Here is a 57,671-nt window from a genome sequence, read left to right on the forward strand (position 1 = left end):
AAATAATTTTTCAGTTTGATTTAGTAACCTGTCAGTATTTCTTAGAACGCATGTCGCTGTTGCGGGTGCAAAAGTAGGGAGTTTATCCGCTTAAACAATACCTTTTTCAAACTATTTTTAATCTTTTTTATAAGTCACTGGTTTTGCGTTTTTTACAAAACAATCTTTTTTGGAGTTTTATCAGAATTCAATGCTTTGGACTGATTTTACCGCTAAGACGCCAAGGTTTTTTCTGCCGGGGTGTATTTCGCAAAGAGCGCAACGCCGGATTTTATTGCGTTTTTTGATTTCCCCCAAAGACACTAAGTTTCTTTTCTTTCCTATATATAACGTACATCTCTTTTGAAAACCTCTGCCCTAGCCCCGATAGAAGTGGAAATCCTTTTGTCTGCCGCGGCGGACAAAAGATTGGAGCGGATAGCGGGATAAAGCTCCTTATCAAATTCCAATTTCTTAAATACCAAATTCCAAAAGAGTTGAATTCAGTCAGGGGGACGGAATAATCGCTGTATACCTAATGTATCTATAAAAAATAAACCCGACAGGTTTTGAAAACCTGTCGGGTTGTAGAAACGAAATCCTACCTTATATATAGGAGAGGAAAAAGTATCCTTATATTGTGTTTATACTATCTATGACTTTTTTTGTAATACGGATACTTTTTAGTTTGGCCTGATGATCAAAAATTGGGCTGGTTACCATTAATTCGTCTACACGGGAGTAGTCGATGAATTTTTTAAGATCTGTTTCCAGCTGCTCTTTGTTTCCTGTAAACGTACAAGCGGTCATTTGATTGACGTGAAAACGTTCTTCTTCGCTCATAATATCATCCAGATCATCTACAGGTGGCTGCAAACCTTTGCGGTCGTTTCTAATTAAGTTGAGAAACATTTGATACAAGCTTGTCGATAGTCTGTCGGCTTCTTCATTCGTATCTGCCGCAATGATATTGACACAGGCCATCGTTTTGGGTTTGTCTAAATTTGCAGAGGGCTGGAAGTTTTCGCGGTAAAACTCAAAAGCCTGAATCATCTGGCGTGGTGCAAAATGTCCGGCGAATGCATAGGGTAACCCGTACGCGGCGGCAAGAGCTGCACTTTCCATGCTTGAGCCTAAAATCCAGATGGGAACATTTGTTCCTTCGGCTGGAAATGCCCTTACTTTTGCGGTTGCATTTTCGGCTGAAAAATAATCCTGAAGTTTGCTTACATTTTGAGGGAAACGCTGCGCCTGCTCAAAAAAATCTTTTCGGATGGCTTCGGCTGTTGGCTGATCTGTTCCCGGCGCTCTTCCTAACCCTAAATCAATTCGGTTTGGATAAAGTGTTTCCAGTGTTCCGAATTGTTCGGCAACTATTAAAGGAGAATGATTCGGCAACATGATTCCACCAGAACCTACGCGGATATTTTGGGTCTGACCGGCGATGTAACCAATTAAGACTACTGTTGCGGAACTCGCCACATGTGCCATATTGTGATGTTCGGCCAGCCAAAAACGTTTGTAACCTAAGTTATCTGCCTGCTGTGCTATTTCTTTTGTTTTTTGAAATGTTTCAGTTGCGTTGCTATCCTGTGTAATGATAGCCAGTTCTAATATGGAGATTGAAATTGGATTTTTCATATATAATGTAACTTTTATGCAAAATTAATTCATTTGATATAAAGCCCGGATTCTTTCGTGTTAATAGAATTATAATATTTGTAGCTACAAATGTCTTTTTAATTCCATTGAAGTTTTATCAATTTATGTTTTTTTTCCGTCATGAGCAATTGAAAAATCAGGTGAGTTTGATTCTATTTCAAATTTAGAAGAAGTCTTTAAAGTGTCTTTTTGAAGTTTTGAATGATTCCCAAACCAGAAAACGGCAGTTAAAAGAAATGCTGTGAACAAAAATAGTTTTACTGGGTTTTGTGGTATTTTCATCTGAGGTGTGATTAATAGCTTCTAAAGATATATTTCTTTAAAAAAATCAATTCAAAAAGAGGACACTTCAATCTTCTAAAATGCTTTTACAAAATTTATAAGGAATGTTTAAGTCAAATGATTTAAAGCCTAAATTTGTATTTCGAAATAATACTCGATTTAGCAATATCCTCAAATGACACATAAAATTTTAATTATAGACGACGAAGAAAAACTCAGAAGTCTGCTCGCCCGCATCGTAAAATCGGAAGGTTTTGAAGTTCTGGAAGCCAAAGATCTGAAATCCGGCTTTAAGAAACTTGAACAAACCGACATTGATGTCGTTTTATGTGATGTAAAATTACCCGACGGAAATGGCGTTGATTTTTTACAGCAGATAAAAGGAAGTTTTCCGCTTACCGAAGTTATTTTGCTAACGGCTTTCGGAAATATAGCAGACGGCGTTCAGGCCATGAAGAATGGTGCTTTTGATTATATTGTAAAAGGAGATGATAATGACAAAATTATTCCGCTTCTGTATAAAGCTGTCGAAAAAGGACATTTGCAAAAAAAAGTGCAGCAGCTCGAAAAACGTATTGGCGATAAATATTCTTTCGATACCATTATAGGAAAATCAAAAGGAATTGAACAGGTTATTGATCTTGCCCAAAAAGTCGCCAAAACCGATTCGACCGTTTTACTCACCGGTGAAACCGGAACAGGAAAAGAGGTTTTTGCGCAGGCCATTCACGAAAACAGCACTCGTGCCGGTAAATCTTTTGTAGCGCTAAACTGCAGTACTTTTAGCAAAGAAATTTTAGAAAGCGAACTTTTCGGCCACAAACAAGGCGCTTTTACCGGTGCTCTCAAAGATAAAAAAGGTTTTATTGAAGAAGCGAATGGCGGTACTTTATTTTTGGATGAAATTGGAGAAATGCCCATTGAACTGCAAGCCAAATTATTACGTGTTTTAGAAACCAGCGAATACATTCCGGTTGGTGATACGACTTCAAAAAAATCCAATTTCAGATTAATTGCAGCGACCAACAGAGATTTAAAAACAGAAAGTGACGAACATCGTTTTCGATCTGATTTATATTTTCGTCTGAATATTTTCGAAATCAAACTTCCTCCTCTTCGGGAAAGAACCAAAGATATTGCCCCTCTTACTTTTTCTTTTGTGAAGCAGTTTTCTGAAAAAACGAACAAGAAAACACTCGAAATATCAGATGACTTTCTTCGCAAATTAGAAAATTATTCCTGGCCCGGAAATATTAGGGAACTCAAAAATATTATTGAACGCTCTGTTATTTTAAGCGATACTGTTTTAACCGCCGATGTCCTGCCTTATGAGATGCAGCATCAGCCTGAAAAACCTACCAAATCGATGTCGGCTTTTTCTATGCAGAGTATCGAAAAACTGCATATTCAGAAGGTTTTAAATTACACCAAAGGCAATAAGGCCGAGACAGCACGTTTGCTCGAAATCGGAATTGCGACTTTGTACCGAAAGTTAGACGAGTACGGGATTCAATAACAAAGCTAAATTCCAATCCCGATAGCTATCGGGATAAATTCCAAATTGCAATGGAATTTGGATTTGACCTATCATTTTAATAAAAGCTTATCATTTTGATAGGCTTTTTTTGTGCTTTATTTTTGGCACAAAACGACAATCCTTTTATTGACAAGACTTTAGCTGTTTTCTGCTTTTTTCGGAACAACTTTTGGCATAAGTGGGAAGAACATAAAAATTCATTCTCATGAAAAATCAAGTCAATTCTATTTACAAACAAGCAGAGCGTTTTGCAGATATCACCAAAAAATCAATTATTTCCGGTAACATCGTTCGGGCAAAAAAATGCTTAGCACTTGCTGAACGTTTGTTTATTAGCGGAAGTATCGAAACTAAAAATGCCATTTCCAATGTGTACATTTTTTCTGTTTCTTCTTTTATGGAAATGCGTCACTGCAACATTTCACATCTTTTTCCTCAAACGCTAAAAGCAGAATATATCAAACAAGTGAATACTTCAGGCGTATAAAATATTGAATCGGTTACCATGTTAATTGGTTAATCGCAAAAGCCCTAAATCTAAAATCTGAACTCTAAAATTATCTAATATGCTAATCACTTTTCTTTTACTCGCACTGGCCGTTGTACTGTTTGCGATCTGTTTTAAATCAGTTGAATTTTTTGAAAAAATCTAAATCATGACTGCACTATTTATTATTTCCATCGCCGTTTTCGGCTATTTGGTTTATGTATTAATTAAACCTGAAAAATTTTAAAAGATGAAAAAGTCACAATCAAAAAAAATGCTGCTAGTATTTGTTTATGTGGCCTGGACATTAGCTTTTGTAACGCTTGTTATGTTTTTATAAAAGCCGAAAAATTATTTAACTTCTAATAAATAAAATATGAACACAGAGTTATTTGGTGTCATTAGTATTTTCATCATTTCGATAGTTTTAGCCATTCCAACAGGAAAATATATTGCTAAAGTTTATTTGGGTGATAAAACATTTCTTGACCCGATTTTCAATCCAATTGAAAAATTTATTTTTAAAATCAGCGGTATCAATTCCACTGAAGAAATGAACTGGAAACAACACTTAAAAGCACTTTTAAGTATCAACATGGTCTGGTTCTTTCTTTGCTTTTTTGTTTTACTATTTCAGGGATCCTTGTTTTTAAATCCGGATAATAACCCGTCGATGAGTCCTGATTTGGCTTTTAATACTGCTATTTCATTTTTGGTAAATTGCAATTTACAGCATTATTCCGGAGAAAGCGGACTATCGTATCTTTCACAAATGGTTTTGATGTTCCTGCAGTTTGTTTCGGCTGGTGTCGGAATGGCCGCTGCAGCAATGATTTTTACCGCAATGAAAGAAAGAACTACAGAAAAACTGGGGAATTTCTACAATTATTTCATCAAAAGCTGTACCCGTATTTTATTACCCCTTTCAGCAATTGTAGCAATTGCTTTATTGTTTAGCGGTACACCAATGACTTTTGAAGGTAAAGATGCGATCACAACCCTTCAGGGCGACTCTGTTGAAGTTTCTCGTGGCCCGGCAGCAGCTTTTATTGGCATTAAACATATTGGTACAAATGGAGGTGGTTTTTTTGGAGCCAACTCGGCACATCCACTAGAAAACCCTACTTATTTTACGAATGGCGTTGAATTATGGGCCCAGTTAATTATTCCGTTTGCAATGATTTTCGCTTTAGGTTTTTATCTAAAGAAAAAGAAATTATCCTACGTAATTTTCGGAGTAATGACGGTTGGATTCTTATTGCTTGTTGTTCCAACAATGATGAGTGAAATGAACGGGAATCCTGCTATTGAGAAAATGGGAATCGCACAAACAACGGGAGCTATGGAAGGAAAAGAGGTTCGCTTTGGACCAGCTATTTCAGGTTTCTGGAGTATTGCCACAACGGTAATTTCTACCGGTTCTGTCAATAGTATGCACGACAGTTCAATGCCGGTTTCCGGAGCTATGGAGCTGCTTGCTATGATGGTCAATGCGTTTTACGGGGGTTGTGGTGTTGGTATTCTGAATTTCTACATTTTCATCATTCTTGCTGTATTTATTTCCGGATTAATGGTGGGCCGAACCCCTGAATTTTTAGGGAAGAAAATCGAAGCGCGGGAAGTTAAAATTGCTGCTTTTATTGCGATCCTTCATCCTTTATTAATATTAGCAGGTACCGCTTTAGCTTCTTATTTTGCAGCGCATGATACGGCGATGGGATACTGGTTTAACGGAAATGCAACAGGCTGGTTAAACAATCCGGGACACCACGGCTTCTCAGAAATGCTATATGAATATACTTCAAGTGCTGCCAACAACGGTTCTGGTTTTGAAGGTTTAGGCGATAACAATCCGTTCTGGAATATTACTACAGGAATAGTTTTATTGTTAAGCCGTTTTATTCCGATAATTGGGCCACTAGCAATTGCAGGATTACTGGCTAACAAAAAATACATTCCGGAAAGTGCAGGAACTTTAAAAACGGACACTACAATTTTTGGTGTAATGGTTTTCGCCGTGATTGCAATTATTGCTGCTTTATCATTCTTCCCAGCGTTGGCACTTGGACCTTTAGCGGAATACTTTACACTAAAATAATGCTAGACAAACAGCCGTGGGTTTTAACCACGGGGACACAGATTGTGATATACATTGCGTTCCAGTGATTGAAACCACTGGCTATGTTTACATTTATGAATTTATTCCGCTTAATATTTAACAAATAACATTTAACTTTTTACAAGAAAATGACTAATAATAAATCCACTTCATTATTTGAAAGTAAGCAGGTAAAAGAAGCCTTAGCGCAGTCTTTTGTAAAGCTTAACCCAAAATTGATGATCAAAAATCCGGTAATGTTTACCGTAGAAATAGGAACTGCCATTATGTTTGCTGTCTGTGTTTCCATTTTAATGGGAGCAACTGATCAGGGTAGTTTTACTTATAATCTAATCGTGTTTTTAATTTTACTGGCAACACTTTTGTTCGCCAATTTCGCGGAGGCTATTGCCGAAGCGAGAGGAAAAGCACAAGCTGACAGTTTAAGAAAAACACGTGAAGAAACGCCTGCCAGACAAATCCTGCCAAACGGAGAAATCAAAAATATCAGTTCTTCGGAATTGAAAAAAGGAGATGTTTTCGTTTGTGAAGCCGGAGATTTAATTGCAACTGATGGTGAAATCATAGAAGGTTTAGCAACAATTGACGAAAGTGCCATTACCGGAGAAAGTGCTCCTGTCATTCGGGAAGCCGGAGGTGACAAATCATCGGTAACCGGAGGAACAAAAGTATTGTCCGATAAAATTAAAGTAATTGTAACTTCTGAACCAGGTGAAAGCTTTCTGGATAAAATGATTGCTTTGGTAGAAGGAGCAAGCCGTCAGAAAACACCAAACGAAATTGCCTTAACTATTTTATTAGCCGCATTTACTTTAATCTTCGTGATTGTGTGCGTTACGCTAAAACCGTTTGCCGACTATGCAAATGCACCCATCACGATTGCGGCTTTTATCGCCTTGTTCGTTTGTTTGATTCCAACGACAATTGGTGGTTTGCTATCTGCCATCGGAATTGCGGGTATGGACAGAGCGCTTCGTGCTAACGTAATTACAAAATCCGGAAAAGCAGTTGAAACTGCCGGAGATATTGATGTATTGCTTTTGGATAAAACCGGAACTATCACTATTGGAAACCGAAAAGCAACGAATTTTTATCCTGCAAAAGGCGTATCTGAAGAAGATTTTATAAAGTCTGCTGTGTTAAGTTCATTAGCAGATGACACTCCGGAAGGGAAAAGTATCGTAGAACTGGCAGGTGCCGAAACTGCCAGTAAATTATCCATTGAAGGTGCTACTTTAATCAAATTTACTGCAGAAACCAGAACTTCCGGAGTTATTTTGAAAGACGGAACCAATATTAGAAAAGGTGCTCAGGATGCAGCAAAAAACATTGCTGCTCAGGCAGGAAATAGTTTTCCGGAAGATACTGCGCAAAAAGTAATTGACATTTCTACAAACGGCGGAACGCCATTAGTGGTGATTAAAAACAATCAGGTTCAGGGTGTTATCGAATTACAGGATATTATCAAAACCGGAATGAAAGAACGTTTTGACCGTTTGAGAAAAATGGGTGTTAAAACGGTAATGGTGACCGGAGATAATCCGCTTACGGCGAAGTTTATCGCAGAAGCTGCCGGTGTAGATGATTTTATTGCCGAAGCGAAACCTGAGGATAAAATGAACTACATCAAAAACGAGCAAAACCTGGGTAAACTTGTTGCCATGATGGGTGACGGAACCAATGATGCTCCTGCCCTTGCGCAAGCGAATGTGGGTGTTGCCATGAACAGTGGAACACAGGCTGCCAAAGAAGCCGGAAACATGGTCGATCTTGATAATGACCCAACCAAATTAATCGAGATTATTGAAATTGGAAAACAGCTTTTAATGACTCGGGGAACTTTAACCACTTTTTCTATTGCAAATGACGTTGCGAAATATTTTGCTATTGTTCCTGCTCTTTTTATTACTGCGATTCCTGCGCTTGAGGGACTAAATATCATGCGCTTACACAGTCCTGAAAGTGCTATTTTATCAGCTGTAATTTTTAACGCGATCATCATTCCGATTCTGATTCCTCTGGCATTGAGAGGTGTTGATTATAAACCAATCGGTGCAAGTGCGATCCTGAAAAGAAACCTTTTGATTTATGGTTTAGGCGGATTGATCGTGCCTTTTATCGGAATTAAGTTAATTGATTTGTTGGTTGCTCTGTTTATGTAAGCTGCTAAGGTTCTAAGTTTCTAAGGTACTGAGATAAAAAAACCTTAGAAACTTAAAATCTCCACGTCTTCGAAAATTTAAAAAAACAAGTTCTTAAGATACTAAGTACAAGAGAAAAGCTTAGAAGCTTAGCCGCTTAGTGCCTTAGAACCTCTAAAAAAATAACACGATGAAAATATTTTCACTATTAAAATTGACACTGCTTACCGTAATTCTGTTTGCAGTTATTTATCCCCTTGCGATTTACGGAATTGCACAATTTGCTCCGAATCACGGGAAAGGAGAAACGATTTCGGTTAACGGAAAAGTGGTTGGCTACCAAAAAATAGGTCAGAAATTCGACAAATCGAATTATTTCTGGGGAAGACCTTCGGCTGTGGATTATAACGCTGCCGGAAGTGCCGGAAGTAATAAAGGACCAGGCAATGCTGAATATTTGGCTTTGGTTCAAAAAAGAATCGATACGTTTTTAATTGTTCATCCTTATTTGAAAAAATCGGAGATCCCGTCAGATATGGTAACGGCTTCCGGTAGTGGACTGGATCCGAATATTTCACCGGAAGGTGCTTTGATTCAGGTGAAACGTGTTGCCAAAGAAAGAAAATTAGCAGAAGACAAAGTAAAAGCTTTGGTTGAATCTAAAATTAATACGGCTGTTGTTGGACCTGAAACCGTTAATGTTTTGGAATTGAATGTGGCTTTGGATGAGCTTTCTAAGAAAGGTTCTCAGATTCTAAGTCGCTAAGATCCTAAGGTTTCAAACCCGACAGGTTTTTAAAACCTGTCGGGTTTGAAAACCATTGCCACCAGTTTGTGTGATTTCTCCTTCGTCGAAATGACAACCCGGAAGGCAAAATAAATTACTGTAAGGTTTGAAAATCTTGCAGGGAAAACCAAAAGCCCTTTTTTACCCCAAAGGCCTAGCCCCGATAGAAACGAAAATCCTTTTGTGTGGGGGTTCCGCACAAAAGATTGTAGTGGATAGCGGGAAATAGCTCCTAAAAAATCTACTAATAAAAACCAATGAGAACGAGATTGCTTTCGTGCCGTCGAACAGGTCGTTCCTCTCAATGAAAAACAAAATGAAAAAAATAATACTTACTGCTTTAATCGCTTTCGGTTATAGCCATTTACACGCTCAGGAAGAAACAAAAAGTCCGTTTACATTTTCAGGATATGCAGACGTTTATTACAGTTATGATTTTGCAAAACCTGAAAATCATACACGTCCCGGCTTCTTTTACAATTATAATAAAAGCAATGAAGTGAACCTTAATTTAGGTTTGGCAAAAGTGAATTACTCAAAAGATAATGTTCGTGGAAATTTTGCCTTAATGGCCGGAACCTATGCCGAATACAACATGACTGCCGAACAGGGTTTGTTGAAAAATGTATACGAGGCGAATGTGGGTGTGAAGATTTCGCAAAGCCATAATTTATGGATTGATGCGGGAATTATGCCGGCGCACATTGGTTTTGAAAGTGCGATTGGGAAAGATTGCCAGACTTTAACGAGAAGTATTCTGGCGGAGAATTCTCCGTATTATGAAACAGGAGTTAAAATAGGCTATACCTCAGCATCCGGAGCATGGTATCTAGCCGGAATGTATTTGAATGGCTGGCAGCGTACCCAGAAAGTAGAAGGCAACCATACGCCTGCTTTTGGAACACAGGTTACCTACAAACCATCCGACAGGATTGTATTAAACTGGAGTACTTATGTCGGAAATGAACAACCGGATACCGATAAAAAATGGCGTTATTTTAATAACTTTTACGGACAGTTTAAAGTAACGGATAAAACAAATATAACAGCCGGTTTTGATGTTGGTTCGCAACAAGCGGCTAAAAGCAGTACTAAATACGACACCTGGTTTTCGCCTGTTTTGATTCTGCAATACAAACCTACTGATAAAATCCAGTTAGCGGCCCGTGGCGAATATTACAGTGATGAAAAAGGGGTGATTATCGCAACAGAAACTCCAAATGGTTTTAAAACTTACGGATTTTCAGCTAACTTTGATTACTTAGTTACTGATAATGTAATGTTTAGAATAGAAGCCCGAAATCTTTCGAGTAAAGATGAAATATTTACAAAAGACAATCTTCCAACGGATACGAATACGTTTGTAACGACTTCGCTGGCAATTTCTTTCTAGCTTTAAGCTATAGGCTTTAGGCAGTAGGCTTTTAAAAAGTGCTGTTGCCTAAAGCTTACGGCTTATAGCGTAAATTTTAGCTGTAGGCTATAGGCTTTAAGCTGCAGGCTTTTGAAGAGTTCTGTTGTTTAAAGCTTACAGCTTATAGCATAAAGCAAAAAAAATGGAAAAAGAAAATAACGCACAACACTTTCTTGATTTAATTCAGAAATCGAGAAAAGGAAAATTCAAGGTCTACATTGGGATGAGTGCCGGTGTGGGAAAAACGTATCGCATGCTTCAGGAAGCCCATTCGCTGCTGAAGAACGGAATTGATGTAAAAATTGGTTACATCGAAACGCATATGCGAAAGGAAACACATGAGTTATTATTTGGTCTGCCGGTGATTCCGAGGCGGACTATTTTTTATAAAGGCAAAGAACTCGAAGAACTCGATGTTCAGGCGATTATAAACCTTAGGCCCGAAGTAGTTATTGTAGACGAATTGGCGCATACAAATGTAGAAGGAAGCAAAAATGAAAAACGCTGGCAGGATGTTTTAGAGATTCTGGAAGCGGGAATCAACGTGATTTCAGCCGTTAATATTCAGCATATTGAAAGTTTAAACGAAGATGTAAAACGCATAACCGGCATTGATGTTCAGGAACGAATTCCGGATAATGTTTTGCGAATTGCTGATGAAGTCGTGAATATTGATTTGACCTCAGAGGATTTGATTGCCCGTTTGAAAGAAGGCAAAATTTATACGCCCGATAAAATCCAGACGGCTCTGACAAACTTTTTTAAATCGGAACAAATCCTGCAATTGCGCGAACTGGCTTTGAAGGAAGTTGCCAGTCAGGTAGTTCGTAAAGTAGAAAGTGAAGTGCCGCAGCTACAAGCTTTAAAACATGAAAAACTATTAGCCTGTATTAGCAGTAACGACAAAACAGCTAAAATTGTAATCCGGAAAGCAGCACGGCTCGCGAGTTACTACAACGGAAGCTGGTATGTAATGTATGTGGAAACACCGAAAGAAAGCAGTATCAGGATTGCGTTAGACAAACAGCGCCATTTGATTAATAATTTTAAACTGGCCACACAATTAGGCGCAGAAGTCATTAAAACAGAACATAAAAATATTGCTGATGCCATTCTGATGATGGTAGAAGAAAAACAGATTACAACTGTCTGCATCGGAAAACCACATTTGAATTTATTTAAAGTAATTTTGTCAACAACGATTTTCAGACGTTTATTAAACAGACTGTCTTTATCGAATGTTGACCTTGTTATTTTGTCCTGAGGAATTAAACCATATTAGTTATATAAGTTCATTTAAAACTTTAACCGCAAAGAACGCTAAGTTTTCCTGCCTTTAGTTTAATTATGTGTTCGCTTATATTTCCTTATATTACTGATATGATTCAAAAAAATAAAATGTTTTAAAACAAACATCATGAGAATTAAAACCAAATTAAATCTGGGCGTTGGATTGTTATTTTTAATGATCATCATACTTTCTTTAGTAAGTGCCTATTCTGTTTTTTTAATAAAAGCAGACACCGAGAATATTCTGAAAGCAAATTACAATACGCTTGAATATTCCAGAAATATGCTTTTGTCGTTAGATGAAATTAGTACTGATGCTGATCATGCGATTATTACTTTTAAAGAAAATCTACAAAAACAAACTCAGAATATCACGGAGTACGGAGAGAAAAAAGTAACGGATAACCTGAAGGGAAATTTTGCTCTTTTAGAAAAAAACAATATCGATGAAGCTGCCAAAACACAGATCAGGAAAGATATTTTTGAGATTATGAAACTCAATATGAATGCCATAAAACAAAAAAGCGATATTGCGAAACATACCGCTGAAAACGCCAATTTACTGATTGCCGTTGTAGGTACTTTATGCTTTCTGATTGCTTTTAATTTACTGATCAATCTACCGAATAACATCGCAAATCCAATTAAAGAGCTGACACTAAGTATTAAGGAGATCGCCAATAAAAATTATTCCGAACGTGTACATTTTACCAATCATAACGAATATGGCGATCTGGCCAAATCGTTTAATACCATGGCGCAAAAACTTCAGGAATACAACAACAGTAATCTCTACAAACTTTTCTTTGAGAAAAAACGATTGGAGACGCTTATCAATAATATGCACGACCCTATTATTGGTTTAGACAATGAAGGGCTGATTTTGTTTGCCAATGATGAAGCACTGAAAATTATCGGACTGAAAGCTGAGGACGTAATTTCAAAATCTGCCTCTGCCCTCGCTTTATCGAATGATCTGGTACGTTCTTTAATTTTCAAAGAAGCGAATGACAATTCAAAAAAACAGCCTTTGAAAATTTTTGCCAACGGTAAAGAGAGCTATTTTGATAAAGAAAAAATCAACATTACCATAACCCCGACAGGCGAAGAAAAAGAAATCAATATTGGAGATGTGATTATTCTCAGAAATATTACATCTTTTAAAGAGCTTGATTTTGCAAAAACCAATTTTATAGCCACAGTCTCTCATGAATTGAAAACCCCGATTGCTTCTATAAAACTAAGTTTGCAATTACTGGAAAATACCAAAACGGGCGCCATGAACGAAGATCAGCATCAATTGGTGGAAAGCATCAAAGAGGACAGTCAGCGCTTATTGAAAATAACCGGCGAATTACTCAATTTATCACAATTAGAAACCGGGAATATTCAATTGAATATTGAAAAAAGCAATCCGTATCACATTGTAAATTATGCGACGGAAGCTGTAAAAGTGCAGGCGGATCAAAAGCAAATAAAATTAGTCATTGATGCGAATGAAAATTTACCGGATGTAAAAGCAGACAGCGAAAAAACAGGCTGGGTTTTAATCAATTATTTATCAAATGCTATTACGTATTCTTCTGAAAAAAGTACTATTACCATTAAACTGAAAGAGGAAAACAATCAAATCTTATTTCAGGTTATTGATACCGGAAAAGGAATTGATGCCCGGTACAAAGACAAGGTTTTTGATAAATATTTTCAGATTCCGGGCAGCCAGAAATCAGGCACAGGACTGGGGCTGGCGATCAGCAAAGAATTTATCGAAGCCCAAAACGGAACCATAGGCGTAGAAAGTAATTTAGGATTGGGAAGTACCTTTTGGTTTTCATTAAATATTTGAAAATCAAGCAGGAGTTAATATTCGCTTAAGGTTGGGTTAAGCCAAAAATAGTTGATCAAATCCTTCGTTATTTTGCTATATAAAGAGAATCAATTATGATTTACAAAACGATTTCCCTGGTATTTCTATTCAGTTTTTTTTCTGTAACAGCACAAAAAAACGATTCTATTGCTGCAATCGACAGCACTGCAGCGCATCATCTTAAATTCAATTATAAGCAGCTGATTATTCCGGGTGTGTTAATCGGCTACGGCGTGATTGGCCTTGAAAGTGATCAGCTTTTAAGCTTTAATTCGCAGATTAAAAAAGAAGTGACCGAAGATATTGACGAAAAAATCACCATTGATGATTTCTCCCAGTATGCACCTGCAGCCTCTGTTTTTGCTTTGAATGCTTTTGGTGTAAAAGGAAAGAACACGATGCGCGACCGGTCTGTAATTTTTGTGACTTCGTATGTTATTATGGCTTCCACTGTTTTGAGTCTGAAGTCTATTGTACATGAACAAAGACCTGACGGGAGTTCAAATAATTCTTTTCCATCCGGACATACCGCCACTGCTTTTGCCGGAGCCGAATTTTTATGGCAGGAATACAAAGACAAATCGATTTGGTACGGAATTGCAGGTTATGCCGTGGCAACAGGAACGGGATTATTCCGGATTTACAACAACCGCCATTGGTTAACCGATGTTGCGGCCGGAGCCGGAATCGGGATTTTGAGCACTAAAATTGCATATTGGATGAATCCGTACATTACCAAAAAACTATTTAAATCCTCTTCTGAACGCAATTCTACCTCCATGATTGCTCCTTTCTATAATGGCCAGCAATATGGATTGAGTTTTGTGAAGGTTTTTTAGTTTTTTTACGATTGTCACCCTGAGCGGAGTCGAAGGCTGGATCAGGCAAAAGGCCTTCGACTCCGCTCAGGGGGACACTCCATTATAAAACCAAAGCTTAATTGTCAGAACCTAATTCGTACCCGAAGTATTATTCTTAATTTCCAGGACTTCACGTTTCACCTCCAGCAGCAGATCTTTCATACTCTGGGTTTCTGTTACTTCATGGCGTTTATCGCTGCGGCCAATATTGCACTCGTATTCCCAAATCTCCAGAATATCCGAAGCTTTAACTTCGTAATTCGGATAAAAACGATTGTCGGATTCTAAGACCAGGGCATTCTTTTTGTTTTTGTTGAGACGCTTGTAGACCATGCCTTCGTTTTTGGTAATCAGGATATAGGTTTTTCCGTCGAGCACCTCTCCCAGCCTTTCCACGTAACGGCCAATGATAATGCTTCCGTCTTCGTGTGGCGGCATCGAATCTCCTTCTACCGGAAATCCGCGGTGTTTTCCCGGTCCTAAAAACGGAAGTGAAACTTGCTGCAGACTCTCGATATATTCCGGATCGGCATATCCGTTCAGGTAACCCGCTTTTGCTTTTTGAGATACAATTTCAATATAATTCTCGCCAAAACTATCGACTTGTATGGGTAAAATAAGCCGATTGCCTTCTAATTTTATCAGGTTCTCTATATTGATTTTACGAATGTCGACAGACAATAATAAATCAATGCTCATATGAAAATATAAAGCAATCTGCTTTAAAATATCATAAGGGGCTTCGGAAGTTCCATCTTCGTATTTAACGTATCTTCCTCTGGTAATTCTAAGGTTTTCAGCTAATTTCTCCTGAGATATTTTATGCTTAACCCTCAATGCTCTGATGTTATCTGAAAATAGGGACATAATTTAATTTGTTATAATTTGGAACAACAAATATAATCATTTTTGTTACAACCTGCGCTAATTTTGTCACTTACAAAAACAAAAAAATGACACGGGCAATTGTACACATGGATTTGGATACCTTTTTCGTATCCTGTGAAAGGTTAACCAACTCACAATTAGAAGGAATTCCCCTGATAATTGGTGGTGGTGATCGTGGCGTTGTAGCCTCTTGTTCCTATGAAGCACGCCTTTTTGGAGTGCGTTCTGCTATGCCTATTCAAATGGCAATAAAATTATGTCCCCAGGCTAAAATCATCAAAGGCGATATGGAATTGTATTCGCAATTATCGCATGATGTTACCCAGGTACTTCAGGAAAAAGCACCGGTACTGGAAAAAGCAAGTATCGACGAATTCTATCTGGACATTACCGGAATGGACAAATTTCACGGAAGTTATAAATGGACGAATGAACTTGCACAATCGGTAATTAAAGAAACCGGGCTTCCGATTAGTTTTTCTTTATCTGTCAATAAAACGGTTTCTAAAATTGCTACCGGAGAAGGCAAACCAAAAGGGAACCTGGAAATCCCGGAAGGAAATGTACAGGCCTTTTTAAATCCGCTTTCCATTCAGAAAATACCAATGGTCGGAACTGTGACTTTTCAGCTTTTGTCCCGAATCGGAATCCGCACGATACAAACCCTTTCAGAAATGCCTGCCGAAGTACTGCAGCGTATGATTGGAAAAAATGGCCTGGATATCTGGAAAAAAGCCAACGGAATTGATCACACGCCTGTAGAACCGTATTCCGAAAGAAAATCGATTTCTACCGAACATACTTTTTCTCAGGATACCATCGATATTGTCATGCTAAAATCGATATTGGTCGGTATGGTCGAAAAACTGGCTTTCCAGCTTCGATCCGAACAATGGCTCACCTCAACGATTACCGTTAAAATACGTTACGCCAATTTTGATACCGAAACCAAACAATGCAAAATTGCGTATACTTCAGCCGACCATATCCTAAACAAAAATGTAAACGAATTATTTGATAAAGTCTACCAACGACGGATGCGCATTCGCCTGATCGGTATTCGCTTCAGCGGACTCGTTCGCGGCACGTACCAAATTGATCTTTTCGAAGACACACAGGAAATGTTATCCCTTTATGCAGCCATGGATAAAATGAAAAACAGGTATGGTTTTGATGCCGTAATGCGTTGCGCCGGAGCTTCCTTTAAACCGAATAACAAAGACGAAATTTTAAAACGTATCAAATAAATCATGTACCTCAACTGCCATTCTTTTCATTCGCTTCGCTACGGCACGATTCCTCTTGATCATCTCATTGAGGAAGCCGTCTCTTGTGGTATAAAAGCGATGGCACTGACAGACATCAATACCGTAACCGGAATTTATGATTTTATAAGAGCCTGTGATAAAGCAGCCATAAAACCATTGGTGGGAATCGAATTCCGCTCCAGTCATCAATTCCGGTATATTGGGCTGGCTAAAAATGCGGAAGGACTGGGCGAAATGAATCGTTTTTTAACCGAACATAATTTCAGTGGGGAATCCTTGCCTTTAATCGCTCCCGAATTCAAGTCGGTTTTTGTGATTTATACGCTGGAAAATGCTCCTGAAATACTACGTGAAAATGAGTTTATCGGCATTCGTCCGGACGAAATCTCTAAACTTTTTACTTCAGAATTGAAAAGTAAAATTTCTAAAATGGTCATTCTTCAATCGGTTACTTTTAGAAACAAAAGAGAATTTAATCTGCACAAAATCCTTCGGGCTATTGATACCAACATTATTTTATCAAAACTAACAACAGCTGATTATTGCAAAACTTCTGAAAAAATGCTGCCTTTGGAAGCGCTTTTGCCTTATTATGAAAATTATCCTGAAATCATAGCCAATACCGAACATATCATTGCTTCCTGTAATTTTGAATATGATTTTAAAACGCCTAAAAACAAGAAGTTTTTTACTGAAAATCGAGAAGGTGATATCGCAAAGCTAACAGAACTGGCTCATGAAGGTTTGATTTGGCGCTATGGCGAAAATCATGATCTGGCAAAAAAACGTATCGAAAAAGAACTGAAAGTAATTGACGAATTAGAATTCAGCGGCTATTTTTTAATTACCTGGGATATTGTTCAGTATAGCAACAGTAAGGGATTTATGCACATTGGACGTGGCAGCGGCGCCAATAGTATCATCGCGTATTGTTTGGGAATTACCGATATCTGCCCCATAGAACTGGATTTGTATTTTGAACGTTTTTTAAACCTCAACCGAAAAAGTCCGCCCGATTTTGATATCGACTGGAGCTGGAAAGAGCGCAATATAATTTTAGAATACATCTTTACTAAATATGGCCGGGATCATGTGGCTTTTTGCGGAACGAATGTCGAATTTAAACACCGCTCTATTTTTAGGGAAGTCGGAAAAGTTTTTGGCCTTCCGAAAGAAGAGCTGGATATGCTGGCCAAAAATCCGATGGCACTTCACGAAACCAATTCTATTGTAAAACTGGTTCAGGAATACAGTCTGATGATGGGTAAATACCCGAACCAGCGCAGTATGCATGCCTGCGGAATCATTATTTCTGAAGAACCTCTTACCAATTATACGCCGTTGGAAATGCCTCCAAAAGGATTCCCTATTGTGCTTTTTGATATGCATATTGCTGAAGAAATCGGTTTTGAAAAATTCGATATTTTAAGTCAGCGTGGTATTGGGCATATTGATGACAGCGTAAAATTGATTGAGAAAAACAGGGGTATCAAACTTAATATTCGGGACACTTCGATTTCCAAAGATGAAGCGGTGTGTAATATTCATTTGGCACAAGGCAGAACTATTGGCTGTTTTTATATCGAAAGCCTGGCCATGCGCGGGTTGTTACGCCGGCTTAATTGTGATAATTATAAAATTCTGGTGGCCGCCTCTTCTATTATTCGTCCCGGCGTGGCACAATCAGGAATGATGAAAGAGTATATTTTTCGTCATAATAATCCCGATCAGTTTCAATATTTTCATGATGTTTTCAAAGAACATCTTGGTGAGACGTATGGCATTATGGTGTATCAGGAAGATGTGATTAAAATTGCCCAGCATTACGGAGGACTTCCCGCCGCCGATGGTGACATTCTCCGTCGCGCCATGTCCGGAAAAGGACGATCGACGGCAGCTTTGCAAAAAGTAAAAGATAATTTCTTTGCCTGCTGTGCCGCAAAAGGACATCCTGAAGCACTTAGTCAGGAAATTTACCGCCAGATTGAATCCTTTGCCGGGTTTTCGTTCTGTAAGGCGCACTCGGCTTCGTATGCCGTGGAGAGCTATCAGAGTTTATATCTGAAGATTAATTATCCCGTGGAATTTATGACCGCGGTCATCAATAACCAGGGTGGATTTTACAGAACCGAAGTGTATGTGCATGAAGCGAGAATGTCCGGCGCTACGATTCTTAATCCGTGTGTCAACAAAAGCGAATATCAGACCACCGTATACGGTACTGCTATTTATCTCGGTTTTATGCACCTGCAGAGCTTAGACTCCAAAACCGCTCATTTGATCGAATCAGACCGCGGGGAAAACGGTGATTTTCTTTCTTTAGAGGATTTCATCAATCGTATTCCGATTGGGATTGAAAGCATGAAGATTTTGATTTTTATAGATGCTTTTCGTTTTACGGGAAAAACCAAGAATCAGCTTTTAGTGATTGCGAGTTTGCTTTTAAATAATTTCAAACCCGAAAACAGAAGCCTGATGCTGCTGCAGGAGCCTGTTAAAGAATACAAGCTTCCTACTTTGGAACGTTCTTTATTTGAAGATGCTTTTGATGAAATTGAGCTTTTAAGTTTTCCCGTTTCCTGTACCGTTTTTGATCTTTTGCAGACCAGACACCGTGGCGATGTTATGGCCAAAGATTTAGTCGCCCATCATAAAAAACAAGTTCGTATGCTGGCCTATCTGATTTCCAGAAAACAAGTGCCAACCAAAAAAGGAAATATGTATTTCGGGACCTGGATCGATCATGAAGGGACTTATTTTGATACGGCACATTTTCCCGATTGCCTGACAAAGTATCCTTTTCAGGGCGGAGGCTGTTATTTGCTTTTAGGAACTGTGGAAGTTGATTACCACTTTCCGACTATTACGATTACCAGGATGTCAAAAATGCCTTTTATTCCTGATCCGCGTTATATGGATGCTAAAGATCAGTATAAGACACAACAGTTAATTAAAGAAGATGTTAGCCCTACGCATCGGGAACCCTATCCGCAGGGACACGAAATTAATCTGCCCAGACATCGAATGAAATTTTAAAACAGAGCTATATACTTAAAAAAATAAATTATGACACTCTTTAATGATACCGAATTATTTACTTCAGGTCGTAGCGGAAAAACCGTATTTGAACTGCCTGACACCGAACTGATCCTGATTGACAATTTCTTCACCAAAGAAGAATCTGATCATTATTATGAAAAACTGCTTCATCACACCAAATGGAGAGGATATGAAATGGAAATTTTTGACAAAACCGTTACCGCTCCCAGAATGATTGCCTGGTATGAAGACAAAGATAATCCCGGAGCAGACCAGAATGGTCCCGACTGGACTTATGAGCTCCTGACCATCAGAAGCCGCGTAGAAAAAGAAACACAACTGGATTTTAACAGCCTGCTGCTTAATTTATACCGAAACGGTAGTGATAGCGTGGCCTGGCATAGCGATAAAGAACATAATTCGGGCAAAAATCCCGTTATCGCATCTGTTACTTTTGGGGAAACCCGAATGTTCCGTCTGCGACATAAGTTCAGAAAAGACATTGCACAGGTTGAAATTCCGCTGCATCACGGTTCTTTTTTATTGATGTCCGGAACTACCAATAGTTTCTGGCAGCATCAGGTTCCTAAGACAGCCAAAAAAGTACTGCCAAGGATTAATCTGACCTTTAGAAGAACGAACAGGATAGCCGAATAGTTAAAAAAATGGCTTTTTAATTCCGGTAATAAATGGTTTTTCCGTCAGAAAAGAATCTCAAAATCAGCTTTCTAAAATAAAATATGGCCTTCTTGCACATTTTATTAGGCAGCACTTATCTTTTTTAGTATTTTTCAAACTTTTTTCCAATAATATTCCACCCCAAATGGCAAAATTAAACAATGATTTAACCCGTTTTTTAGAGGCACAAAACAAACTCTATCTTACAGCACTTACTGAACTTAAAAGAGGAAAAAAAGAAACCCACTGGATGTGGTTTATTTTCCCTCAGATAAAAGGATTAGGAAAAAGTGAAATGTCTGTATTATATTCCATAGACAATCTTCAGCAGAGCGAAGAATTTCTGGCACATCCGGTTCTTGGAAAACATCTTATTGAAGTTTCCAAAGTACTGCTGGATTTTAAAATGAAATCGGCTGAGGCTATACTTGGAGATTTAGATGCCAGAAAATTACAGTCCTGCATGACTCTTTTTAGCTTAACAAACAATACCCATCCTGTATTTCAGGAAGTATTGGATGCTTTTTTTTCCGGTAAATTTGACCTGCTTACTTTGTCTATTATCAATGAAATGATACATCCGGCCTTGCAGCAAGAAGCTTAAAATAGCTAAAAAACAATTTATAAAAAAAGGAAGTTACTTTATGAGTAACTTCCTTTTTTTCTCCCGCAGATTTTGCAGATTGAGCAAATCTATTCTTTCTGAATCTGAAATATGTACAGTACAAAAAAACAAAAGACTTTGCACCTTTGCCTCTTTGTGCCTTTGCACCTTACTCCTTAGGTTTCGTCAAATAATAAACCGGAATTCCGGCCAGCATAATCAGGACGCCCCAGCCACAAGTGGAGAATTTCGTGAATAATAACGAAATACAAATTGCGGTAGCGATTATAATGTATAACATAGGTAAAAACGGATAACCGAAAGCTTTATAAGGTCTCTCTGCATCCGGCATTTTTTTACGCAAGATAAATATTCCGTAAATCGTAAGGATGTAAAAAATCAAAACGATGATAATAACGAAGTCTAATAAATCACCATATTTTCCGGTCAGGCACAAAGCTGAAGCCCACACACATTGTGCCCAAAGTGCCCATGCAGGAACACTGGATTCGTTTAAAACAGCGGCTTTTTTGAAAAACAAGCCATCTTTTGCCATTGTATAGTAAACTCTCGCACCAGCCATAATTAATCCGTTGTTGCAGGCAAAAGTTGAAATCATAATCATAATGGCGATAATCAGCGTTCCGATATCTCCAAAAATATAATCCGAAGCGACAACCGCTACACGATCCGATTTTGCAGTTGCAATTTCGTTAAGCGGAATTACAGCCAGATACATCAAATTCGTTAGTACATAAATAACGGTTACGATAAAAGTTCCAAGAAACAAACTGAAACCGACGTTACGCTTTGGGTTTTTAATTTCCCCGGCAATAAAAGTAACCCCATTCCAGGCGTCACTGGAGAATAAAGATCCTACCATTGCAGCTGAAATTCCGGTAATCAAAGCCGTTCCGCTAATAGGAAGCCAAGAACCCGTTTCTGTATTGTATGAACGTGTAGTCCAGGCATCTGCCCAGTTGGCATCCCAAACCGAAGCTTTTGCAGCAAGCGTCAATCCAAAAACAATTAAACCCAGCAAGGATAAAATTTTGATAATGGTAAGAACGGTCTGTAAAATTTTTCCGTTTTTAACGCCACGACTATTAATGTACGTTAACAAAACAATCGTAAAAATCGAGACAATCTGAGCTGCATTCAGCTTAAAAGATCCCAATTCGAATAGTATATTTTCGTCGCTCAAAGGCTCATAAAGATAAGCCGCGAACTTCGAGAACGCCACACCAACAGCAGCAATGGTTCCGGTCTGGATTACAGCAAAAAAGCTCCATCCGTACAAGAAGGCGATTAATTTGTTATAGGCCTCTTTTAAGTACACATATTGCCCACCGGCTTTTGGAAACATGGCACTCAATTCGCCATAACTCACAGCAGCGATAATAGTAATTAATCCTGAGAGGAGCCAGATTAAGGTCAGCCATCCGGCAGAACCTACCTGTCTGGCAATATCGGCACTTACGATAAAAATTCCGGAACCGATCATCGATCCCACCACAAGCATGGTTCCGTCTAATAATCCGAGTTCTCTTTTAAAATGTTCCTGATTGTCTTCCTGCATTATTTTGTTTTTTTGGTTGGTTAAAGATATACTTTTTTTGGAAATTCTAAATCGTGAAATTTCAAATTCAAATTCCAATCGTTATCATGATAAATTCCAAATGTGATACTGATTATTGTCCTGAAAAATAATTTGTACTTTAACGATATGGGATTCGAAAAAACACAACAAATTTAAAGAAGACCAATATAAGCCGTTTGGAGTTCATACAGGCCATATAGTTTACAAACCGAATCTAAAAGTTTTCGATTTGGGCTGTATTACAGGAGAACTGACCAAAAAACTGATCGGTATTTTTCAGGTCTTCCATACATTAATATTCTTAAAAAGACTGAATTATTTAAGGAGTTTTTTAATGAAATAAATATTCTTTATTACAGTAATTTTTCTCTAAATTCGTACAATTCATATAACCAACCAGAACATTATCCCTTTAAACCATGAAGAAAATAATACTATTATTAATGACTTTTTGCAACTTAACATTTGTAATGGCACAAGATATCATCGGCCAGTGGAATGGAATTTTAAAAGTACCCGGAGCTCAGCTCACTGTTGTTTTTAACGTGAGTAGTAACAATAATACATTTACTTCTACAATGGACAGTCCTGATCAGAAGGCATTCGGAATTCCCACTACTTCAACCATCTTTGAAAATTCGACATTGAAAATTGCATTATCCAACCTGCGAATTGAATATGAAGGTGTGTTAGGAAAAGACAATATCATTACAGGAACTTTCAAACAAGGAGGACAGTCTTTTCCGCTGAATTTGTCCAGAGAAAAAATAGAAAAAGAAAAACTGGTACGCCCTCAGGAACCTGTAAAACCATTCCCTTATTATGCTGAAGATGTATTTTTTGAGAACAAAACCGCCGGAATCACTTTGGCAGGTACTTTGACATTGCCTAAAAAAGAAGGTGTTTTTCCAGTTGTCATTTTAATCAGTGGAAGCGGTCCTCAAAATAGAGATGAAGAGCTACTGGGACACAAACCTTTTCTGGTAGTATCAGATTACTTAACTAGAAATGGCATTGCTGTTTTACGTTTTGACGACAGAGGAACTGCTGCTTCTAAAGGAGATTTTAAATCTGGAACTTCTTTAGATTTTGCTACAGATGTTGAAGCCGGAGTTCAATTTTTACTTTCCAGAAAAGAAATAGACAAAAAGAAAATAGGATTGTTAGGGCACAGCGAAGGTGGATTGATTGCGCCAATTGTGGCAAGTAAGTCTAAAAATATTGCTTTTATCGTATTACTCGCCGGCCCGGGAATAGAAGGAGATCAGTTACTTTTACTACAACAGGAATTGATTGCAAAAGCAAAAGGAACCAGTAATGCTGATATTCAAAAAACAAAAGAAATGAATCAGAAGGCTTTTGAAATTGTAAATAAGTACAAAGATCCGGAGGAATTAAAAACCCAAATAACAAATTATATAACTGAAATATCAAAAAATGATCCGGACAAACCTGAAAATCTAAGTCTGGAAGAGTATGTTAATTTACAGGTAGCAAAAATAACAAATCCCTGGATGGCTTATTTTTTACGATACAATCCGAAACCCGTGTTAGAAAAAGTAAAGTGTCCTGTTTTAGCCCTAAACGGAGAGAAAGATTTACAGGTTCCTCCTAAAGAAAATCTGGAAGCAATTAAAAAAGCATTGACAAAAGGCGGAAATAAAAATGTAACTATAAAGGAGGTTCCAAATTTAAATCATTTGTTTCAGGAATGTAAATCGGGATCTCCTGAGGAATATTCAAAAATTGAACAAACTTTTTCTCCAATTGCTATGAACGAAATTCTGCAATGGATTAAAGTTCAGACAAAATAATTAATATTAGCACCCATAATTGCAGTTTTTATGGGTGCTAAATGAATAACTGAGCAAAAATATTTATGATTTTCAATAAATGATAATAACGCAACAAGAACAAATAATCAACAAAATTGCACAGGATAAAATAGAATTTAATCTTGGCGTACAAATGCTGTTAGAAGATCCGGAATATAATTTTAAAGAGCTTCTTTCAACTTTAAAAAACTATATATTCAACTCTATTCCGGACAAAGCAGATTATAATACAGAAACGTATCAAAAAGCCATCAATACAATTCCTTTAAAACCAACCTATACTCCAATTGTACTTCTAAAAATATTCTCTGCAAGAATTGCATTTAATAAATTAGCAGAACTTCCTGAAAACGAAAATGAAAAGATACTAATTTCACTACTTTGGATTTTTAAAGTGACAGATACTGAAAGAAGAAATACAGAATGTAAAAATGGTTGTGGTCATTTTTGGCATGAATATAAACAGCCATAAATACCTCACCTACAACACATTGCTTTATAAATAATTTAACAAGAAAAAGACACTATTTGTAAAAGCATATCTTTTTTTTATTAAATTTGGTATAAGTGTTAATTAGTCTTAAAAAAAGAAAAAATCATTAAAATTTGTTCACTTTTATGCAGTAAAAAACCAGTGCCCCCAAAAGCTGATTTTTACTTAAAAACCCGTTACATTACAAGCAGGAAGGCAGTCATCAGACAGACAAGCATTATTAACCTACAAATCTAAAATTATGTCTAAGAGTCCGTTTTTTAGAAGCATGCGTTTCCCAAATGTTTTCATCCTCCTGCTAATTGTATTTATTTCCTGTGCACTGCTAATTTGTATTAACTTCTTTACCATCAAAATATTATCTGCCAACAGGGCGTATGTAAATGGGGAATCGCATTACTCAAAAGGACAAAAAGATGCTTCAAGACATCTTATTACTTACCTCTACACACAAGAACCGGAACAATGGAAATTGTATAATGAAGAGCTAAAAGTCCCTCAGGGAGATGGTATTGCCCGACAAACACTTCTGAAAGCAGGAGATAATGCGGTTGCCCGGAGAGGTTTTTTAACAGGCCGAAATCATCAGGATGATATTAACGATCTGGTTTGGCTATTTGTACATTTTAAAAAGGTCCCTTTTTTAGCAAAAGCCATCCATGAATGGGAACAAGCTGACAAATTAATTAATAAATTATTTATCACGGGAACACAAATCAATGCAAAAATCAAACGTAATATTTTAACTACTTACGATCAGCAAAAATACTTAAAACAAATAAGTGACATAAGTGATCAACTCACCATCAACGAACGCAACTTCTCCAGCACACTTGGAGAAGGAACAAGGAAAATAAAAACGCTTTTAATCATTACGAATATCTTTTTTATTCTGATTATCATCTGTAGTGTAAGCTGGTACTATTCGATAATGGTAAAAAGACTCGTTACCTCTAAAAAAGAAATCGAAGTGAAAAATGAAAACCTGCTATTGGCCAATCATGAGCTGGATCGCTTTGTTTACAGTGCATCGCATGATTTGAGATCTCCCATAACTTCATTACAGGGACTTATTGAGATTACACAATTGGAAGACAATATTGATCAGATTAGAAACTATTTAACCCTCATGCAACAAAGCCTTGTCAGGCAGGATCAGTTTATTAGCGATATTATTGATTATTCAAAAAATAAACGCAAACAAATAATCATTGAAACGGTAAGTCTTCGGGAATTATTTGATGAGGCAATTTCCCAGTTAATACACATTGAAAATGCCAGTCGAATCGAAATTAAAAAAGAAATATTGGTAGACTGCATTCAAAGCGATAATTTACGCTTAAAAATTATCATTTCAAATTTACTTTCAAACGCAATAAAATATGCCGACAGTAGTAAAAAAGTAATGTTTATCTCTATTAAAACCTATTTTTCAGATGGTTTTAATAAAATCGAAATAGCAGATAACGGAATTGGAATTAAAGAGGAATTCAAAGAACATATTTTTGAAATGTACTTTGGAACCAACAAAAATAAAGGCTCAGGATTAGGTCTTTATATTGTAAAAGAAGCCGTTGAAAACATAAGAGGCAATATTTATGTGTCTTCGGAAAATAGTGTTGGAAGTAAATTTATTGTAACGATACCAAACTTGTATGGAACGTAAACCCGTGTTTTTATTAATCGAAGATAATCTTATTGATCAGCTTGTTATTAAGCAATTGTTAAAGAAGATGCTTGATGTGACGGAAACAGAAGTAAACATTACGAATAATGGCGTAGAGGCCCTGCAATGGCTTTCTACTCATCAGGATCTGAAACAATTGATTATTTTATTAGATATTCAGATGCCTGTTATGAATGGTTTTGATTTTTTGAATGCGTACGATAAATTAAATGATGAATTGAAAAAAGTAATTCAAATTTATGTACTTTCCTCTACTTTGGATCAGGATGAGATAAAAAAAATAAATGAAAATAACTATGTGAGAGGATTTTTAAACAAACCATTACCTATTGAAGAATTTAAAAAAACGATTTATATAAACACAATCATTTATTAGATTATTGCAGGACGCGATTTACCTGTGAAAAATTCCTTCCGTAATACGCTTCTTTAGTGGAAGAAATCATAACTCCGCCGTGAGTTGAAGAATGAACAAATTTGATTTCTCCATCAGCTACTTCCACCACCATACCAACATGATTAATGTGACGTCTGCCGTTCGTTTTAAAGAAAATCAAATCTCCTTTTTGTGCTTCGTTGGCACTAACTTTCATTCCAATTCGCGATTGTTCAATAGAACTTCTCGGGAGCCTGATATCAAAATTATTAAAGGTACAGATCATTAATCCCGAACAATCAAAACCAGCTTTAGTAGTTCCACCTGACCGGTATCTTGTTCCTATATTTCCGGTTGCACTTTCAATCAGCCGGTCAATTAAATCAGAACTGTTTTCTACCCTAATCACTGTAGATGAATCTCGTGAAACTGTTGAATTTTCGGCGACTTGTTCCGGGGTTAATGTTGGGTCTTTTATTTCGAAGGTTTCTTTTAAAGCCTCTGAGGCATCTGCTTTTTCTTTAGAAGTACGTATTGTAAGCACATAACCAACCTTTAATTTTTTCTTTATAGCGGGATTCTGTTTTTCTAATTCTGCCACTGATATCCCAAATTCCTTTGCAATGGCATACTTGGTTTCCTTAGGCTTTACTTCTCTTGATACTTCAACCTCCTCTGGTTTAGGCGCGTTTTCAACAGGTTTTCCCTGGTCTGCAATTACATTCGATGGAATAGCAATCTGCTGCCCTATTTTTAATCCCTCTGATTCTAAAAGTGGATTGGCCTTTTTCAGGTCTTCAACTGAAACATTATATTTTTTTGAAATTCCCCAGAGCGTTTCTTTAGCTAATACTTCATGAGAACCAGGAATACTAACCGGAGCAGGAGTTGTATTGGCTACAGTTTCAGTAGATTTTTTGTTGAATGTAGTTTTATTATTGGTATTCGGGATTAATAAAACCGAATTTAGTTTTAAAATTTTAGGCGCATTGGGGTTTGCTTCCACAATATCTTTCGTCTTCACTCCGTATTTTTTAGCAAGTACGCTTAAATTATCTCCTTTTGAGATCGTATGCCTGATGTATTTATCCTGGGAAAAAACACTCAAACTAAAAAACAGTAATAGTACAGTAAATCTAAAAATCATTATTTGGGGCTTTTTTATTCTAAGTTTTGTGTTTCAGTTAGGTTAAAACACAACTCTTTTCACTCATAAAGCGAATTTAACTTTTTAAAGTAAAAAAGCCAATTTTTTAACAGTCAATTTTCTCTTAATTAACAATTTCGCAATGTAAATCCATTTTTTTTAATTCAAATTCAAATAAAAATATTTTTACAAATGAAAAACGCTCTGTTTTCACAGAGCGTTTTTGATATAACTGAATCTTAAAGATTATGCTTTACCGGCAGCAATTAAATTTAATGCTGAACCTGCAACGAACCAGCCAATCTGACCTGCGTTGTAAGTATGGTTGGCCAGAATGATATCTTTAGTACCATCTGCATGAACGAATTCTAATGACAATGGTTTTCCCGGAGCGAACTCGGTTAAATCAGTAAAGTTGATTGTATCGTCCTCCTGAATTTTATCATAATCGGCTTCGTTAGCAAAAGTCAATCCTAAGAGACCTTGTTTTTTAAGGTTTGTTTCATGAATACGGGCAAAAGATTTTACCAATACTGCTTTCACACCTAAGAAACGTGGCTCCATTGCCGCATGTTCACGAGATGAACCTTCACCGTAGTTATGATCTCCCACAACAATTGATGGAACTCCGGCCGCTTTGTATGCACGGGCTACAGCAGGAACTGCATCGTACGCTCCCGTTAATTGATTCTTAACCGAATTTGTTTTTTGGTTGAATGCATTTACAGCACCAATAAGCATATTATTCGAAATATTATCTAAGTGTCCACGGAAACGTAACCATGGTCCGGCCATAGAAATATGATCGGTCGTACATTTTCCGAATGCTTTGATTAGCAATTTAGCACCTGTTATATTTTTACCATCCCAGGCATCAAAGGGAGCTAATAATTGTAGACGCTCAGAGGTTGGACTTACCACCACCTGAACTCCGGAACCGTCTTCAGCCGGAACCTGAAAGCCCGGATCTTTAACATCAAATCCTCTTGGAGGCAATTCGTCTCCTGTTGGAGCTTCAAGTCTTACTTCTTCTCCATCTTCGTTGATTAAAGTATCTGTCAATGGGTTAAAACCTAAATCACCGGCAATAGCCATAGCGGTAACCAATTCCGGAGAACCTACGAAAGCTAAAGTGTTTGGGTTACCATCTGCACGTTTTGAGAAGTTACGGTTGAAAGAGTGAACGATGGTGTTTCTTTCTTCTTTCTCTGCTCCTTCTCTGTCCCACATACCAATACAGGGTCCGCAGGCATTAGCAAAAACAGTAGCCCCAATTTTTTCGAAAGTATCAATAAATCCATCTCTTTCAATGGTATAACGAACAACTTCAGAACCCGGAGTAATGGTAAACTGAGATTTGGTTTTTAAGTTTTTAGCACTTACCTGTCTGGCCAAGGAAGCTGCACGGGAGATATCTTCATAAGAAGAGTTGGTACAAGAGCCAATTAAACCCACCTGAATTTGTAATGGCCAGTTGTTTTTGATTGCTTCTTCTTTCATTTTAGAAATTGGAGTCGCTAAATCCGGCGTAAAAGGTCCGTTTAAGTGCGGCTCTAATTCTGTTAAGTTGATTTCGATAACCTGATCAAAATATTGTTCAGGGTTAGCGTATACTTCCGGATCTCCGGTTAAGTAAGACGCTACTTTGTCTGCAGCATCAGCAACATCAGCCCTGTTTGTAGAACGCAGGTAGCGACTCATAGAATCATCATAACCGAAAGTTGAAGTTGTCGCTCCAATCTCAGCCCCCATGTTACAAATAGTACCTTTTCCTGTACAGGACATAGAAGTTGCCCCTTCACCAAAATATTCAACGATTGCACCAGTACCACCTTTTACAGTAAGAATACCCGCCACTTTAAGGATCACATCTTTAGGAGCAGTCCAGCCTGACAATTTACCAGTTAGTTTTACTCCGATTAATTTCGGAAATTTAAGTTCCCAGGCCATACCGGACATAACGTCTACGGCATCAGCGCCACCAACACCAATAGCTACCATTCCTAAACCACCTGCATTTACAGTATGAGAATCGGTACCAATCATCATTCCTCCCGGGAAAGCATAATTTTCAAGTACTACCTGGTGAATAATTCCTGCTCCTGGCTTCCAGAAACCAATTCCGTATTTATTGGAAACTGACGATAAGAAATCGAAAACTTCATTACTTTGTGTTTTTGCTCTGGCCAGATCGGTTGCAGCATCTACTTTTGCCTGAATCAGGTGATCACAGTGAACTGTAGTAGGAACTGCTACTTTAGCTTTACCAGCATGCATAAATTGTAATAGTGCCATTTGTGCCGTCGCATCCTGGCACGCCACACGGTCCGGTGCAAAATCGACATAATCAACACCTCTTCCAAACGCCTGGGTCGGATTTCCATCCCAAAGGTGATTGTATAAAATTTTCTCCGTTAAAGTAAGTGGACGACCAACGATCTCGCGTGCTTTATCAACACGACCTGGCATGTTCTCATACACTTTTTTAATCATTTCAATATCAAAAGCCATAAGTATAATTGTTTTTGTTTTTTTTATTTTGAACATGACAAGTTACAAATAATTGAGGAGCTATAAAAGAAAAAACCCGAGTTTATCACCCGGGTTTTTTATATATAATGATTATAACTAATCGAATGTATTACATCACTAATTGCTTGCTGGAAGGTGCAAACTTAGTCAGACTAATACCTTCTACTGCAGCTATATACTCATCCATTGTTGGAGTTCTTCCAAGAATTGTAGACAACACTACTACTGGCGTAGAAGAAAGCAATGATTCTCCTTTTTTACCTTCAGTATCTTCCACAACTCTTCCCTGGAAAAGACGAGTAGAAGTTGCCATTACGGTATCTCCTTTTGCCGCTTTTTCCTGATTTCCCATACATAAGTTACATCCCGGACGCTCTAAATACAGCATGTTTTCATATTCTGTACGTGCCGCACCTTTTGGAGCATTATCGTCAAATTCGAAACCGGAGTATTTCTGCAAAACTTCCCAGTCTCCTTCAGCTTTAAGTTCATCTACGATATTATAAGTTGGTGGCGCTACGACAAGCGGTGCTTTAAATTCAACCTTACCATGTATATCTTCTATATTTTTAAGCATTTGAGCAAGTATTTTCATATCTCCTTTGTGAACCATACAAGAACCGATAAATCCAAGATCTACTGTTTTGACTCCTCCATAAAAAGATAAAGGTCTGATGGTATCGTGTGTATATCGTTTAGAAACATCTACGTTATTAACGTCCGGATCAGCAATCATTGGCTCTACAATCTGATCAAGATCAATCACAACTTCAGCATAATATTTCGCATTTGCGTCTGGTGTAAGTGCCGGTTTCTCCGCTGATTTAATCTCCGCAATTCTCTTATCTGCCTTATTAATCAATCCCTGAAGAACTTGTTTATGATTGTCCATTCCTTTGTCGATCATGATCTGGATTCTCCCTTTTGCAATCTCTAATGATTCAATCAAAGTATCATCTTCAGAAATACAGATAGACGCTTTTGCTTTCATTTCTGCAGTCCAGTCTGTAAACGTAAAGGCCTGATCAGCAGTAAGAGTTCCAAGATGAACTTCAATAATTCTTCCCTGAAATACGTTTTCCCCGCCAAACTTCTTAAGCATCTGGGATTGTGTTGCATGAACTATATCACGGAAATCCATATACCCTTTCATCTCTCCAACAAATGTCACTTTCACTGATTCCGGAATTGGCATTGAAGCCTCTCCTGTAGCAAGTGCAAGTGCAACTGTTCCTGAGTCAGCACCAAAAGCAACACCTTTTGACATTCTTGTATGAGAGTCACCACCAATAATGATAGCCCACTCATCTATTGTAATATCGTTTAGAACTTTGTGAATTACATCTGTCATTGAATGATAAATAGCCTTCGGGTCACGAGCCGTGATTAAACCGAAATCATTCATAAATTTCATCAGTTTTGGAATGTTTGCCTGTGCTTTTTTATCCCATACAGAAGCGGTATGACAACCAGACTGATAGGCTCCGTCAACAATTGGCGAAATTACGGTAGCCGCCATAGATTCTAATTCCTGAGCCGTCATAAGACCAGTTGTATCTTGGGAACCCACAATATTAACTTCGACACGAACATCCGAACCTGCATGCAATACTTTACCCGGAGTTATACCAACAGCGTTTCTGTTGAAGATTTTTTCTACTGCCGTAAGACCTTGTCCTTCAATAGAAATCTCTTTTGACGGCGCAAATACAAGAGGAGCTTCAATATCTAAAATTTTCGCTGCTAATGTCTGAAGCTTTTTACCAAATACAATCGCATAGGATCCACCAGCTTTTATAAATTCCATTTTCTGAGGCGTGAATGCCTTAGAAATATCAATTAATTCTTTGTCTCCGTTATAAAGTTTTTTCGTTTTTGTGTTTATTGTCAGTACAGTACCTGTAGCAACAGAGTAAGCTTCTTCTAAAATAGGCTCATTATTGTCATTACGAATAATATTACCATCTGCATCCAGCTTTTTAACCCAGTTTTTAAGGTCTAAACCAATACCACCTGTAACGTCAACAGTCGTTAGGAAAATCGGCGAAATACCGTTTGTTCCTGCAACGATCGGCGCAATATTAATAAACGGAACATATGGACTAGCTTGTTTACCGGTCCAAAGCGCCACATTGTTTACACCCGACATTCTGGATGAACCAACACCCATTGTACCTTTCTCTGCAATTAACATCACACTTGCATCAGGATATTGTGCCTGAAGCATCTTGATTTCGTCTTGTGCCTGAGGAGTAATCATGCATTTACCATGAAGTTCACGGTCAGCTCTTGAGTGAGCCTGATTACCCGGAGACAACAAGTCAGTCGAGATATCACCCTCACCGGCGATATAAGTTACCACTTTAATTTCTTCAACTACTTCCGGCAATGAAGTAAAAAACTCTGCCTTCGCATAACTTTCAAGAATTTCTCTCGCGATTACATTATCATTTTTAAAAGCTTCTTTTAGACGGTCTGTATCCGCCTCATAAAGATAAACCTGTGTTTTAAGAACATTTGCAGCTTCTTTAGCAATAGCAACATCATCACCCAATGCTAAATCCAGCAATACTTCAATAGAAGGTCCGCCTTTCATGTGCGATAATAACTCAAAAGCAAAAGCAGGTGTGATTTCTTTTACTGAAAATTCACCAAGAATGATTTGTTTTAAAAATTTAGCTTTCAGACCTGCAGCACTAGTCGTTCCTGGTACAACATTATTAATAAAGAATTTAAGAGAATCCTCTCTGTACTCATTATTTACATCTTTAATTTGTTCAATGATATCGCTTAATAATTCAGCACCATCAATTGGTTTAGGATGAAGTCCCTGGTCTTTACGATCTGCAATCTCCTTAATGTAATCCTGATAAATATTCATATTAAAAGTCTTTTGTAGGTATTTTTATTTTTTTGTTCGCAAATTTAGTTATTAAAGCCGAGAATTAAAAAAAATATAATAGAAGCAGGCTTTTCAAAAATTATTATTGTTAAAAAACGATTTTCACTGCCTGTTTTTGCCGAAATATCAATTTTATATTAAAAAAATGAATTTTTAATATTTTAAAATCTTTTCTTTAACAAAGTCGGAATTTGATGTTATAAATCAAGTAGGATTTTAACTCGTATTTCTCTAAGAATCTTTCTAAATAAGTAATTATAACGTTATAGTTACGCTGCAATCCTACTTTTCCATCTACATTTTAAAAAAAATCAATTACTCATCTTAAACTTTTCTGCGGTCCAAAAAAAATCAAATAAAAAAATTGTAATTCAAATTATTTTTTAACTTTGTATTTCAAAGTACTTTTTAAAAAATATAACTATGAGATACAAATTAGATATTTTAGAATATTATACTCAAAAACCGGGAGTAGTAATTAGTTTAATCGTAACGCTGTTTAGCAGCCTTTTCCTTATTGGTGCTCTTCTCTGTAAAGAGTATCGTTTGCACAATTTTGAATCCATTGCTTTACTGAGCCTGATATTCGAATTTGTATATGGAGTTGGACTTTCTTTTTTCATCCTTAGAAAAAAACAAACCTATATTCACTTAGTTCCTTTTTTAATACTAAACTGGCTTATTGGGTGCTTCTGCCTAAATACATTTATTCCTGTTTTTGAGAATCTCCCTCTATGGGTTTACTTAGCCACTCTGGCTTTTTGTCTTTCTAATTTTTTTATTTACAGAAATTCAGACGAAAACAAAAATACTTTTATTGCCTTTTTTATAAATGGCTTATCCTTTTCAATCATTTTATACTTCGCGATATATCTTATTCCCATTACACCATTCTCTTTTATGGGAATTTTAGCCTTAGGATTAGGCTTCTATGGCTTAGTACCAGCAATTGTTCTCTGTATTCACGCATTTACAATTGTTCGATACCTAAATAGAGATAAAAATTATGCTGTTTCTTTTAGCGGAGGTTTTTTGGTGGTATTAATCAGCATGATTGTCTTTACTGTAAGATTAAATATTGAAAGCAGAAAAATAACCCAATTGAATACCATAAATTCATTTGATCAAAATAATGAGCTGCCTTACTACATCTCGATTTCTCAGAATTTAAAGCCTAATTTTTTCAACGAAATTCTATTAAAAAAAGATATTGTATATATTCCACTTCATGATATATTTTCGTTTAGAACCTTCGATTCCTTTGGCAGCAAACAATTTAATGAGCGTAAAATACATAATCCATTTATATCTATTGCTTATTTGTTTTGCCAGGACCTTACTCTGGATAACGATGATAAAATAAACATTCTAAAATCAAACTTTGACAAACGATTAGAAACTGAGGAGCAATTATGGAGCGGTGATGATTTATTTACCAAAAGCATTAAGGAAGATGTCAAAATTTATCCCCAAGTACGTTTGGCTTACACTGAAATTACGATGAATATTGGCTGCGAAAAAGATACCTGGATAGATAAGGAGGCTATTTATTCTTTTCAATTGCCGGAAGGCTCTGTTGCAACATCCTTATCATTATGGATAAACGGAATCGAAAGAAAGGGAGTTTTGACTACGAAAGAAAAAGCGAAAACGGCATACAAGCAAATTGTTGGTGTAGAATACCGTGATCCATCCTTAATGCAATGGAAAGAAGGAAATAAAGTTGTTGTCAGGGTTTTTCCGATTAATTATAAAACGCCACGCACCTTTAAATGTGGTTTTACAACTCCTCTAAAAGTCGAAGACAACCAAATGAAATACCAGAGTCTTTCTATAAAAGGCCCGAATATTTCCAATGCCGAAACGATATCAAGAATCCAGACCGTAGGAAATTCAAAAATAGAAACCAGCAAAGATTTTGAACTTCACAAGGATTACTACCTAAATCAATCGAAAGGATTAGACGATTGGCAGGCTAATATGCCTTTAACTAAAAAACTAGAGTCAAATTCGTTTATATGGAAAGATAAAGTTTACGAAGTCAAAGACATCCAGAAAACAGCAATCGCTTTTATACCTTCAGAAATTATATTAGACCTGAATAGTAGCTGGACGACCAAACAAATAGAATCTTTTGTAAACTTGAATAAAAAGAATTTGTTTGTTATTATAAATGGAGAAAAGAAAGAAATCAACAAAGACAATTTTAAAGCTATCAAATTAGAATTTGAGGATTTACATTATTCTTTGTTACCTCTTTATAACATTTCAAAGAATAGTTTAATCATTACAAAATGCGGTACGTTTTCGGCCAATTTTGAAGAACTTGAAAACTCTGATTATTTAAAGAAAATAAAAAACCGAACAAAAGGCAGAAATTTAAAAGTAATTAATATCTCATCGGATATCAATCCCTTCTGGCAGACTGTGAAGGAACAAAAATATGTAGATTATTTTCAGACCAGTTTAAAAAACTGTTTACAGCTCATTAATAAAAATCAATTTATTTTATTTAAAACAGAAGCAAATACGGTCAATATAGAGCCTGCAAATATCGCGATTCACGAAAGTCAGCAAACCAGCATTACTAAAAGCAATGGTCCAAATCATATTTACAGAATGTACGCTTTTGGAAAAGTATTAGACGAACAAGTCAAAATTCAGAATGATTCACTGGTTCAAAACCAATATGTAGATCTGGCAAAAGAAGCCAATATTGTAACACCAATATCTTCTTTAATAGTTCTTGAAACTGACGAGGATTATAAAAATAACGGAATTGAGAAAAACGTTGATACACTAGGAAATGCCTCTGTAAACAATGATGGTGCAGTTCCTGAACCACACGAATGGTTGTTGATTATTCTGGGATCAACAATCCTTTTCTTCTATTACAGGAAACATAAAAAGCAAACTGTTTAATGAAACTTATATTTCAATACAAAAACGCGATTGCGATACTTATCCTGATTTGCTTATTGGTCCTAAACACCAATATAGTATTATCTGGTCTTGACAGCAATCTTTTCGGAGTTGTATTTTCAATCGTATTGTTTCTTATAGGGGGCAGAAAAACTTCATTTAATATGAACTACACTCTTTTAGCATTCATTTTTGTATTAGAATTTATAAGCTTTCGTTTGCATATAAAATCTTTACATTTTTTAGCGCTGTCCCTGTTTACATGCTTCTTGTATTATAGCCTTACACAAAAATTCTCGTACATTGCCTTTATCTGCATTCTATTATTTTCATCGCTTTTTAATACCTTTTTTGATTATTTAACGGTAGAAATTAAGCAAACACTTTGCTATGGAGTTTATTTAACCTTAAAAAACTTCCTGCCGATTACTAAAATAGAAGGTGTCAATTTTTATATCAATAATGCAAAGATTACCATCGATACGGCATGTATGGGATTGTCTATGTTTAAAAGCGGATTACTTGCCGGAGCTTTTTTACTGACTTTAGAAGAACGCAAACAACAAAAACTTTTTAGTGTCAAACAAATATTTCTGTTTTGCTGTCTTATCATTGGCCTAAATGTGATTTCAAATTATTTCAGGATTGTAACACTAATTCTATTAGAGTGTACTCAGGAGAATACGCTTCATCACAGCATTGGTTTACTCTGTTTTATGTTCTATCAAATTATTCCAATGTTGTTTTTTATCCGTTTCTTTAAACCTAAAAATCAAGAGGCTATAAAAACAAATTCCGCTTGTTTTATTTTCCTTCCTATTATCTCAGCAATCATAATTGTATTGTCCACTAGTTTAGAAATAAAAAAAGAATTGAAACATGATTTACTCGAAAAGCTAAATCCAACTTACAATATCAAGAAGGGAGTCTGGATTAGTAAGGAAGTTTTTAAAATTGCCACTCCGGAAAAGCTTATTTATATTAAAACTCCGTCGCACAATCCTTTGATTTGCTGGACAGGAACTGGCTATAAAATCATCGAATCGAAAATAATTTCTTCAAACAATGAAAAAATATGGCAGGTAAGAATGGAGAAAAATAACATTGAGTATTTCTCCTATTGGTGGTACGAATGTGATGATAAAAAATACATTTCGCTTGTAGAAATACTTCTAATCAAACTTTTTCACAACAAATCTGTCCGACTTGTAAATCAGACTAGTACAACAAAATTGCTGTAAAAAAAGCCTGATCACAATGTGATCAGGCTTTTTCTATTGATAGTTTACTTATTATTTACATTAGCTTCTGAATAATAATCTCTTCCGTTATTCCTTCCGCATCTGCTTTATAATTTTTAATAATTCTATGACGTAAAATTCCGGTTGCAACTGCTTTTACATCTTCAATATCCGGCGAAAATTTTCCATTGAAGGCTGCATGTGCTTTTGCTGCTAAAATCAGGTTTTGTGATGCTCTTGGTCCTGCTCCCCAATCTAAATAATTTTTCACAAAATCATTGGATAGAGCATTATCGGGACGCGTTTTACTTACCAGAGTTACCGCATATTCAATGACATTATCCGCTACAGGAATTCTGCGGATCAAATGTTGAAAATCTATAATTTCCTGTCCGGAGAACAAGGGATTAATATTCGTTTTAACATCAGATGTCGTACGTTTTACCACCTGTACTTCTTCTTCAAAACTTGGATATTCTAATTTTATGGCAAACATAAAACGGTCCAGTTGCGCTTCAGGCAACGGGTATGTACCTTCCTGCTCAATAGGATTCTGAGTAGCCAGTACAAAATAAGGCAAGTCTAATTTATGGTTTTCACCTGCAATGGTTACCGAACGTTCCTGCATGGCCTCCAGTAAAGCGGCCTGCGTTTTAGGCGGTGTTCTGTTGATCTCATCAGCCAGAATGATATTAGAGAAAATTGGTCCTTTTATAAATTTAAACTTTCTGTTTTCGTCGAGAATTTCACTTCCCAAAATATCAGAAGGCATTAAATCCGGTGTAAACTGAATTCTTTTAAAATCTAACCCTAAAGCCTGTGACAAGGTATTAATTAATAATGTTTTTGCTAATCCCGGTACACCAATTAAAAGTGCATGTCCGCCGGAAAAAATACAGATCAGAATCTGATCAATAACTTCATCCTGGCCTACAATAATTTTCGCTATTTCTGTTTTTAATTCATTTCTTTTCTGAACTAAATTGTGAATTGCTGTTACATCAGACATTTAAGTATGTTTTAAAATTAAAAAGAGTTAGTTTTATGAATTCATAAAACTAACTCTTTTCTTTATTTAATAAAAATTATTTTTTCAACCAGTTATTAGCAAACGAACAATCTCTGTATTCACCAATAATCTTGATATAAGTATCTTTTATTTTTGCATCAAACCATTTGGCAATTGCATTGATTTGTTTTTCTTTTAATGCTAATTCTTTAATCTTGGTATAATCTTTAGCGTAGTCGGCCACATGCTCATCAATTCTGTTTGTAACCGTAATTAATTTGTATGTTTTTTTACCTTTATCATCTGTATTTAAAAGAGGCTGGGAAACTTCATCATCTTTCAGGTTAGAAACCTGGCTGTATAAAGTAGGATCCATTTTAGTCAATTCAAAACGAGTGTCCTGTGTATTAGGATTTACCAAAGTTCCTCCATTTGCTCTTGTTTCTTTTTCATCAGATTCAGTTCTGGCAGCATCAGCGAAAGAAACTTCCTTGCTTACAATTTTACTTCTGATATTGATAATTCTTTCTTTTGCTTCTTTCAAAGCATCTTCAGAAACAGTTGGCGAAATTAAAATATGTCGTAACTCTACTTCCTGACCTTTAATCTTATCTATCATTATAATATGATACCCAAAAATAGTTTCAAATGGTTCAGAAACCTCCCCTTCCTGCAGACTGAAAGCGACATCTTTAAATTCTTTTACAAAAGGCGTTTTTCTGGTCATTTTATAGTAACCTCCATTTGGTGCAGAAGCAGGGTCCTGGGAATACAAAACGGCTTTAGTGGCAAAACTTGAACCTTCTAAAACATCTTTTCTAATTGCATTTAATCTGTCAATTACCTTCTGTTTGTCTTCTTTGGACACTTTAGGCTCAATAACAATTTGTGCGACTTCCATCTCAGCTCCAAAAGTTGGCAATTCATCCTTTGGTATTTTCTTAAAAAAATTACGAACTTCTTCTGGTGTAATCTCCACATCTTTAACAATCTTATCTCTCATTTCTGAGGCTAATTTTTGTTCCTTTAAGATATCTGAAAAATAAGTTTTAAATTCTTCGACCGAATTTTTCTTATAATAAGCTACCACTTTATTAATATCTCCTACTTGTTGAAGCATATAATTCAAACGATCTTCCATCATACTTCTTACTTCGGCATCACTCACTATAATACTATCCTGAATCGCCTGATGTGCATATAGTTTGTCTTCCAGAAGCTTACCAAGCATCTGACATCTTGTAATATCTTTTACAGAACCTCCCTGAGCTGTAATTTCTAAAAATCCTTTATCAATATCGGAATCTAAAACAATATAGTCTCCAACAGTAGCAATAATTCCATCCACTTTTTGTCTTTGTCCTGAATGTAATGCTTCAGCCGGTTTTTCAGCCACAACATCTTTAATTACTTCCTGTGCAGAAATGACAGAGTTGAAAAAAAGTAAAAAACACATTGTTAGCCCTAATCTGTAATCAATTGTTTTTAGCTGTAATTTTTTTAATAACATTATTTTAATTTTAATTTTAATGTAAAGGTCTTGCTTTAAAATTTCATTTTTTCAACCAAATAGTAATTCAGCATACCGCCTGAATTTTCAGGAAATACCAAATAATTAAGACCTGGCTTCTTTTGACTTATAACGAACAAAAATAACAATTCAATTACATAATACAACTATCAGCTATACTATTAACAAAAAATTATATGATAGCTCTTAAATCCAGCAAACAAAGTGTTGTTTCTCAAGATAAAAACCTTGAAAATGGTGCTGAAAAATCAAAAATTATAAACAATTATTATATTTTAAGTTATTATCCGCAGACAAAAGCCAAACTACTTCTTTTACAGCGCTATAAAAAAAAGTTTTCAACACTACAACGTTTTCGTAGTATAAATATTTTCCTATAAATAAGATCTGTTTAAAAAAAACATACTTTAGATGCGTAATCAATAATTTATTAGCTTTAAAATTACGAATTTATGTGATTTAAAACCAATAAACAGCGATTGCAACTTTATTAACTTAAACCAAATCCTATTATGAAAAAACCAACCAAGATTTATTCCTTTTTGGCAATTGCAGCTTTTTTTTGTTCCTGTTCCCAAAATGAAATAAATGAAACTGACACAAAATCTGAAAGTCAGCAATTTAAAATTATCAATGTTACCCATCACGATGGAAAACCATTTAGTACCGGAGATTCAAAAACATCTCTTACCGGAAAATATGTAGATAATCCCGGGGGTGGAGTGATGATGCAGGCCTTTTACTGGGATGTTCCTGCGGGCGGAACCTGGTGGAATACCGTAAGCGCGAAAGTAGCCGCCTGGGGTAATGCGGGAATTGGATCTATCTGGCTACCTCCTGCTTCTAAAGCACAAAATGGGGCTTTCTCAATGGGATATGACCCAACAGATTACTTTGATTTTGGTGATTACAACCAAAATGGTTCTACAGAAACCCGTTTCGGATCTAAAACTGAATTGGTAAGTTTAATTACAAATGCACATGCCGAAAACCTGAAGGTATATGCAGATATTGTAATTAATCATAATAGCGGAGGGCAATCAGAAGCCAATCCGTTTACAGGGACGAATACCTGGACAAATTTTAACGGCATTGCTTCCGGAAAATTCAAGCGTTCTTATAATGACTTTTATAAAAACAGCTACGGAAATAATGACGAAGGCGCTTTTGGAGGATTCCCAGATTTATGTCATGCTAATCCTTATGTTCAGGACTGGTTATGGCTAAGAGCCGACGGAGTTGGTAAATACTACAAAAACACCATGAAATTTGATGGCTGGAGATTTGATTATGTGAAAGGTTTCGGTCCATGGGTCGTAAACTCCTGGAATGCGAATGTAGGCGGATTTTCTGTCGGAGAATATTGGGATGCCAATGTAAACACATTGGAATGGTGGGCGAACAATGCCAACAGTTCTGTGTTTGATTTTGCTTGTTATTATAAGATGAATGATGCTTTTGACGGAAATAATCTGGCGTTATTAAACGACGACATGATGTGGAAAAGAAATCCATACAAAGCGGTTACTTTTGTCAGCAACCACGATACGGACGAGATTTCAAATAAATTATTAGCGTATTCTTATATACTAACGCATGAGGGATACCCGACAATATTCTACAGAGATTATGAAGAATGGCTGGATAAAAACAAATTAAACAACCTAATCTGGATCCACAACAACAAGGCAACAGGTACAACTTCTATTTTGTACTCTGATAATGATGAATATGTGGCCCGAAGAAATGGCTATAATGGAAATCCCGGATTGGTGGTTTACATCAACAACTCTACTACATGGCAGGAAAGATGGATTCAAACGAATTGGGCGAATACCCAGATCAAGGATTTTACAGGAAATTCGACCTGGTATCCCACTACACAGGCCGATAAATGGGTAAAAATACAATGTCCTCCAAAAGGATATTCAGTTTGGTCAATTAATCAGTAATTTTAAAAATGACTATTCTAAAGGCTGTTCTAAAAAAACAGCCTTTTTTTGTGCTAAAAATTTTCTTTTTCTAAAAGAAAGACTTCCAAATTAAGAAGTGAATATTTTTATTACCACTTAATTAATAGTACTTTTGCATCCTATTTATACGAAAATATGAGTTTTTTAAAAGAAATACAACGCAGAAGAACATTTGGAATTATATCGCATCCTGATGCCGGTAAAACAACATTAACAGAAAAATTATTGTTGTTTGGAGGGGCTATTCAGGAAGCCGGTGCCGTAAAAAACAACAAAATAAAAAAGGGAGCAACGAGTGATTTTATGGAAATCGAACGCCAGAGAGGTATCTCGGTTTCAACCTCGGTTCTTGCTTTTAATTATAAAGACAAAAAAATCAACATCCTTGATACTCCGGGGCACAAGGATTTTGCTGAAGATACTTTTAGAACCTTAACTGCCGTTGACAGTGTAATTGTTGTGATTGACGTTGCAAAAGGGGTTGAGGAACAAACTGAAAAATTAGTAGCAGTTTGTAGAATGAGAAACATTCCGATGATTGTTTTCATCAATAAATTAGACCGTGAAGGTAAAGATGCTTTTGACTTGATGGATGAAGTGGAACAAAAACTCGGACTGACGGTTACTCCTTTGAGTTTTCCGATCGGAATGGGGTATGATTTTCAGGGAATTTACAATTTATGGGAGCAAAACATTAATCTTTTTAGTGGTGACAGCCGTAAAAACATCGAGGAAACTATCGCTTTTTCAGATGTTCAAAGTCCTGAATTAGAAAAAATAATCGGTCAGAAACCTGCTGACAAACTTCGTGAAGAATTAGAATTAATTGACGAAGTGTATCCAAAATTTGATCGCCAGGATTATTTAGATGGAAAAATCCAGCCTGTGTTTTTTGGTTCTGCTTTGAATAATTTTGGAGTTCGTGAGCTTTTAGATTGTTTCGTTGCGATTGCCCCTTCACCCAGAGCTAAAGATTCCGAAACACGATTAGTAGATCCGACAGAAGAAAAAATGACTGGTTTCGTGTTTAAAATCCATGCGAATATGGATCCAAAACACAGAGACCGTTTAGCTTTTATAAAAATTGTTTCCGGAACTTTCGAAAGAAACAAACCATATTACCACGTTCGCCAGAAGAAAAATCTGAAATTCTCAAGCCCGAATGCTTTCTTCGCGGAGAAAAAAGAAATCGTAGACATTTCCTATCCCGGTGATATTGTAGGTTTACACGATACCGGTAACTTCAAAATTGGAGATACTTTAACCGAAGGGGAAATCATGAGTTTCAAAGGGATTCCTAGTTTCTCTCCGGAACATTTCAGATACATCAACAATGCTGATCCTATGAAGGCCAAGCAACTGGACAAAGGGGTAGATCAATTGATGGATGAAGGTGTTGCGCAGTTATTTACGCTGGAAATGAACAATCGTAAAGTAATCGGAACTGTTGGAGCACTTCAGTATGAGGTAATTCAGTATCGTTTAGAGCACGAATATGGTGCAAAATGTACGTATGAAAATTTCCCGGTTCATAAGGCATGCTGGGTAAAACCTGATGATGCAAAGAATGATGAATTTAAAGAATTCAAACGTATCAAACAAAAGTTCTTAGCGCATGATAAATACAATCAACTGGTCTTTTTAGCCGATTCGGATTTTACCATTCAAATGACGCAAAATAAATATCCAAGTGTAAAATTATTTTTTACTTCTGAATTTGATTAATACCTTCCCTAAGAAGAAAAATATAAAAAGGCTGTTTAAAATAGTTTAAACAGCCTTTTTTATTTAATTTTAATGCTTCCTTCTGTTTATTTATCCGTATAATTAATTCCTAATCCGCCGGCAATATAAATTTTAGTAAATTCTTCTGCTGCAATAATTATATTTTGCTGTAGTATACTTCCTTTAACTGCTTTTTTACTGAAAGGAATTTCCTTTGAAAGATAATAATCGTTTCCTGTAATAGTAACGATAAACGTTTTGCTGCTTTCTAAAACCTGAGCCAAAATAGAAAACTCCCCTGTTTCAGGATTTATTTTTACTGCCTTTTCTGCACCATTTATAGTAAGTTCCAAATTCGCATAGGCAGCTCTATTTAATGGTTTATTGGTTTTGGCTTCTAACAACCTACCTTTTATCGTGATTAAAACCTCTTTTGGAGTAACGTGATTATAAGCCACTTTCCCCAGCTTATAGGTATTCGGTTTTGCACAGACTGTCTCCGTTTTAACCGGCGTTTTTTCTTGTGCAGCCATATTTGACGCTATCAAAACAGATGCTGCCACGGCTGCGTATTTAAAATTATTGATTCTGGAGGTTTCATTATACTGAAACTCTTCTTCTAACTGCGTTACTTTTAATCGGGCACAAATGTTTTTATCTTTCGTTTCCGCAATGAATTTAGCAACTTCTGAATTTGTTTTCCTACTCAGATCGATTACATTTTTCATACAGGAATCACAAAATGAACCACTTGAATTAGGAATCATTGTATCAAAATTTTCAGAACAAGGGCTTGCTATTTCTAAGGTGAATTTCTTTTTCATGCTATACTTTATTTAAGTTAAATTCCTTCAGGAAAGGTTCTTACTTATATAGAGTACATTTTTTTCAAAAAGGTTGGGAAGAAAATAAAAATATTTCAGATTCAATCTTAATCGACTCATTTTTAAGTATAAAAAAAAGCGCTAATGTAAATAATTAGCGCTTTTTTTAATCTGAATTAATCAACCTTTACTAAGTCATTATATTCCAAAACTAAATCTTTCGATTAGGAAGCGCCAAATTAGCACAATACGAACGACGAAAGAAATTTAGTCGACGAAAGTAAATAAAATCAGGCAAACTGCACTTTAATCTATATTTCAGTTTTTCACATAAAAAAAGCCCCGTTTCCGGGGCTCTTAAAATTTATGCTTGTCCTGTTGGACCAAAATTAAGTGGTATTGGCGCTTGTTCAGTGTCTTTGATCTCGCCGTGGGCTACTTCAAAACGATGAATGTTTTCACCTATTGCCTTAAATAATCTTTTAGCATGTTGTGGTGTCAGGACAATTCTTGACTTTACCTTGGCTTTAGGAATACCCGGCATAATGCTCACAAAATCTAAAACAAACTCTGATGAGGAGTGATTTATAATTGCAAGATTAGAATAAATTCCTTCTGCAATAGTTTCATCTAACTCAATATTAATCTGCTCTTGTTGTTGTTTCGGATTACTCATAGTTTCCTAATTAATAGATATATTCTTCTTTATTAGCCATCATTTCATTGTAATCGTCTTTAGATCCTACGATAGTGTTATCGTATTCTCTCATACCAGTTCCCGCAGGAATTCTGTGTCCAACAATTACATTTTCTTTTAATCCTTCTAAATCATCTACTTTACCAGCTACAGCAGCCTCGTTAAGTACTTTTGTTGTTTCCTGGAAGGAAGCAGCAGAGATGAATGATTTAGTTTGTAGCGAAGCTCTTGTAATACCTTGCAGCACTGGTGTTGCTGTTGCAGTAATTACGTCTCTGGCTACAACCAGATTTTTATCATTTCGTTTCAGCAATGAGTTTTCATCACGTAAATCACGAGGTGTAATAATCTGACCTGGTTTAAGTACAGCAGAATCTCCAGCGTCTTCAACTACTTTCATACCATATAATTTATCATTTTGAACGATAAAGTCTTTAGTGTGAATTAATTGATCTTCTAAGAATAATGTGTCTCCCGGATCCTGAACTCTTACTTTACGCATCATCTGACGAATAACTACCTCAAAGTGCTTGTCATTGATTTTTACCCCTTGTAAACGGTATACCTCCTGAATTTCATTTACCAGGTACTGTTGAACAGCAGCTGGTCCCTGAATTCTTAGAATATCATCTGGTGTAATTGCACCGTCAGACAATGGCACTCCTGCTCTTACGAAGTCATTTTCCTGTACTAAGATCTGGCTTGAAAGTTTAACTAAATACTTTTTAATCTCACCAAATTTAGATTCGATAACAATTTCACGGTTACCTCTTTTGATTTTTCCAAAAGAAACAACACCGTCAATTTCAGAAACAACCGCCGGGTTTGAAGGGTTACGAGCCTCAAGCAACTCTGTAATTCTTGGCAGACCTCCCGTGATATCTCCTGCTTTAGAAGAACGACGTGGAATTTTCACCAATACTTTACCTGCTTTAATTTTCTCACCGTTCTCGACCATAAGGTGGGCTCCTACTGGTAAGTTATACGAACGTATCAATTCACCTTCTTTACCGTAAACTAATAAAGTTGGAATTAATTTTTTATTTCTCGCTTCAGAAATTACTTTTTCCTGGAATCCTGTCTGCTCATCGATCTCCACCATGAACGATTGTCCTTGCTCTAAATCCTCGTAAGCAATCTTACCAGTAAATTCAGAAACAATTACACCATTATATGGATCCCATTTACAGATCACAGTTCCTTTAGTAACTACTTCACCGTCCTTAACGAAAATACTGGATCCGTAAGGAATGTTATGTGTATTTAAAACGATTCCGGTTTTCTCGTCAACTAATTTTAATTCAGTTGAACGTGATACTACGATATCAGTCGCATTACCTTCGCTGTCTTCACCTTTAACCGTTTTTAAATCTTCAATCTCAAGTCTACCGTTGAATCTTGTAACAATACTAGACTCTTCAGAAATACCTCCTGCAACCCCTCCAACGTGGAACGTACGAAGTGTTAACTGTGTACCTGGCTCTCCAATAGACTGCGCTGCAATAACTCCTACTGCTTCACCTCTTTGTGTCATTTTTCCGGTAGCTAAGTTTCTACCGTAACATTTAGCGCAAATACCTTTTAAAGCTTCACATGTTAATGGAGATCTAACTTCTACTCTTTCAATTGGAGAAGCCTCAATAGCTCTCATAATTGCTTCCGTAATTTGTTGACCTGACTGAGCCATTACTTCATTCGTAAGAGGATTTATAACATCCTGCAATGCAACACGTCCTAAAATTCTTTCTCCTAAAGATTCAACAATTTCCTCATTTTTCTTCAAAGCAGATACTTCAACACCTCTTAAAGTTCCACAATCTTCAATGTTAACAATAACATCTTGTGAAACGTCGTGAAGCCTTCTTGTCAAGTATCCGGCATCGGCAGTTTTAAGAGCCGTATCCGCAAGACCTTTACGAGCACCGTGAGTAGAAATGAAGTACTCAAGGATCGAAAGTCCTTCCTTAAAGTTAGAAAGAATCGGGTTTTCAATAATCTCACCACCACCAGCAGTAGATTTTTTAGGCTTAGCCATCAAACCACGCATACCGGTTAACTGACGAATCTGTTCCTTAGAACCCCTCGCCCCAGAGTCAAGCATCATATATACAGAGTTGAAACCTTGCTGGTCTTCTCTAATATTTTTCATTGCTAACTCTGTCAATTGAGCATTTGCTGAAGTCCATACGTCAATAACCTGGTTGTAACGCTCGTTATTCGTAATAAGACCCATGTTATAATTTACAGAAATACCTTCAACTTGTTCTCTGGCATCTGCAATTAATTTAGTTTTTTGTTCCGGAATTCTAATATCACCAAGAGAGAATGATAAACCTCCTCTAAAGGCGAATTTATAACCCATATCTTTCATGTTATCAAGGAAAGCCGCAGTAGTAGGTACATCAGTCACACTTAAAATGTGTCCGATAATATCTCTAAGGTTTTTCTTAGTCAATACATCATTGATATATCCGGCTGCTTCAGGTACTACTTCGTTAAATAATACACGTCCTGCAGTTGTCTGAATAATTTTGTACACCAATTCTCCAGCTTCATTAAAATCTTTTGCTCTGATTTTCACACGGGCATTCAATTCTAATCTTCCTTCGTTTAATGCAATATTTACCTCTTCAGCAGAGTAGAAAATTAAGTCCTGACCTAATATTACATGCTCTGGTGTAGAAATACGCTCTTTGGTCATGTAATACAGACCCAAGACCATATCCTGAGATGGTACAGTAATCGGCGCTCCATTTGCAGGGTTAAGAATATTGTGGGAAGCCAACATTAATAATTGTGCTTCTAAAATAGCCTCTGGTCCTAATGGCAAGTGAACTGCCATCTGATCCCCATCAAAATCGGCGTTGAAAGCCGTACATACTAATGGGTGCAACTGGATTGCTTTTCCTTCAATTAATTTTGGCTGGAAAGCCTGAATACCAAGTCTGTGCAACGTAGGAGCACGGTTAAGTAATACCGGGTGACCTTTAATTACATTTTCAAGAATATCCCAAACTACCGGCTCTTTTTTGTCTATGATTTTCTTAGCCGATTTTACTGTCTTAACAATACCTCTTTCAATCAATTTACGGATTACGAAAGGTTTGTATAATTCAGATGCCATATCTTTTGGTAATCCGCATTCGAATAATTTTAATTCAGGACCAACAACAATTACCGAACGGGCAGAATAATCCACACGTTTTCCAAGTAAGTTTTGACGGAAACGTCCCTGCTTACCTTTTAGGGAATCAGATAATGATTTTAATGGTCTGTTAGATTCTGTTTTAACAGCAGAAGCTTTACGAGTGTTATCAAATAATGAATCTACAGATTCCTGTAACATACGTTTTTCGTTTCTCAAGATCACTTCAGGAGCTTTGATCTCCATTAATCTTTTCAAACGGTTGTTACGGATGATTACACGACGGTATAAGTCATTTAAATCTGAAGTTGCAAAACGACCTCCATCAAGTGGCACAAGCGGACGTAATTCCGGTGGAATAACAGGAACCACTTTCATGATCATCCAATCAGGACGATTTTCGCGGTTTAAGTTAGACTCACGGAAAGACTCAACAACCTGTAATCTTTTTAAAGCTTCCGTTTTACGTTGTTTAGATGTTTCGTTATTAGCGCTGTGTCTTAGTTGGTAAGACAACTCATCTAAGTCAATACGTGCCAATAAATCCATAATACATTCTGCTCCCATTTTGGCAACAAATTTATTTGGATCAAAATCATCTAAATATTGATTTTCCTGTGGAAGCGTATCTAAAATATTCAAATATTCTTCTTCAGTTAAGAAATCTAATCTTTGTAATGACTCTCCATCAGCATTTTTAGCGATACCAGCCTGAATTACTACATATCTTTCGTAGTAAATGATCATATCTAATTTCTTAGACGGAAGACCAAGGATATAACCAATTTTGTTTGGAAGAGAACGGAAATACCAGATATGAGCAATTGGCACAACAAGGTTGATGTGTCCTACTCTGTCACGACGTACTTTTTTCTCTGTAACTTCAACACCGCAACGGTCACAGATGATCCCTTTGTAACGAATTCTTTTATATTTACCACAAGCACATTCAAAATCCTTAACAGGTCCGAAGATTCTTTCGCAGAAAAGTCCGTCTCTTTCAGGTTTGTGTGTTCTGTAGTTGATTGTTTCTGGCTTTAAAACCTCTCCTCTTGACTCTTTCAAGATAGATTCAGGTGAAGCTAATCCAATAGAGATTTTGTTAAATCTTTTTACCGGATTCTTATCTTTATTATTATTTCTATTATTCATCATAGTTTTTACTATTGATTTATTTGCAATTAAAAATTGATTCTTTTTGAAGCTATATGCACTAGGCTGTAAGCGTTACGCATGTGCTTACGGCTTATAGCTTAAGGCCTACGGCATTCAAAATACTACCTCGGATTACTTCTCTAAACTTCAGACTACATTCTGAAGTGCTAATTACAAAACTTTCGTTTACATAAAAAATCGGAACGGGTGACGGGTATAAATCCTAAAAACTTTAATTCTATTAAACAGCTTTAGTCTCAGTTTTCAGAATGAACTGAATACTGAGACTGTAACTGAAAACTTTTTTTATTCTTCTAAACGAATGTCTAGTCCAAGACCTTTCAATTCGTGCATCAATACATTGAATGATTCAGGTAAACCTGGTTCCGGCATTGACTCTCCCTTAACGATAGCTTCGTAAGTTTTAGCTCTACCAATAACGTCATCCGATTTAACAGTCAGGATTTCTCTAAGAGTACTTGATGCTCCATAAGCCTCAAGTGCCCAAACCTCCATCTCTCCAAAACGCTGACCTCCAAATTGCGCTTTACCTCCAAGAGGCTGTTGCGTAATTAATGAGTATGGTCCGATAGAACGTGCGTGCATCTTATCATCAACCATGTGTCCTAATTTAAGCATGTAAATTACACCCACAGTTGCTGCCTGATGGAAACGCTCTCCGGTACCACCATCGTAAAGGTATGTATGTCCGAAACGTGGTACTCCGGCTTCATCAGTCAAAGCATTAATTTGGTCTAAAGAAGCACCGTCAAAAATTGGAGTAGCAAATTTTCTACCTAAGTTTTGTCCGGCCCATCCAAGAACAGTTTCATAAATCTGACCAATGTTCATACGTGAAGGTACCCCAAGTGGATTCAATACGATATCTACCGGTGTTCCGTCTTCAAGGAAAGGCATATCTTCATGACGAACGATTCTTGCAACAATACCTTTGTTACCGTGACGTCCTGCCATTTTATCCCCAACTTTCAGTTTACGTTTTTTAGCGATGTAAATTTTCGCTAATTTCAGGATTCCGGATGGTAATTCATCTCCAACCGTAATCGTGAATTTCTCTCTTCTTAAAGATCCCTGTAAGTCATTCAGCTTAATTTTATAGTTATGAATTAAATCATTAACCATTTTATTTGTAGCGTCATCAGCAACCCATTGACCTTTGCTTAAGTGAGCAAAATCCTCAACTGCGTAAAGCATTTTCTGAGTATATTTTTTACCTTTTGGTAAAACTTCTTCACCCAAATCATTCATTACACCCTGAGATGTTTTTCCGTTCACAATCAGGAATAATTTCTCCACCAATCTGTCTTTTAATTCAACAAATTTAGTTTCGAATTCCATTTCTAAAGCGCCTAAAGCATCTTTATCCTGAGTACGTTTACGTTTATCTTTTACGGCCCTTGCAAATAATTTTTTGTCAAGAACTACACCATGTAAAGATGGAGACGCTTTTAATGAAGCATCTTTTACATCACCGGCTTTATCCCCGAAGATTGCACGAAGCAATTTCTCTTCCGGAGTTGGATCTGATTCTCCTTTTGGTGTAATTTTTCCGATAAGAATGTCGCCAGGTTTAACCTCTGCTCCAATTCTGATCATACCGTTTTCATCTAAATCTTTAGTAGCTTCTTCAGAAACGTTAGGAATATCGTTTGTTAACTCTTCGTTTCCTAACTTCGTATCTCTAACCTCTAATGAATAATCATCAACGTGGATAGAAGTAAAAATATCATCACGAACTACTTTTTCAGAAATTACAATCGCATCCTCAAAGTTGTACCCTTTCCATGGCATGAACGCAACTTTTAGGTTTCTACCTAAAGCTAATTCACCATTTTGAGTAGCATATCCTTCTGATAATACCTGACCAAGACTCACTCTGTCCCCTTTTCTTACGATTGGTTTCAGGTTGATACTTGTTCCCTGATTGGTTTTTCTAAATTTAATTAGGTTGTAAGTCTTCTCATCAGCATCAAAACTAACCATTCTTTCTTCTTCAGTACGGTCGTATTTAATAGTAATGATATTAGCATCTACATATTCTACAGTACCATCTCCTTCAGCATTAATCAATACTCTGGAGTCTGAAGCTACCTGACGCTCTAAACCTGTACCAACGATTGGTGCTTCCGGACGGATCAAAGGAACCGCCTGACGCATCATGTTAGATCCCATCAAAGCTCTATTCGCATCATCATGCTCCAGGAAAGGAATCAATGAAGCCGAAATCGAAGCAATCTGGTTAGGAGCAACGTCTGTATAATGTACTGCAGAAGGTTCAACAACCGGGAAGTCACCTTCCTCACGGGCAATTACATTACTAGCTGTAATTTTTCCTGTTGCATCCATTTCAATGTTTGCCTGAGCAATCATTTTTCCTTCTTCTTCTTCAGCACTTAAATATATAGGAGTACTTTCTAAATCAACTACACCATTTGTAACTTTACGGTAAGGAGTTTCGATGAAACCCATTCCGTTAACTTTTGCATAAACACCAAGAGATGAAATCAAACCAATGTTTGGTCCCTCAGGAGTTTCAATCGGACATAAACGACCATAGTGTGTATAGTGAACGTCACGAACCTCGAAACCAGCTCTCTCTCTCGAAAGTCCACCAGGTCCAAGTGCAGATAATCTTCTTTTGTGTGTAATCTCAGCTAGTGGATTCGTTTGATCCATAAATTGAGACAACTGGTTCGTACCAAAGAAAGAGTTGATAACCGATGATAATGTTTTAGCATTAATCAAATCGATTGGTGTAAACACCTCGTTATCTCTAACGTTCATTCTCTCACGAATAGTTCTGGCCATACGTGCTAAACCAACACCGAATTGTTGAGACAATTGTTCTCCAACTGTTCTGACACGACGGTTTGACAAGTGATCAATATCATCAATCTCTGCTTTAGAGTTGATCAATTCGATCAAATATTTTACAATGGTAATGATATCTTCTTTGGTAAGCACTTGCTTTTCCATCGGGATATCTAAACCAAGTTTCTTGTTCATTCTGTAACGACCAACTTCACCTAAGTTATAACGTTGATCAGAGAAGAACAATTTATCTATAATACCACGAGCAGTTTCCTCATCAGGCGGTTCAGCGTTACGCAACTGACGGTAAATGTGCTCTACAGCTTCTTTTTCAGAGTTTGTTGGATCTTTTTGTAATGTATTGTGGATAATAGCATAATCTGCCTGATTATTATCCTCTTTATGCAACAAAATAGATTTAACGTTAGAATCGATGATTTCTTCCACATTATCTTTGTCGATAATAGTATCTCTATCAAGGATGATTTCGTTACGTTCGATAGAAACTACCTCACCGGTATCTTCATCCACGAAATCCTCGTGCCAGGTGTTCAATACACGTGCAGCAAGTCTTCTTCCAATATATTTTTTAATACCTGTTTTAGAAACTTTAATTTCTTCAGCAAGGTCGAAAATTTCAAGGATATCCTTGTCTCTTTCGAATCCGATTGCACGGAATAAAGTTGTTACCGGTAATTTTTTCTTTCTGTCGATATAAGCGTACATTACACTATTGATATCAGTAGAAAATTCTATCCAGGATCCTTTAAAAGGAATTACTCTGGCAGAATAAAGTTTTGTTCCATTTGCATGGAATGACTGACCAAAGAAAACCCCAGGAGAACGGTGCAGCTGAGATACTACCACACGCTCAGCACCATTGATTACAAAGGTACCGCTTGGAGTCATATAAGGTATTGTTCCAAGGTAAACATCTTGTACAATAGTTTCAAAATCTTCGTGTTCTGGATCAGTACAATATAGTTTTAACCTGGCTTTTAAAGGCACACTATACGTAAGACCTCTCTCTATACATTCTTGAATTGTATAACGTGGTGGATCAACAAAATAATCTAGGAACTCCAATACAAAGTTATTTCTTGTATCTGTGATTGGAAAGTTTTCCATGAAGGTGTTGTACAACCCTTCGTTGCCTCTTTCGTCAGATTTAGTTTCTAATTGAAAAAAATCTTTAAAAGATTTAACCTGAACATCTAAGAAATCCGGATAGTCAGGAATATTTTTTGTAGAGGCAAAATTCAATCTTTCAGTCTGATTTGTTATCATCAATGGACAAAATTTTGATTAAAAAAAAGTAATTTTTTGTGTAAAAACACACTGTTTAATCTATACTTTCTTATTATAATCAATACATCTTTAAAAATAAACCGATAAAATCAGCTCAATTTTTTTTCTTCGTATTGATCAAAAACTTTTTCGTATTTTAAACTATTTGATAATAAAACTTGATATATTTTATTATACGAAAAATGGTTTAGGCCATTGAGCGTTCACTCAAGACCTAAACCTAGTTCTTAAAACCGAGTTGAATTATTTAAGCTCAACTACAGCTCCAGCTTCTTCTAATGATTTTTTAAGACCTTCAGCCTCTTCTTTAGAAACACCTTCTTTAACGTTACTTGGAGCACCGTCAACTACATCTTTAGCTTCTTTCAAACCTAAACCTGTAAGTTCTTTAACTAATTTTACAACAGCTAATTTTGAAGCTCCAGCTTCTTTTAATACTACTGTAAATTCAGTTTGTGCTTCTTCAGCAGCACCTTCTCCACCACCAGCAGCAACTACTACAGCTGCAGCAGCAGGCTCGATACCATACTCATCTTTTAATATTGTTGCTAATTCGTTAACTTCTTTAACTGTTAGGTTAACTAATTGTTCTGCGAATTGTTTCAAATCTGCCATTTTTTCTATCGTTTAAAATGATTTGTAAAATTATAATTTATTTGTGTGTGCGAATTTAGTAACACAAAAGACAACCGTCTTTTATATTATGCTTCCTCAGTTGCTGCTTCTGATTCTTCTCCAGCAAACTTGTTTTGAAGAGCAGAAATAATTCTCTGAGCAGGAGATTGTAACAATCCAATAAGTTCTCCAAGAAGTTCTTCTTTAGATTTAATAGTTGCTAACGCATCTAATTGATCATCTCCAATGTAAATTTCAGAGTTAATATAAGCTCCCTTTAATACCGGTTTAGCTGATTTTTTTCTGAAATCTTTAATTATTTTTCCAGGTGCATTTGCAACATCTGAAATAAATATAGCGCTGTTACCAGTCAATACTGAAGGTAAATCACCATAGTCATTAGCAGAAGCTTCCATTGCTTTTGCAAGCAAAGTGTTTTTTACAACCTCTAATTTAATACCTGCTTTAAAGCAAGCTCTTCTTAAGCTTGAAGTTGTTTCTGCATTTAATCCAGAAATATCAGATACATAAATAATATTTGTACCAGCTAACTGCGCAGTTAAATCTTCAATCGCGATTGATTTTTCTTCTCTAGTCATACTAAAAATTATTAACTACCAATTATACTGCTTTAGGGTCCAATGCGATTGCAGGACTCATAGTGCTTGTAAGGTGAATACCTTTAATATAGGTACCTTTAGCAGCAGTTGGTTTAAGTTTGATTAATGTTTGAATAATTTCGTGTGCATTGTCATAAATTTGCTCAGCTCCAAAAGAAACTTTACCAATTCCTGCATGTACGATACCAGTTTTATCAACTTTAAAGTCAATTTTACCAGCTTTAACCTCTTGAACAGCTTTTGCAACATCCATAGTTACAGTACCTGTTTTAGGGTTTGGCATTAAACCTCTAGGTCCTAAAATACGACCTAATGGACCTAATTTACCCATAACAGCCGGCATAGTGATGATAACATCAACATCTGTCCAACCATCTTTAATTTTTTGTAAATAATCGTCAAGACCTACGTAATCAGCTCCAGCTTCTTTAGCTTCAGCTTCTTTATCCGGAGTAACTAATGCTAATACTTTAACGTCTTTACCAGTTCCGTGAGGTAATGTAACTACACCTCTAACCATTTGATTCGCTTTTCTTGGATCTACACCCAAACGAACTGCGATATCAACAGACTCATCAAATTTTGCAGAAGCTATAACTTTGATTAATGCAGCTGCATCTTTCAAAGAGTATAGTTTGTTCTTTTCAATTTTTGAAGCAGCCTCTTTTTGCTTTTTTGTTAATTTTGCCATTTCTTTCTCTTAATTAAAAAGGAGCATCTCCTGATACAGTTATACCCATAGATCTAGCAGTTCCAGCGATCATGCTCATTGCAGATTCGATTGTGAATGCATTTAAATCTACCATTTTATCTTCAGCAATAGCTTTGATAACGTCCCAAGTAACACTAGCTACTTTTTTACGATTTGGTTCACCTGATCCAGACTTTAGCTTTGCAGCTTCCAATAATTGGACAGCAGCTGGAGGAGTTTTTACAACAAAATCAAATGATTTGTCTTTATACACAGTAATTTGTACTGGGCATATTTTGCCAGGTTTATCTTGTGTTCTAGCATTGAACTGCTTACAGAACTCCATGATATTAACCCCAGCAGCTCCTAAAGCAGGTCCAACCGGTGGCGACGGATTCGCAGCACCTCCCTTAACTTGTAGTTTAACTACCTTACTAATTTCTTTAGCCATTTTTTAAAAAATTTAACACCATAATCATTGGAAGCGATTATAGTGGTTATTATAGATGTAACAAAAATTATACTTTTTCAACTTGCATAAAACTCAGTTCCAATGGTGTTTTTCTTCCGAAAATCTTAACCATAACTTCAAGTTTACGCTTTTCTTCATTGATTTTTTCAACCGTACCGTTAAATCCGTTAAAAGGACCATCGATCACTTTTACAGTTTCACCTAAATTAAACGGAATAGCACGGGTATCTGTATTTACAGCTAACTCATCTACTTTTCCTAACATACGATTTACTTCAGAAAGCCTCAAAGGAACAGGTTCTCCGCCTTTGATCTCACCTAAAAATCCAATTACACTAGTAATAGACTTAATAATATGAGGTATCTCACCAACCAAGTTGGCTTCGATCATAACATATCCAGGAAAATACACTTTATCCTTAGACATTTTCTTTCCTTCTTTTACAGTAACTACTTTTTCTGTAGGCACTAAAACTTGGGAAACATAATCACCCATACCTAGTCTGGCAATTTCAGTTTCGATATAAGCTTTGACTTTATTTTCCTGTCCGCTTACAGCTCTAACCACATACCATTTTTTCACATTATTATCTGCCATCACAAAAAAATTATCCTTTTAACCAGTTAAAAAATCCAGCCAAAGCTTTTGCAAAAAATTCGTCTACTCCCCATGTTGCCAAGGCGAATAAAACCGAAAATACAGCCACAACAATTGTCAATTTCTGAACCTCAGCCCAAGCAGGCCAAGTAACATTTGACTTCAACTCTTCGAAAGCCTCTGATAAATAATTAGTAACTTTTGTCATTTGATATATTTTATATTGCACGGGCGGAGGGATTCGAACCCCCATCAACGGTTTTGGAGACCGCTATTCTACCCTTGAACTACGCCCGTAATTAAAAGCCAGTGATTTCAGTTAAGAAAATCAACTGGCTTTTTATAGTTGTTTTTTTTTTATAGGATTATCCTACGATTTCAGTCACCTGACCTGCACCTACAGTTCTACCACCTTCACGGATAGCAAAACGTAAACCTACGCTCATTGCGATTGGGCTTAATAAAGATACATTGATAGTCAAGTTGTCTCCTGGCATTACCATCTCTACTCCTTCAGGTAAAGTAATAACTCCTGTTACGTCAGTTGTACGTACGTAGAACTGTGGACGGTAGTTATTATGGAATGGAGTATGACGTCCACCTTCTTCTTTTTTCAAGATATAAACCTCAGCTTTGAAAGTAGCGTGTGGTTTTACTGATCCTGGCTTAATGATAACCATTCCTCTTTTGATAGATTCTTTATCAATACCTCTTAACAATAAACCTACGTTATCTCCAGCTTCACCTCTATCAAGGATTTTACGGAACATCTCAACTCCAGTAATAGTAGAAGTCAATTTATCAGCTCCCATACCAATGATTTCAACTGGATCTCCTGT

At 36.5% G+C, this 57,671-nt stretch carries 43 protein-coding genes and 1 tRNA gene (1 of these 44 running past the window's edge); 23 read left to right on the plus strand and 21 right to left on the minus strand.

Translation table 11 applies throughout. The annotated features are described in order from the left end of the window. Positions 1–612: 612 nt before the first annotated feature. Both GJU43_RS16385 and GJU43_RS16390 read right to left on the minus strand, forming a co-directional pair. Positions 613–1,620, minus strand: a complete 1,008-nt coding sequence (locus GJU43_RS16385) for an LLM class flavin-dependent oxidoreductase (protein ID WP_154341988.1) — start codon at positions 1,618–1,620, stop codon at positions 613–615. A 123-nt stretch (positions 1,621–1,743) separates the two neighbouring features. After that, entirely contained in the window at positions 1,744–1,923 is a 180-nt protein-coding gene (locus GJU43_RS16390; RefSeq protein ID WP_154341990.1) for a hypothetical protein, read from the minus strand. Between the two features lie 175 nt (positions 1,924–2,098). On the opposite strand from GJU43_RS16390, the gene GJU43_RS16395 reads away from it, so the two are divergent. The 10 genes from GJU43_RS16395 to GJU43_RS16440 all read left to right on the plus strand — a co-directional run bounded on the left by GJU43_RS16395 (position 2,099) and on the right by GJU43_RS16440 (position 14,404). Next, positions 2,099–3,439 (plus strand): sigma-54 dependent transcriptional regulator, encoded by a 1,341-nt coding sequence (locus tag GJU43_RS16395; RefSeq protein ID WP_154341992.1) that lies wholly within the window; start codon positions 2,099–2,101, stop codon positions 3,437–3,439. A gap of 226 nt (positions 3,440–3,665) precedes the next feature. Next, on the plus strand, positions 3,666–3,947 hold the full coding sequence (locus tag GJU43_RS16400) for a hypothetical protein (protein WP_154341994.1): 282 nt from the start codon (positions 3,666–3,668) through the stop codon (positions 3,945–3,947). A 169-nt stretch (positions 3,948–4,116) separates the two neighbouring features. After that, positions 4,117–4,194, plus strand: coding sequence for a K(+)-transporting ATPase subunit F (gene kdpF, locus GJU43_RS16405; RefSeq protein WP_072975519.1), 78 nt, complete (start codon positions 4,117–4,119; stop codon positions 4,192–4,194). Between the two features lie 129 nt (positions 4,195–4,323). Next, positions 4,324–6,045: a potassium-transporting ATPase subunit KdpA gene (gene kdpA, locus GJU43_RS16410; protein WP_154341996.1), complete on the plus strand. Its 1,722-nt coding sequence runs from the start codon at positions 4,324–4,326 to the stop codon at positions 6,043–6,045. Between the two features lie 149 nt (positions 6,046–6,194). Then, positions 6,195–8,228: a potassium-transporting ATPase subunit KdpB gene (kdpB, locus tag GJU43_RS16415; protein ID WP_154341998.1), complete on the plus strand. Its 2,034-nt coding sequence runs from the start codon at positions 6,195–6,197 to the stop codon at positions 8,226–8,228. Positions 8,229–8,397: 169 nt separating this feature from the next. Then, positions 8,398–8,973 carry a K(+)-transporting ATPase subunit C gene (locus tag GJU43_RS16420; protein ID WP_154342000.1) on the plus strand — a complete coding sequence of 192 codons (576 nt, stop codon included), beginning with the start codon at positions 8,398–8,400 and terminating at the stop codon, positions 8,971–8,973. 337 nt (positions 8,974–9,310) lie between these two features. Continuing rightward, positions 9,311–10,387: a porin gene (locus GJU43_RS16425; RefSeq protein WP_154342002.1), complete on the plus strand. Its 1,077-nt coding sequence runs from the start codon at positions 9,311–9,313 to the stop codon at positions 10,385–10,387. A 163-nt stretch (positions 10,388–10,550) separates the two neighbouring features. Continuing rightward, on the plus strand, positions 10,551–11,672 hold the full coding sequence (locus tag GJU43_RS16430; protein ID WP_154342003.1) for a sensor protein KdpD: 1,122 nt from the start codon (positions 10,551–10,553) through the stop codon (positions 11,670–11,672). Positions 11,673–11,825: 153 nt separating this feature from the next. After that, positions 11,826–13,544 carry an ATP-binding protein gene (locus tag GJU43_RS16435; protein WP_154342005.1) on the plus strand — a complete coding sequence of 573 codons (1,719 nt, stop codon included), beginning with the start codon at positions 11,826–11,828 and terminating at the stop codon, positions 13,542–13,544. 95 nt (positions 13,545–13,639) lie between these two features. Beyond that, positions 13,640–14,404, plus strand: coding sequence for a phosphatase PAP2 family protein (locus GJU43_RS16440; RefSeq protein WP_154342007.1), 765 nt, complete (start codon positions 13,640–13,642; stop codon positions 14,402–14,404). 111 nt (positions 14,405–14,515) lie between these two features. Here GJU43_RS16440 and GJU43_RS16445 read toward each other — a convergent pair whose 3' ends face one another. Beyond that, a complete protein-coding gene (locus tag GJU43_RS16445; protein WP_154342009.1) occupies positions 14,516–15,292 on the minus strand; it encodes a LexA family transcriptional regulator in 777 nt (258 codons plus the stop codon). A gap of 86 nt (positions 15,293–15,378) precedes the next feature. Between GJU43_RS16445 and dinB the strand changes: the two genes are divergently transcribed. The 4 genes from dinB to GJU43_RS16465 all read left to right on the plus strand — a co-directional run bounded on the left by dinB (position 15,379) and on the right by GJU43_RS16465 (position 20,902). Further along, positions 15,379–16,560 carry a DNA polymerase IV gene (dinB, locus tag GJU43_RS16450; RefSeq protein WP_154342011.1) on the plus strand — a complete coding sequence of 394 codons (1,182 nt, stop codon included), beginning with the start codon at positions 15,379–15,381 and terminating at the stop codon, positions 16,558–16,560. Positions 16,561–16,563: 3 nt separating this feature from the next. Continuing rightward, positions 16,564–19,617: a DNA polymerase III subunit alpha gene (locus GJU43_RS16455; protein ID WP_154342013.1), complete on the plus strand. Its 3,054-nt coding sequence runs from the start codon at positions 16,564–16,566 to the stop codon at positions 19,615–19,617. Positions 19,618–19,647: 30 nt separating this feature from the next. After that, a complete protein-coding gene (locus tag GJU43_RS16460) occupies positions 19,648–20,277 on the plus strand; it encodes an alpha-ketoglutarate-dependent dioxygenase AlkB (protein WP_154342015.1) in 630 nt (209 codons plus the stop codon). 166 nt (positions 20,278–20,443) lie between these two features. Then, positions 20,444–20,902 (plus strand): DUF1810 domain-containing protein, encoded by a 459-nt coding sequence (locus tag GJU43_RS16465; RefSeq protein ID WP_154342017.1) that lies wholly within the window; start codon positions 20,444–20,446, stop codon positions 20,900–20,902. A 169-nt stretch (positions 20,903–21,071) separates the two neighbouring features. On the opposite strand, the gene GJU43_RS16470 is transcribed toward GJU43_RS16465, so the two are convergent. After that, a complete protein-coding gene (locus tag GJU43_RS16470; protein ID WP_154342019.1) occupies positions 21,072–22,481 on the minus strand; it encodes an APC family permease in 1,410 nt (469 codons plus the stop codon). Positions 22,482–22,921: 440 nt separating this feature from the next. On the opposite strand from GJU43_RS16470, the gene GJU43_RS16475 reads away from it, so the two are divergent. The 4 genes from GJU43_RS16475 (at position 22,922) to GJU43_RS16490 (ending at position 26,893) form a co-directional block, all read left to right on the plus strand. Beyond that, entirely contained in the window at positions 22,922–24,316 is a 1,395-nt protein-coding gene (locus GJU43_RS16475) for a S9 family peptidase (protein WP_154342021.1), read from the plus strand. 79 nt (positions 24,317–24,395) lie between these two features. Further along, positions 24,396–24,809: a DUF5958 family protein gene (locus tag GJU43_RS16480; RefSeq protein ID WP_154342023.1), complete on the plus strand. Its 414-nt coding sequence runs from the start codon at positions 24,396–24,398 to the stop codon at positions 24,807–24,809. A gap of 262 nt (positions 24,810–25,071) precedes the next feature. After that, positions 25,072–26,496, plus strand: coding sequence for a HAMP domain-containing sensor histidine kinase (locus GJU43_RS16485; protein ID WP_154342025.1), 1,425 nt, complete (start codon positions 25,072–25,074; stop codon positions 26,494–26,496). Further along, a complete protein-coding gene (locus GJU43_RS16490) occupies positions 26,486–26,893 on the plus strand; it encodes a response regulator (protein ID WP_154342027.1) in 408 nt (135 codons plus the stop codon). The genes GJU43_RS16485 and GJU43_RS16490 overlap by 11 nt, the downstream gene beginning before the upstream one ends. Position 26,894: 1 nt before the next feature. On the opposite strand, the gene GJU43_RS16495 is transcribed toward GJU43_RS16490, so the two are convergent. The 3 genes from GJU43_RS16495 to GJU43_RS16505 form a co-directional block, all read right to left on the minus strand. After that, the gene (locus GJU43_RS16495) at positions 26,895–28,040 is read right to left on the minus strand and encodes a peptidoglycan endopeptidase (protein WP_154342029.1); all 1,146 of its coding nucleotides are present in this window, start codon (positions 28,038–28,040) and stop codon (positions 26,895–26,897) included. Between the two features lie 246 nt (positions 28,041–28,286). After that, entirely contained in the window at positions 28,287–30,551 is a 2,265-nt protein-coding gene (locus tag GJU43_RS16500; RefSeq protein WP_154342031.1) for an aconitate hydratase, read from the minus strand. A gap of 130 nt (positions 30,552–30,681) precedes the next feature. Continuing rightward, positions 30,682–33,453, minus strand: a complete 2,772-nt coding sequence (locus GJU43_RS16505; protein WP_154342033.1) for a bifunctional aconitate hydratase 2/2-methylisocitrate dehydratase — start codon at positions 33,451–33,453, stop codon at positions 30,682–30,684. Positions 33,454–33,897: 444 nt separating this feature from the next. Here GJU43_RS16505 and GJU43_RS16510 point away from each other — a divergent pair, with 444 nt between their 5' ends. Together GJU43_RS16510 and xrtN are read left to right on the plus strand one after the other, a co-directional pair. Further along, the gene (locus GJU43_RS16510; RefSeq protein WP_154342035.1) at positions 33,898–36,396 is read left to right on the plus strand and encodes an XrtN system VIT domain-containing protein; all 2,499 of its coding nucleotides are present in this window, start codon (positions 33,898–33,900) and stop codon (positions 36,394–36,396) included. After that, complete coding sequence (gene xrtN / locus GJU43_RS16515; protein ID WP_154342037.1) at positions 36,396–37,637, plus strand: exosortase N; 1,242 nt, start codon at positions 36,396–36,398, stop codon at positions 37,635–37,637. The genes GJU43_RS16510 and xrtN overlap by 1 nt, the downstream gene beginning before the upstream one ends. A gap of 55 nt (positions 37,638–37,692) precedes the next feature. Here the strand turns inward: xrtN and GJU43_RS16520 are convergent, their stop codons facing one another. Together GJU43_RS16520 and GJU43_RS16525 are read right to left on the minus strand one after the other, a co-directional pair. Beyond that, positions 37,693–38,646, minus strand: coding sequence for a MoxR family ATPase (locus GJU43_RS16520; RefSeq protein ID WP_154342039.1), 954 nt, complete (start codon positions 38,644–38,646; stop codon positions 37,693–37,695). 76 nt (positions 38,647–38,722) lie between these two features. After that, entirely contained in the window at positions 38,723–40,156 is a 1,434-nt protein-coding gene (locus GJU43_RS16525; RefSeq protein ID WP_154342041.1) for a peptidylprolyl isomerase, read from the minus strand. A gap of 197 nt (positions 40,157–40,353) precedes the next feature. On the opposite strand from GJU43_RS16525, the gene GJU43_RS16530 reads away from it, so the two are divergent. The 3 genes from GJU43_RS16530 to GJU43_RS16540 all read left to right on the plus strand — a co-directional run bounded on the left by GJU43_RS16530 (position 40,354) and on the right by GJU43_RS16540 (position 43,875). Next, a complete protein-coding gene (locus tag GJU43_RS16530) occupies positions 40,354–40,557 on the plus strand; it encodes a hypothetical protein (protein WP_154342043.1) in 204 nt (67 codons plus the stop codon). A 132-nt stretch (positions 40,558–40,689) separates the two neighbouring features. After that, complete coding sequence (locus GJU43_RS16535) at positions 40,690–42,129, plus strand: alpha-amylase (protein ID WP_154342045.1); 1,440 nt, start codon at positions 40,690–40,692, stop codon at positions 42,127–42,129. Between the two features lie 156 nt (positions 42,130–42,285). Next, positions 42,286–43,875, plus strand: coding sequence for a peptide chain release factor 3 (locus GJU43_RS16540; protein WP_154342047.1), 1,590 nt, complete (start codon positions 42,286–42,288; stop codon positions 43,873–43,875). Positions 43,876–43,961: 86 nt separating this feature from the next. Here GJU43_RS16540 and GJU43_RS16545 read toward each other — a convergent pair whose 3' ends face one another. From GJU43_RS16545 to tuf, 12 genes are all read right to left on the minus strand, one after another. After that, positions 43,962–44,699 (minus strand): hypothetical protein, encoded by a 738-nt coding sequence (locus GJU43_RS16545; RefSeq protein ID WP_154342048.1) that lies wholly within the window; start codon positions 44,697–44,699, stop codon positions 43,962–43,964. 364 nt (positions 44,700–45,063) lie between these two features. Further along, the gene (locus tag GJU43_RS16550; RefSeq protein ID WP_127340286.1) at positions 45,064–45,375 is read right to left on the minus strand and encodes a DUF3467 domain-containing protein; all 312 of its coding nucleotides are present in this window, start codon (positions 45,373–45,375) and stop codon (positions 45,064–45,066) included. Positions 45,376–45,385: 10 nt separating this feature from the next. Then, entirely contained in the window at positions 45,386–49,696 is a 4,311-nt protein-coding gene (gene rpoC, locus GJU43_RS16555) for a DNA-directed RNA polymerase subunit beta' (protein ID WP_154342050.1), read from the minus strand. Positions 49,697–50,002: 306 nt separating this feature from the next. Further along, positions 50,003–53,815, minus strand: coding sequence for a DNA-directed RNA polymerase subunit beta (rpoB, locus tag GJU43_RS16560; protein WP_154342052.1), 3,813 nt, complete (start codon positions 53,813–53,815; stop codon positions 50,003–50,005). A 264-nt stretch (positions 53,816–54,079) separates the two neighbouring features. Beyond that, positions 54,080–54,451 carry a 50S ribosomal protein L7/L12 gene (rplL, locus tag GJU43_RS16565; protein ID WP_007807437.1) on the minus strand — a complete coding sequence of 124 codons (372 nt, stop codon included), beginning with the start codon at positions 54,449–54,451 and terminating at the stop codon, positions 54,080–54,082. Positions 54,452–54,537: 86 nt separating this feature from the next. Then, positions 54,538–55,050, minus strand: a complete 513-nt coding sequence (rplJ, locus tag GJU43_RS16570; RefSeq protein WP_127340288.1) for a 50S ribosomal protein L10 — start codon at positions 55,048–55,050, stop codon at positions 54,538–54,540. 22 nt (positions 55,051–55,072) lie between these two features. Then, positions 55,073–55,762, minus strand: coding sequence for a 50S ribosomal protein L1 (rplA, locus tag GJU43_RS16575; RefSeq protein WP_055094620.1), 690 nt, complete (start codon positions 55,760–55,762; stop codon positions 55,073–55,075). Positions 55,763–55,775: 13 nt separating this feature from the next. Further along, positions 55,776–56,213 carry a 50S ribosomal protein L11 gene (gene rplK, locus GJU43_RS16580; RefSeq protein ID WP_007807442.1) on the minus strand — a complete coding sequence of 146 codons (438 nt, stop codon included), beginning with the start codon at positions 56,211–56,213 and terminating at the stop codon, positions 55,776–55,778. A 67-nt stretch (positions 56,214–56,280) separates the two neighbouring features. After that, a complete protein-coding gene (gene nusG / locus GJU43_RS16585; protein ID WP_029273444.1) occupies positions 56,281–56,832 on the minus strand; it encodes a transcription termination/antitermination protein NusG in 552 nt (183 codons plus the stop codon). Positions 56,833–56,842: 10 nt separating this feature from the next. After that, positions 56,843–57,040 carry a preprotein translocase subunit SecE gene (secE, locus tag GJU43_RS16590; RefSeq protein ID WP_041517377.1) on the minus strand — a complete coding sequence of 66 codons (198 nt, stop codon included), beginning with the start codon at positions 57,038–57,040 and terminating at the stop codon, positions 56,843–56,845. Between the two features lie 18 nt (positions 57,041–57,058). Further along, positions 57,059–57,129, minus strand: a tRNA-Trp gene (locus GJU43_RS16595). A gap of 68 nt (positions 57,130–57,197) precedes the next feature. Continuing rightward, a protein-coding gene (gene tuf / locus GJU43_RS16600) for an elongation factor Tu (protein ID WP_007807448.1) crosses the window boundary here: on the minus strand, positions 57,198–57,671 show its 3' portion. It continues 714 nt past the right edge of the window; 474 of the gene's 1,188 nt are visible here — the last part of the coding sequence; the start codon falls outside the window, past its right edge; it ends in the stop codon at positions 57,198–57,200.

This window comes from Flavobacterium sp. LC2016-23 (assembly GCF_009674775.1).
Taxonomy (GTDB): domain Bacteria; phylum Bacteroidota; class Bacteroidia; order Flavobacteriales; family Flavobacteriaceae; genus Flavobacterium.

Coding starts and splice junctions, on each gene's coding strand:
- rplJ (WP_127340288.1), bottom strand. CDS start 55,050: ATGACTAGAGAAGAAAAATCAATCGCGATTGAAGATTTAACTGCGCAG.
- GJU43_RS16540 (WP_154342047.1), top strand. CDS start 42,286: ATGAGTTTTTTAAAAGAAATACAACGCAGAAGAACATTTGGAATTATA.
- rpoC (WP_154342050.1), bottom strand. CDS start 49,696: ATGATGAATAATAGAAATAATAATAAAGATAAGAATCCGGTAAAAAGA.
- GJU43_RS16525 (WP_154342041.1), bottom strand. CDS start 40,156: ATGTTATTAAAAAAATTACAGCTAAAAACAATTGATTACAGATTAGGG.
- GJU43_RS16455 (WP_154342013.1), top strand. CDS start 16,564: ATGTACCTCAACTGCCATTCTTTTCATTCGCTTCGCTACGGCACGATT.
- GJU43_RS16485 (WP_154342025.1), top strand. CDS start 25,072: ATGTCTAAGAGTCCGTTTTTTAGAAGCATGCGTTTCCCAAATGTTTTC.
- kdpA (WP_154341996.1), top strand. CDS start 4,324: ATGAACACAGAGTTATTTGGTGTCATTAGTATTTTCATCATTTCGATA.
- rpoB (WP_154342052.1), bottom strand. CDS start 53,815: ATGATAACAAATCAGACTGAAAGATTGAATTTTGCCTCTACAAAAAAT.
- GJU43_RS16495 (WP_154342029.1), bottom strand. CDS start 28,040: ATGATTTTTAGATTTACTGTACTATTACTGTTTTTTAGTTTGAGTGTT.
- GJU43_RS16400 (WP_154341994.1), top strand. CDS start 3,666: ATGAAAAATCAAGTCAATTCTATTTACAAACAAGCAGAGCGTTTTGCA.
- GJU43_RS16385 (WP_154341988.1), bottom strand. CDS start 1,620: ATGAAAAATCCAATTTCAATCTCCATATTAGAACTGGCTATCATTACA.
- GJU43_RS16395 (WP_154341992.1), top strand. CDS start 2,099: ATGACACATAAAATTTTAATTATAGACGACGAAGAAAAACTCAGAAGT.
- GJU43_RS16520 (WP_154342039.1), bottom strand. CDS start 38,646: ATGTCTGATGTAACAGCAATTCACAATTTAGTTCAGAAAAGAAATGAA.
- GJU43_RS16440 (WP_154342007.1), top strand. CDS start 13,640: ATGATTTACAAAACGATTTCCCTGGTATTTCTATTCAGTTTTTTTTCT.
- GJU43_RS16435 (WP_154342005.1), top strand. CDS start 11,826: ATGAGAATTAAAACCAAATTAAATCTGGGCGTTGGATTGTTATTTTTA.
- GJU43_RS16550 (WP_127340286.1), bottom strand. CDS start 45,375: ATGAGTAATCCGAAACAACAACAAGAGCAGATTAATATTGAGTTAGAT.
- GJU43_RS16510 (WP_154342035.1), top strand. CDS start 33,898: ATGAGATACAAATTAGATATTTTAGAATATTATACTCAAAAACCGGGA.
- GJU43_RS16505 (WP_154342033.1), bottom strand. CDS start 33,453: ATGAATATTTATCAGGATTACATTAAGGAGATTGCAGATCGTAAAGAC.
- GJU43_RS16535 (WP_154342045.1), top strand. CDS start 40,690: ATGAAAAAACCAACCAAGATTTATTCCTTTTTGGCAATTGCAGCTTTT.
- GJU43_RS16460 (WP_154342015.1), top strand. CDS start 19,648: ATGACACTCTTTAATGATACCGAATTATTTACTTCAGGTCGTAGCGGA.
- GJU43_RS16445 (WP_154342009.1), bottom strand. CDS start 15,292: ATGTCCCTATTTTCAGATAACATCAGAGCATTGAGGGTTAAGCATAAA.
- rplK (WP_007807442.1), bottom strand. CDS start 56,213: ATGGCTAAAGAAATTAGTAAGGTAGTTAAACTACAAGTTAAGGGAGGT.
- rplA (WP_055094620.1), bottom strand. CDS start 55,762: ATGGCAAAATTAACAAAAAAGCAAAAAGAGGCTGCTTCAAAAATTGAA.
- rplL (WP_007807437.1), bottom strand. CDS start 54,451: ATGGCAGATTTGAAACAATTCGCAGAACAATTAGTTAACCTAACAGTT.
- GJU43_RS16490 (WP_154342027.1), top strand. CDS start 26,486: ATGGAACGTAAACCCGTGTTTTTATTAATCGAAGATAATCTTATTGAT.
- GJU43_RS16530 (WP_154342043.1), top strand. CDS start 40,354: ATGATAGCTCTTAAATCCAGCAAACAAAGTGTTGTTTCTCAAGATAAA.
- GJU43_RS16390 (WP_154341990.1), bottom strand. CDS start 1,923: ATGAAAATACCACAAAACCCAGTAAAACTATTTTTGTTCACAGCATTT.
- xrtN (WP_154342037.1), top strand. CDS start 36,396: ATGAAACTTATATTTCAATACAAAAACGCGATTGCGATACTTATCCTG.
- dinB (WP_154342011.1), top strand. CDS start 15,379: ATGACACGGGCAATTGTACACATGGATTTGGATACCTTTTTCGTATCC.
- nusG (WP_029273444.1), bottom strand. CDS start 56,832: ATGGCAGATAATAATGTGAAAAAATGGTATGTGGTTAGAGCTGTAAGC.
- kdpF (WP_072975519.1), top strand. CDS start 4,117: ATGACTGCACTATTTATTATTTCCATCGCCGTTTTCGGCTATTTGGTT.
- GJU43_RS16470 (WP_154342019.1), bottom strand. CDS start 22,481: ATGCAGGAAGACAATCAGGAACATTTTAAAAGAGAACTCGGATTATTA.
- GJU43_RS16420 (WP_154342000.1), top strand. CDS start 8,398: ATGAAAATATTTTCACTATTAAAATTGACACTGCTTACCGTAATTCTG.
- GJU43_RS16475 (WP_154342021.1), top strand. CDS start 22,922: ATGAAGAAAATAATACTATTATTAATGACTTTTTGCAACTTAACATTT.
- GJU43_RS16480 (WP_154342023.1), top strand. CDS start 24,396: ATGATAATAACGCAACAAGAACAAATAATCAACAAAATTGCACAGGAT.
- GJU43_RS16545 (WP_154342048.1), bottom strand. CDS start 44,699: ATGAAAAAGAAATTCACCTTAGAAATAGCAAGCCCTTGTTCTGAAAAT.
- GJU43_RS16500 (WP_154342031.1), bottom strand. CDS start 30,551: ATGGCTTTTGATATTGAAATGATTAAAAAAGTGTATGAGAACATGCCA.
- kdpB (WP_154341998.1), top strand. CDS start 6,195: ATGACTAATAATAAATCCACTTCATTATTTGAAAGTAAGCAGGTAAAA.
- GJU43_RS16425 (WP_154342002.1), top strand. CDS start 9,311: ATGAAAAAAATAATACTTACTGCTTTAATCGCTTTCGGTTATAGCCAT.
- GJU43_RS16430 (WP_154342003.1), top strand. CDS start 10,551: ATGGAAAAAGAAAATAACGCACAACACTTTCTTGATTTAATTCAGAAA.
- secE (WP_041517377.1), bottom strand. CDS start 57,040: ATGACAAAAGTTACTAATTATTTATCAGAGGCTTTCGAAGAGTTGAAG.
- GJU43_RS16465 (WP_154342017.1), top strand. CDS start 20,444: ATGGCAAAATTAAACAATGATTTAACCCGTTTTTTAGAGGCACAAAAC.